Here is a 55,633-nt window from a genome sequence, read left to right on the forward strand (position 1 = left end):
GAGGTAAAGCCGGTGCTGTCCTCGGTCGCCTCAGCGTCCTCGGGCGTCACTGACGGATCGGCAAGGGTGCCATCCGGCGGCGGCGACTGGCCGGGCTCGGTATCATACATGAGCGTGCCTTTTCAGCAGGATCAGCGCTTCTTCCCGCCCAGCATCCGCGCGAGGAAAAAGCCGACAACTGCCGCGATCCCGACAGCCACGCCGGGGCTCTTGCGGACCATCGCGCGGGCATCCTCGCTCAGTTCATCGACGCTCTTGGATTCGAGCTTGGCTGAGGTTTCCTGCAAGGTGCGCGAGGCTTTGCGGGCGTAATCGCCATATTGTTCGCCGAGCTTTTCGTCGATCTGCGAAGCGGTGTCACCCACGACCTTGCCGAGCGAGGCAATGGCATCGGTGGCGACCTGCTTGCCTTCAACCGCGAGTTCGCTGGCCTTGCCCTTGGCCTGTTCGCCATAGACCTTGGCTTCGGCGACCAGATCGGTGCCCTTGCCCTTGGCCTGACCGCTGACGGTGCTGAGGCGGTTTTCCGCTTCAGTGCGCAGCGCTGCGGCGCCAGCCTTGGCTTCTTCAAGCGCGGCGTTGAAACGGCTCTTGGCTTCGATCACCGGAGCAGAAGCCGGGGCTGCATCTTCGCCCTTGGTCGTCGCGGCCAGCTTGACCGGCGCAGCCTTGGTCAGGCCTTCGGTCTTGGTGGTCGCGCCCTTGGTCGATTTCGCCGGGGTCTTCTTCGGGGGGTTAGTGTCAGCCATTGCGGTGCTCCTTGTCGTCTGGGCGTGTTTTGGGTCGATCCCGTTCGCGTCTCGCCACCTGCTTGCACGAGGCCATTCCCGCGCATAGGGACGTCACGCGTCCGGCCAATGCTGGAATCATCGAACCAGAATCATGCCGTTCCTAATACCATAGCGTCGAAGTGTCTTAACACCCTAAACCACATTACAGCCGGAGCCAAACATGACCGCCATCATCGACCTGCACGGGCGTGAAATCCTCGACAGCCGTGGCAATCCGACCGTTGAAGTCGACGTATTGCTCGACGACGGCAGCTTCGGCCGCGCCGCTGTACCCTCGGGCGCGTCGACCGGTGCGCATGAAGCGGTGGAACTGCGCGATGGCGATGCTTCGCGCTACCTGGGCAAGGGCGTGCTGAAGGCGGTCGAGGCGGTCAACGGCGAAATCCGGGAATTGCTGACCGACAATTTCGATGCCGAAGACCAGCGTGATATCGACCTTGCGCTGATCGCGCTCGACGGCACGGCGAACAAGGCGCGGCTTGGCGCGAATGCGATCCTCGGCACGTCGCTGGCGGTAGCCAAGGCGGCGGCCAACGCGCGGGGCCTTCCGCTCTATTCCTACCTCGGCGGGGTTTCGGCGCACATGCTGCCGGTGCCGATGATGAACATTATTAATGGCGGCGAGCACGCTGATAACCCGATCGACATTCAGGAATTCATGATCATGCCAGTCGGCGCGGGCAGCCTCACCGAGGCCGTGCGTTGGGGCGCTGAAGTGTTCCACACCCTGAAGAAGGGCCTGGCGCAGAAGGGCCTCGCCACCAGCGTCGGCGATGAGGGCGGTTTCGCCCCGAACCTCGCCAGCACCCGCGCCGCGCTGGATTTCATCATGGAAAGCGTTGCCAAGGCGGGCTTCACGCCGGGCGAGGATATCGTTCTGGCACTGGACTGCGCTGCGACCGAGTTCTTCAAGGGCGGCAAGTACGAAATCTCGGGCGAGGGGCTGAGCCTCTCCCCGCATGAAATGGCCGATTACCTCGCCAAGCTGTGCGGCGAATACCCGATCCGCTCGATCGAGGACGGCATGAGCGAGGATGATTTCGAAGGCTGGGCCGCGCTGACGGGCTTGCTGGGCGACAAGGTTCAGCTGGTCGGCGACGATCTGTTCGTGACCAACCCTGCGCGCCTGTCGGACGGGATCGCCCGTGGTCTGGCCAATTCGCTGCTGGTCAAGGTCAACCAGATCGGCACGCTGACCGAAACCCTCGCGGCAGTCGATATGGCCCACCGCGCGCGTTACACCTGCGTGATGAGCCACCGTTCGGGCGAGACCGAGGACGCGACGATCGCCGATCTCGCGGTCGCCACCAATTGCGGGCAGATCAAGACCGGATCGCTCGCGCGGTCGGACCGGCTTGCCAAGTACAACCAGCTGATCCGCATCGAGGAAGAGCTGGGCGACAGCGCCGGGTTTGCGGGCAAGGCCTGCTTCGGCGCGCGGGCTTAAGTTCCCTCGACCGCGTTAAAGAACCGTTCCATTGCCGCAGTGCCGGCAGGCGTTAGCCTGACCAGCACGCGGCGATGATCTTCGGCGTCGTTTTCACGCAGCACTGCCTTTCGGCCTGTGCGATGCACAGGTCGAGCAGGATATCCTACGCCGGTTCAGCGCGCCGCCTGATCGCGGCGCATTTGCTGGATCGCTGCATCGACATGAGCGGCCGCGATATACGAGCCGAGCCGGTCGAGCGCAGCGAGCTGCTGTTCTAGCGCCGCCAGAACGGTTTGCGCGCCGCCATCGGGCAATGCGGCCGGTGAGAGGTTTTCCAATGTCAGATCCCAAGATATCGCTGTCCCGTCTGCAAGCGCCCGCCATAGGTCGGCGCCAGCAGAAGTGGGTCGGATATCGCGTTACCGCCCTATGGAAAGCTACCGAGGAAAACTACGTAGCGGCAGTGCCGCCCCAGAACGGGACGCCTGCCTGCTAAACTGTCAACGTCCGAAGCGATCCTGCAAGGCGAGCAGGGCCAGCGCCGCCTTGGCCGCTTCGCCGCCCTTGTCCTTCTGGGCCGGGTCAGCCCGAACCAGAGCCTGCGCTTCGTTCTCGACCGTGAGGATACCGTTGCCAATGGCGATGCCGTCCATAGTCAGGGCCATGATCGCGCGCGCACTCTCGCCCGCCACGATCTCGAAGTGGTAGGTTTCGCCGCGGATCACGACGCCGATGGCGACGAAGCCGTCGTAACGGTCAGCCTCGGCCGCCAGAGCGATGGCGCCGGGGATTTCGAGCGCGCCGGGAACGGTCAGAACCTCGACCTTGTGGCCCTCGGCCTCCAACGCTGCCCGCGCGCCAGCGACGAGCATGTCGTTAAGGTGGGCATAGAAACGCGCTTCGACGATGAGGATATCGGCCATGGCAATTACTCCGGAATGGGGTGGAAGTCGGTGATGGTCAGGCCATAGCCTTCAAGCGCGACCAGATCAGGGCGGCTGTTCGACAGCAGCACCATGTCCGTAACGCCGAGGTCGACAAGGATCTGCGAGCCGATTCCGATGCTGCGCAATTCCTCGTCGCGGCTCCACTCGCCCGTGCCGACGCGCCCGGTCAGGATCACGATCACGCCCGAACCATGCGTGCCAATCGCCTGCATGGCGCGTTGAAGTGTACGCTTGCGCGCACCCGGAGCGCCCAGCACGTCGTCGAACACTGAAATCGGATGGACGCGGGCGAGGGTGGGTTCGCCAGGTATGACGTGGCCCTTTTGCAGCACATAGGCCTCGCTGCCCGCAACACGGTCTCGATAGGTGATCATGCGCCATTGGCCGCCGTAATCGGAGGTGAAGGCGCGTTCGTTCAGCCGCTCGACCAAGTGGTCATTGCGCATCCGATAGGCGATCAGATCGCGGATCGTGCCGATCTTGAGGTCATGCTTGCGCGCGAACTTCACCAGATCGTCGAGCCGGGCCATCGTCCCGTCCTCGTTCATGATCTCGCAGATCACTCCCGAGGGGTTGAGCCCGGCAAGCCGTGAAATATCGACCGCAGCCTCGGTATGCCCAGCGCGCACCAAAGTGCCGCCATCGCGCGCCATCAGCGGGAAAACGTGGCCCGGCGTGACGAGATCGTCTGCGCCCTTGGCTGCGTCAATCGCGACCGAGATCGTGCGCGCGCGGTCTGCCGCCGAAATGCCGGTGGTCACACCTTCCTTCGCTTCGATCGAAATGGTGAAGGCGGTCTGCATCGATTCCTTGTTGTTGCGGCTCATCGGCTGCAGCCCGAGCGTCTCCACGCGATCCTTGGTCAGCGCCAGGCAGATCAGCCCGCGTCCGTACATCGCCATGAAGTTGATCGCTTGCGGGGTCGCCATCTGCGCGGGGATGATGAGATCGCCTTCGTTTTCGCGGTCTTCATCGTCGACAAGGATATACATGCGCCCATTGCGCGCCTCGTCGATGATCTCCTCGATGGTGGCGAGCACCGGGCGGTCGGCATTGGCCTCAAGGAAGGCGTCAAGCTTGGCGAGGGTCTCAGCGGTGGGGTTCCACGTGTCCTCGGTGCAATCGCGCAAAGTGTTGGCATGGAGGCCAGCGGCACGGGCGAGGCCGGCGCGGGTCATGGTGCTCGATGTGACGAGATCGCGAACGCGTGTGATGGTCGATGTGCTCATGAGTCGCAAATATCACATCGCGATGTGAAGGCAAGTGGGTTCGGATGTGTGACTATCGCCAGTTTCGCCGTCTACTCCGTCATCATATCCTCGGTCCGGAACAGAGGGAGTCCCGCATGGCCACAACAGTCTCGCACACCTTCGCGCCCGACCTCTCGCCAATCGCGATCCGCAATTTCAGCAAGGAGCGCTATGTCTCGCCCGAGTGGCTGGAGCGCGAACGCACCGACCTGTGGGCGACAAGCTGGCTGGTGGCTGGAGTAGCCTGTGATGTGCGCGAAGCGGGGCAATTCATCACCTTCGATATCGGTGCGGAAAGCATTATTATCGCCCGCGGCGCCGACCGGCTCCTGCGCGCCATGCACAATACCTGCACCCATCGCGGCACCAAACTTGTTACCGAGCCGATGGGATCATTGAGGAAGTTCGTCTGCCCCTATCATGCGTGGGTCTATGGCCTCGATGGCAGCCTCGAAAGCGTGCCGGGGGCCGCGCGGTTCTCCAATGGCGTGCCGCGCGAAAAGCTGGGTCTTCGGCCAGTCGAGGTTGAAGAAGCCTTGGGCCTCATCTTCGTCCGGCTGACGCCAGGCGCGTTGTCGCTAGCGGATTTTCTCGCGCCCCTGCACGAAGCAATCGGGACCTATCGCCTCGATTTGATGGATGTCACCAACGACCAGACTGTCTCTCACCTCTGCAACTGGAAGGCGATTATCGACAATTTCGCCGAGCTTTATCACGTCCCCTTCCTCCACCCGATCCATCGCCGGATGTTTGATTGCGCCACCGCCCCGATTGCGCTGTTCGACCACGGTCACACGGCGGTCTACGTGGAGGGCGGCGTGACAGATTCGGGCTTCCCCACACCCGAAGTGCCAAGCGACATGCAGGCCATGCAGCTAGAGGCGTTCGGGCTCGACCCTGCTGACTATCGCGGACTGGTGGGGGCGATCAGGCCCGCACTGCAGCGGGCCAAGCGCGCGCTCGCTGGGGAGCAAGGCCTAGCCTATGACTCCTTCACCGACGCGCAGTTGACCGATGTCTGGCAGTTCAACCTGTTCCCCAACGTCATCCTCTCGGTCACGCCAGAAAGTGCGTGGCTGATGCGGTCGCGGCCCGATGTTACCGATCCGGGCCGAAGCATACTCGACATGATCACGCTGGTGCGCTTCCACGGCGAAGAAAGCCCTGAAGCTGCCGGGAGCGATGAGGCGGACGGCGCGCGCATCGGCACCCACTTCCGCCTCAACGGTCCGCGCCCGGCCGATTACATCAGGCCGCCGCGTGATGCCTTCACCCACGAAGACATCATCGCAGGGCGCAAGACTATGACGGTGACGATCGACGAGGACATCTCGCTGCTTGGCCGCGTGCAACAGGGCATGGCCTCGCGCGGCTTTGATAGCGTCTGGCTCAGCGACGAGGAATGTCGCGTCCAGCATTTCCACGACGCGCTCGACGCGAGCCTCGGGGCGTGAAGCGGTTATCGCTTAAGGGGAAGGGATGGTGGACGCACTTGGGCTCGAACCAAGGACCCGCTGATTAAGAGTCAGCTGCTCTACCAACTGAGCTATGCGTCCATTCCGACAAGGTCGGACAGCGAAACGAAGGGCCGAAGCCGCGTCCCGATTCGCGTGAGGCGCTGCATTTAGCGCGTCTCGCCCTGATGGCAAGGGCCTATTCGCGCGAAATCGTTGCTAGACCGTCAGGCCCCGGCGCGGGGCCATGCGGTTCCAGCGATTGACCATCATCAGGAGGCCGATGCAGATCATGTTGGTCATCATCGACGAGCCGCCATGGCTCATCCACGGCAGCGGAATGCCCTTGGCGGGTGCCATGCCCATCACCATCAGCAGGTTGATCGCGATGTAGAAGAAGATCGTCGCGGTCGCCCCGGCGGCGAGCAGGGCGCAGAAGCGATCCTGCGATTCGTTCGCGACCTTCCACCCCCACCGCAGGATCAGCGCATACATCGTCAGCACGAACAGCCCGCCCACCAGGCCCCATTCTTCGGCCATGGTGGCGAAGACGAAATCGGTGTGGGGTTCGGGCAGATAATTGAGGTGGCTCTGCGTGCCGTTGTTGAAGCCCTTGCCAAAAATCCCGCCCGATCCGATTGCGATCTTAGACTGGGCGATGTGATAGCCTGCGCCCAGCGGATCATTTTCGGGATCGAGGAAAGTCGTGACGCGCGCTTGTTGGTAGGGGCGAAGCGCGAAGAAATAGATCAGCGGCATCGCGGCAATTCCGGTGCCGCCCGCCAGCAAAAACCACCAAAGCGGCAGGCCGGCGAGGAACATCACCACCACCCCGCCGAACGCAATGGCCACGGACGTGCCAAGGTCGGGCTGCAACAGCACCAGCGAAATAGGCAGCACGATCAGCATCCCGGATGGCACCACCGATCGCCACGATCCGATCATCCCGGCCGGGAGCGTTTCGTAGAACCGAGCCATCGCCAGCACCACCGCGGGCTTCATGATCTCGGAAGGCTGGATGCGGATCGGCCCGGCTTCGAGCCAGCGCTGGCTCCCGCCGCCGACCTGGCCAACGATCTCAACCCCCAGCAACATGACCAGCACGGCCAGATAGGCGGGATAGGTCAGCACCCGCACTGCGTCGCGCGGCATGGAGGCGATGATCGCCGCCATTACCGAAAACACCAGAAATCGGATGAAGTGCGACATCGCAAAGGGCTGCATCGAGCCGCCACCTGCTGAATAGAGCACCAGACCGCCAAAGCCCGTGATCAGCAGCAACGGGATCAGCATCTCCCAAGGCTGGCGGGCAATCGGTTCGGGTACGATTCCGCGGGCGGCGATGGTGTTCATTCGCTGATCTCCGCGGCCGGCGGGGCAGGGGCGGGGGCCGCAGGCGCTGTGGTTGGCGGCGGGGCGGCAGCACCCGGCGGGGTGCCGGAGGGATTGGCTTCGGGACGCGGCGCGATCACTTCGTCAGCGATAGCTTCGGGCTGAGTGGCAGCGCGGCGGGCTTCGGCCTCGACCCGGTCGAAGATTTCCTCCTCCCGGCGCGGCGGACGGCTGACGCTGGCCCCACGCTCGGCAGCATAGGCAGCATAGCGCGCTTCGAGCCGCTGCTGCGCGGTGCCGCCCCATCCGGCTTCCAGCGCGGCGAGCGCCTCCAGCCCCTTGGCCGGGTCGAACAGGAAGGTCATCACATCGCGCGCAATCGGATAGGCCGATCCTGACCCGCCGCCATGCTCGATCACCACAGCGCCCGCATAGCGCGGGTTGTCATAGGGGGCGAAGAAGATGAACAACCCGTGGTCGCGGTACTTCCACGGCCCGGACTTGCCGTTGGAGATCGAGAGCGAGACGACCTGCGCCGTCCCGGTCTTGCCCGCCATCAGCGTGCCATCGATCGGCAGGCGCGCGCGGCCTGCTGTGCCGGGGCCGTTGACCACATCACTCATTGCCTTGCGGACATATTCGACCTGCTCAAGCGGGAAGTCGATATTGTCGAAGCCCTTGGGCTTGGTATCGAGCGTCAGGCGCGGCATGACATGGCGGCCTGTTGCAAGGCGTGATGCCATCACCGCGAGCTGTAATGGGCTGGAGAGCATGTAGCCCTGGCCGATAGTGGCGTTGACGGTGTCGAACGCTTGCCATTCGCGGCCCCACTTCTTCATCTTCCACGCCGGGTCAGGCACTGTGCCGAAGAACTGGCTGGTGACGGGGAGGGGGAATTCCTGCCCCATCCCGCAGCGCCGCGCCATCGCGGCAATCGGGTCCATCCCGATCCGCTGGGCCATTGAGTAAAAATAGACGTCGCAGCTTTGGTAGATGCCTTTGGCCATGTCGACCGAGCCATGCCCGCGGCGGTTCCAGCAGCCGAACCGCCGATTGCCGACCTGCAGGCCGCCGCCGCAGAACACCGTCTCGTTCGGATCAATCCCAGCCTGCATAAACGCCATCGAGACCATCGGTTTGACCGTGGAACCGGGCGGATAAAGCCCCTTCAGCACCTTGTTGCGCAGCGGCACACGCTCGTCATCGCGCAACATCGCGTATTCAACCCCGCCGATGCCATCCGAGAAGGAATTGGGATCGAAGCTCGGCATTGACGCCATGCAGAGCAGGTCGCCGGATCGGCAGTCCATCACCACCACCGAGCCGCTTTCGAGCCCGATGCGGCGCGCGGCATAATCCTGTAACGGGCCGTCAATGGTAAGGCGGACGGGCTGGCCCTGCACATCCTCGCGCGTTTCGAGATCGCGCACGATCCGCCCGCCCGCCGTCACCTCGACCCGCCGCGCACCGGGGACGCCGCGCAGATTCTTCTCGAACTGCTTTTCCAGCCCGTCCTTGCCGATCTTGTAACCCGGCGTGATCAGCAGCGGGTTGGGGTCTTTCTCGTATTCCTCGGCAGAGGCAGGGCCGACATAGCCGATCAGGTGGCCGACGCTGGATGCGGTCGGGTAGAAACGCGAGAAGCCGCGCTGCGGCACCACGCCGGGAAGGTCGGGCAAGCGCACGCTAAGGGCAGCAAATTGTTCGTAGCCCAGACCGCTGGCCACCTCGACCGGCTGAAACCCGCGCGCGGTTGAAACCTTGTCCTTGATGTCGGCAATCCGTGCCGGTTCCAGCGACAGCAACTGGCCAAGCCGGTCGATCGTCGCGTCGGCATTCACCAGTCGTTCCGGGATGAGATCGACGCGGAAATCGGCGCGGTTCGACGCCAGCGGCGCGCCGTTGCGGTCAAGGATCCAGCCCCGCCGCGGCGGAACCAGTGTCAAATTGACCCGGTTGCTTTCGGATTCGAGCCGGTACTTCTCGTTCTCGGCGATGGCGAGATAGCCAAGCCGCAGCGCCAGCAGCACACCAACCCCGCCTTGCACGGCCCCGATCAGCAAGCCGCGACGCTCGAAACTGCCGCGCAGAATCGAGGCGTTGATCATGCGCGGGGTGCGCTCCGGTCCGTCACGCAGGAACGGGATCTTCATCAGTCGATCTTTCGCGCCCGGGCGAGGCGGAAGCGGTCAAGACCAGCAACCATGCGCGCGATTATCGGATAGAGCATCACTGACAGCAAGGCTTGTGGGAGGGCGACGATGAACATTTCGGGCGTTACGCTCGCACCCGAGACGAGCAGGGCGGCAAACCAGTAACTGACGGCAATGACCCCGGCGGTGAACCAGTCCTGCCAGAACCCGCGCCACGGAAAGCGGGTCTCGATCAGTTCGATCACAATCATCGCCAGCGACCATAGCAGGATCGCGCTACCGAAGGGCTGGCCGCTCACCAGATCGTCGAACGCCCCCAGCGGCGCCCCGGCCCACAGCGGCAGCAGCCCCGGGCGAACCATGCGCCAGCCCAACAGCAGCAGAAACCCCAGCGAGGGGAACAGCGGCATCAGGTCCGCGATCAGCAGCACCGGCAGAAGCGAGCCGAGCATGATCGTCACATAGGGAACGCTGCGGACGCGCCATGCATAGGGTGCGCGGTTAATGCGCAGTCCATAGATATCCGACCGGGCGCGGGGGTCGATCCGCTCCATCACTCCTCCCCGGCCGCAGCGCCCGAAGGCGGCGCAGGCGTGGGAGTGGGCGTGGCACCGGCAGCGGGTGAGGGGCCGGGCAGCACGGTGTCTTCGAGTTCAGCCACAGCGGCGGCTTCGTGCACCGGCTCGACCGCAACGAAATTGGTCGCCGAAGGCTCGGCCACCAAGCGCGCAATCCCGCCGTCGGGCGTGATCTTGGCAATCACCGCCACAGCCACGCCGGGGCGGTAATATCCGCCAGCACCGCTCGTCACCATCATGTCGCCCACCTTGAGCGGGTTCACGCCGAGATTGACCAGGCGAATGCGCAACAAGCCGTCACCGCGCCCTTCGGCAAAGGCAATCACATTGTCCTTGGCGCGGCGCACCGGCAGAACGCTCTCGCTATCGGTCAACAGCAGCACGCGGGCCGAGTTCCGTCCGGTCTCGAGCACGCGGCCGATCACCCCGCGCTCGGACAGGACGGGCATCCCCGGCGCTACTCCGCTGCTGGTCCCGGCGCTGATATAGGCATGTCGGCGCACGCTGGTCGCGGTCGAACCAACGAGCCGCGCCATCGCGACAGGCTTGGCCTCGCCATCGCGCAGGTCCAGCAAACCTTTCAGGCGCTGGTTCTCCGCCTTGATGGCGTCGGCTTCGGCGAGGCGGATGCGGGCGAGCTCGTTCTCGCGCCGCAGCTCGGCGTTTTGCTGGCCCGCGTTGAAATAGCCGGAAATCGTCGCGAAAAAGCCCTGCGAGCCCGAGCGCGTCACCGCGCCGCCCGTGCCGACGGGTGCGACGACATCGCTCGCCACCCCGCGCAGGGGTGCAAAAGCAGCCGGCTGCCACAACGACAGCGCCAACAGCGCCAGGCCGAGCACAGCCCCCGCTCCGGCCAAGAGGTAGCCGGTGAACAGCGAGAATTGCGCCTTCTTCGAAAAGCCCGAGCGGCGCGAAGAGGGAGGCGCCATGGGTTAGAGTCCCTTCTGCCGAACAGCCCGGCTCAGATGCAGGCGCGTCACGCGGTCATCAGCACGCCGCGATAGATCGGATCCTCCATCGCCCGGCCAGTGCCGATGGCGACGCACAGGAGCGGATCTTCGGCGACAGAGACCGGCAGGCCGGTTTCCTCACGCAGGTGCTCATCGAGCCGCCGAATCAAGGCACCGCCGCCAGTGAGCACTATACCCTGATCGACGATATCCGCAGCGAGTTCCGGCGCGGTGTTTTCCAGCGCGATCCGCACGCCTTCGACGATAGCGCCGATGGGTTCGCTCAGCGCTTCGGCGACATGCGCCTGATTGATCGTAATTTCCTTAGGGACGCCGTTCACAAGGTCGCGGCCCTTCAGGGTGATGGTTTCGCCGATGCCGTCTTCCGGGATCATGGCGATGCCGTAATCCTTCTTGATGCGCTCTGCGGTCGCATCGCCGATCAGCAGGTTGTGGTGGCGGCGCACGTAAGAGACGATCGCTTCGTCCATCTTGTCACCGCCGGTGCGGACCGAGGTGGTGTAAGCGAGGCCGCGCAAGGAAAGCACGGCGACTTCGGTGGTGCCGCCGCCGATGTCGACGACCATGCTGCCGACCGGTTCGGTCACTGGCATATCGGCGCCAATCGCGGCGGCCATCGGCTCAAGGATAAGGTGCACGTCCGATGCGCCAGCGTTCGAGGCCGCATCACGGATCGCGCGGCGTTCGACCGAGGTCGAGCCCGAGGGCACGCAGATCACGATTTCCGGGTAACGGAACATGCTCTTTTTGCCGTGCACCTTCTGGATGAAGTGCTTAATCATCTGTTCGGCCACTTCGATGTCGGCGATCACGCCGTCACGCAGCGGGCGGATCGCCTCAATGCTGTCCGGGGTCTTGCCCATCATCATCTTGGCATCGTTACCGACGGCCTTGACTCGGCGGATCCCGTTGATCGTCTCAATGGCGACCACGGAGGGTTCGTTCAGCACGATCCCCTGATCTTGCACATAGACCAGCGTGTTGGCGGTGCCGAGGTCGATCGCCATGTTTTGCGACCGGAATTTGAAGAAGTTGGACAGAAAGCTCATCGGTGGTGGTGTTCCAGTGGTGGCGAGGCTGCAAGCTGAACACGCGGTCGTTGCAGGGGAGTTCGACCCGGTTATGACATGACACCGCGCGCCTAGCGAATCCGCGCACAAAAGGCCAAAATATTTGTCCACCGCAGAACTGATTTCTGGGGGTGTAGTCTCGAAATTACGGCGGCTCACCGCTAGCGTGCGACAAATGCCCGAAATCCGCCGTCTCCCTTCCGCGCTTGTGAACCGTATTGCTGCGGGTGAGGTGGTCGAACGCCCGGCGGCGGCCCTGAAAGAGCTGGTCGAGAACGCGATCGATGCTGGTGCGCGGCGAATCGGTGTGGTACTTGCGGATGGCGGATTGCAGCGGATCGAAGTGGTCGATGATGGCTGCGGGATGGCGCCCGATGGCATGGCGCTGGCACTGGAACGGCACGCGACATCCAAGCTGCCCGATTCGCTGATTGGCCCGGAAGGCGCGATCGAGCTGGTGACGACGCTGGGCTTTCGCGGGGAGGCATTGCCGAGCATCGCCAGCGTGGCGCGCCTCACCATCGAAAGCCGCGAGGCTGGCGCCGCAGAAGGCTGGCGCCGCGTGGTCGATCACGGCGCGGTGCTGGCTGATGAACCCGCCGCGCTCCCGCCCGGCACGCGGGTGCGGGTGGAAGACCTGTTCGCCAAGGTGCCCGCGCGCCGTAAGTTCCTGCGCACGGCGCGCAGCGAATATGCGGCCTGCCTTGATGTGGTGCGGCGGCTCGCCATGGCGCGGCCCGATATTGCTTTCACGCTGGAGACAGTGGGTGATGCGGGCAAGCGGACAGTGCTCTCCCTGCAAGCGGATGAAGAGCTGGCAACCCGCGTGGCGCGGATCATCGCGCATGAACTGAAGGATAATTCTGTCGCCATCTCGCAGGAGCGCGACACGCCCTATGGGATGATGCGGCTGACGGGGCTGGCGGGCTTGCCGACCTATAATCGCGGCGTGGCCGATCATCAGTACCTGTTCGTCAATGGTCGTCCGGTGAAAGACCGGCTGCTGGTCGGCGCCGTGCGCGGGGCCTATGCCGATATGCTCGCGCGGGATCGTCACGCAGTGCTGGCGCTGTTCCTCGACCTGCCGCCGCAGGATGTTGATGTGAACGTCCACCCGGCCAAGACCGAGGTGCGCTTCCGCGACAGCGCAGGGGTGCGAGGGTTCATTGTTTCGGGGCTGCGGCAGGCATTGGCAACGGGTGACCGCCGGTCTGCGCAAGGCCCGGATCGTGCGGCGATGGGACGGTGGCAGGCCGAGCCGGTCGCACCAACAGCTGCTCCAATAGCCCCGATGCTGGAGAGCATTTTTACAGGCCGTGACTGGAGCGCTTCGCAGCCCCGCCTCGGCGAAGCGCGCCCAGTCTGGACAGCGCCGCTCGCCCAGCCACAGGGCCGCGCCGAGGAAGCCGCCCCGGTGCCTGCCGAGGCGCAGCAATACCCCCTCGGCATCGCGCGCGGGCAAGTGGCGAACACCTATATCGTCGCCGAATCCGCCGATGGGCTGGTGCTGGTCGATCAGCACGCCGCGCATGAACGCTTGGTGCTCGAACGCTTGCGCGCGGCCGGGGCGGAGGAAGCCAACCGCCGCAGCCAAGCCCTGCTGGTCCCCGATGTGGTCGAACTGGACGAGGTCGATTGCGAGCGGCTCGAAGACGCCGCCGAGGGGCTGGCGCGTTACGGCCTCGTGATCGAGCGCTTCGGCCCGAGCGCTATGCTGGTCCGCGCGGTTCCGGCAGCGATTGCCAAGGCGGACAGCGCGAGGTTGCTGCGCGATCTTGCTGACGACATCGCCAAGCACGGCAAGCAGGAAGACAGCGGCGCGCTGTTGCTGGCCGAGCGGCTTGAACTGGTGCTGGCGACGATGGCCTGCCACGGATCGGTGCGGGCCGGACGGGTGCTCAGCGTGGCGGAGATGAACGCGTTGCTGCGTGAAATGGAGGCAACGCCGAGATCAGGCCAGTGCAATCACGGGCGGCCGACCTGGGTGAAGCTGAGTATGGAGGATGTCGAGAAGCTGTTTGGGCGGCACTAGCCACGCTGGTCGTCGTCCCGGCGAAGGTCGGGATCCAGAGTGACAGACGTCGCTACGGAAGCAACTGGGCCCCGGCCTTCGCCGGGGTGACGAAGGAGGGCTAGGGCCGCCCTGTCTCACCCTCAAACATTGAACTTGAACAGCAGCACATCCCCGTCCTGCACGACGTATTCCTTGCCTTCCTGCCGCAGCTTGCCCGCTTCCTTTGCGCCCGCTTCGCCGCCGAGCGCCACGTAGTCATCGTAGGCAATCGTTTCGGCGCGGATAAAGCCGCGTTCGAAGTCCGAGTGGATTTCGCCCGCCGCCTGCGGGGCTTTCGCGCCCGCCGGGAACGTCCAGGCACGCGCTTCCTTGGGGCCGCAGGTGAAGAATGTCTTGAGGCCGAGCAGCTTGTACCCGGCCCGGATCACGCGGGCGAGGCCGCTTTCGGTGAGGCCGAGCGCTTCGAGGAATTCACCCCGATCTTCGACCGGCATCGTCACCAGATCGGCTTCGATGGCAGCCGAAACGACCACCGCTTCGGCGCCCTCAGCTGCGGCCTTGGCGAAGACCTTGGCCGACAGTTCATTGCCCTCAGCGGCGTCTTCTTCAGCGACGTTGCAGACGTAAAGCACCGGCTTGGCCGTGAGCAATTGCGCCTGCTTGAACAGCCGCTCTTCCTCGTCATCCCCCGGCACCGTCAGGCGTGCGGGCTTGCCTTCGCGCAGCAGCTCCAAAGCCTGCCCGAGCACGCTCGCCATCGCCTTGGCTTCCTTGTCACCCGCCGCGCCGCGCTTGGCAGCCGCGGGCACGCGCTTTTCGAGGCTTTCGAGGTCCGACAGCATCAACTCGGTCTCGACCACTTCGGCGTCGGCGATGGGATCGACCTTGTTGGCGACGTGCTGGATATCGTCATCCTCAAAGCACCGCAGCACGTGGACGATGGCATCCACCTCACGGATGTTGCCGAGGAACTGGTTGCCAAGGCCTTCGCCCTTGCTCGCGCCCTTCACGAGGCCGGCGATGTCGACGAAGCCGAGCTGCGTTTCGATGATCTTGGCGCTCTTGCCGATGGCCGCGATCTTTTGCAGCCTTTCATCCGGCACGGCGACCTGACCGACATTGGGCTCAATCGTGCAGAACGGATAATTCGCGGCCTGCGCGGCCTGCGTCTCGGTCAATGCATTGAACAAGGTGGACTTGCCCACGTTGGGCAGGCCAACGATCCCGCAACGGAAACCCATGATGATTGTCTCTTGGCTATCTGGAAAGCGCCGCCCTTAGCGGGGAGGGGAACGGATGGCTAGAGGCGGTGCTCAGACCAAGCCGTGGCGCACCCGCCATTCGGCCAAAGCTGCGGGGGAGCGCAGGCGGATAACCTTGCCCGAATATCCCGCAAGCTTCGCCTCGGTACGCACACGCGGGCCGGTGTTCCAGTTCATGACGTACCAGAAGAACGCGGCATCGAAGCGCTCCGGGCAGCCCTCCGGCATATCGGGCCGGGAACGGCCGCGATGGGTGATGATGCGCTTTGCGAGCCGCCACAGACACAGGCGGATCGGGAAATCGAGGTAGATCACCGTGTCCGCCCGTTCCAGACGCGGGGCAAGGGTGCTGCCATAGTTACCCTCGATTAGCCATGCGTCCTGCGCCACCACCTCAGCGAGCCGAGCATTCAGTTCGGCCTTCTCCGTCTCGACCCAACCCGCCTGCCAGCCCAGCTGATCCATGTGGACGAGCGGAAGGACCATAAGCGGGGCAAGCTCGCGGGCGAGGGTGCTCTTGCCCGACCCGCAGGGGCCGATGAGGAGGACGCGGCGCATGGCCGATCAGTCTGCGCTGATCGGTAGCAGCCGAGAATCGCAAACCGCAGCCGTCCGGTGGGCGGTGATCTTCATGCTTTCTGGATCGCTTGCAAAGGCGAGGAAGCTCGCTTTGCTATTCTGCCGCACAAGCAGGACATGATCCCAGATTTCAGCAGCTGGCCCAATCAGGAAATTCGCCGAAGTACCTGAAAGCAGCACCTCGCCGCCGCTTCGATTCAGCAATGGCAACATTTCGCGCATGTAACGGGCATAGGCCTCCGCCCCGCTGACGGGCGCAGGCGGCGCAAGGTCAGGGGCATGGGTGTAATCGGCTGTTTCACGGAACCGCAGCAGGTTGAGCATCACCACTGGACCTTCACCGGGTGATCCGAAAAAGGCTGCGCCCTGTTCCTGACTGACCTCGAGATAGGCAGCGCCGTCGGTCATGGGGTCATATCCTGCATCCTCAGCGCAACATCATTCATGAAGCGCACGTCATCGCCCTTTGCCAGCCATTCTGCCTCCGCGCCAATTGCGCCCAGCATGGCGACCAGATCATCCTGTTCATCCTTGGCGAAATTGCCGAGCACGTGGCCTGTCACCCGGTCCTTGTGTCCCGGATGGCCGATGCCGAGCCGGATGCGGCGGAACTCTGCGCCCAAATGCTGGTCGATCGACCGCAGACCGTTGTGCCCGGCATGGCCGCCGCCCTGCTTCACCTTGACCTTGAAGGGGGCGAGGTCGAGTTCGTCATGGAACACGGTCAGCGCTTCGGTACCGAGCTTGTAGAAGCGCAGTGCCTCACCGACAGCGCGGCCGCTTTCGTTCATGAACGTGGCGGGCTTCAGTAGCAGCACCTTGTGGCTGCCGATCCGGCCTTCCTGCACCCAGCCCTGAAACTTGGTCTGGATTGGGCCGAAGCCATGCATATCGGCAATGACGTCCACGGCCATGAAGCCGACATTGTGCCGGTGGAGCGCATAGCGCGGTCCGGGATTTCCAAGGCCGACCCAGATTTGCATGGCAAGTCCCCTAGCTGCCGCTCACACAAAACGAAACGCCGGACTTCTTGCGAAGCCCGGCGTTCGATAGCCGCAATAGGCAATGATCGCTTATTCAGCGGTCGTCGTGTCGCCTTCGCTGCTCTTGAGCGCCGAGGGGGCGACGAGCGTGGCGATGGTGAAGTCGCGGTCGGTGATCGCGCTGGTGACGCCCTTGGGCAGGGTCACTTCGCTGATGTGGATCGAGTCGCCCAGATCCTTACCGGTCACGTCGATCTGGATATCATCCGGAATGTCGGCGTTGGGGCAGATAAGTTCCAGCTCGTGACGAACGATGTTGAGCACGCCGCCCTTCTTGAGGCCGGGCGATGCGTCTTCGTTGACGAACACGACGGGCACCTGCACCTGAACCATGCTGTCGCCGGTCATGCGCAGGAAGTCGACGTGCAGCGGACGGTCGGTCACCGGGTGGAACGCAACATCCTTGGGCAGAGTGCGAATGATCTTGCCACCGATCTCGATGTTGACGATCGAGTTCATGAAGTGACCGGTCATCAATTGCTTGACCAGTTCCTTCTGCTCGACGTGGATCAGGGTGGGTTCTTCCTTGCCGCCATAAATGACAGCAGGTGTCCGACCATCGCGGCGAATTGCACGGGAGGCTCCCTTGCCAGCCCGTTCGCGCGCTTCAGCCGGCAGGTTCAGAGCTTCGCTCATAATCGTGCCTTTCGAATGCATGTTGAAAGAGTATCATCGAACGCACCGCCTCCAGGGATGACCGGAGCGTCGAAGCGCGGGCCCTTAGAGAGAGAAGGCCCGTTTGGCAACCGCTTTAGGCCGCAGCCCTCAGGGCAGGCGCCGGATAAGGTAGCCTTGGGCCTGAAGCAGAGCGGCCAACCCGTCGGGCCCAACGAGGTGCGCCGTGCCGACGGCGATCAAGGGGAGGGGGGCCTCTTGCAGCAGCGGGCTGAGCGCAGCGGCCCAGCGGCGGTTGCGATCCGTGAGCAGGGCGGCGCGCAAGGCGGGATCTGCCAGAAAGCCTTCGCGGGTGGATTGTTCGATCGTCGCAGCATCACCAGCCAGCCACGCGCGCTGGAGCCGGGCGGGGTCCTTGCGCGCGGCCTCGCTCCCGCGCACCACGGCGGCGAGCATACTGCGCTGCTGCGCTTCAGTCAGGCGGTCGAAGATTGAAAGCTGCGCTGCCGCACCCTCCAGCTCGCGCACCGGACGATCGGCAAAGTCATTGATCAGCGCACGGTCGACCCCATTGGCCGGATCGCCAGTCGCATCAACCTGCGCCAGCATGATCGCCGCCGCCCAGGTCTCGACTGCGGCAAAGCGCGTGCGTTCGATCCCGCCGCGCTCCAGCAAGTCGGTGAGCGAGTTGGCCAGATCGTCCGGCAGTCTTTGTTCGAGGGTAGGCAGGCCCGGAGTGGTGCTCAGTTCCGTGAAGGTCCCGGCGACCCGCTCGCCATCATCCAGCGCGGCAATTTCAACCACCAGCAGGTCGGCGGCATCGGTCGCCTGCGTAATCGCGGGCGTGCGCCATTCGGTGTCGTCGGGGAGGGCATGGATCGTGCCGACCATCCAGCCCTCCACCGTTCCATCGGCCGAGGCGATTTCATAGAGCAGCGGATTGGGCGGGGTTCTGTCCCCTGCGGCCTCGCCGGGTGCATCGCTGCATCCGGCAAGGCCAAGGAGGAAGAGGGGGGCAAGGATCGCAGCTGCGGCTCTACGCACCGCAATCAGCAATCCTGCCCCCCGTTCCGTGGTCATTGCGGCAGCGCCCCGATCACTTCACGCGGCTGACGGTGATACCCTTTTGCGCGAGGTAATCCTGCACGCTCTGGGCACCTGCAAGGTGACCTGCACCGACCGCGACGAACACCGTGCCGGGCTGGTCGAGCCGAGCGTCGACCCACTCGGCCCAGTTGGCGTTACGGCTGTAGAGCAGGGCGTCGGCAACGGCGGGATCGGTCATGCCTTCGTTCATGATGGCAGCGAGTTCGTCGGCATCGCCCTCGGCCCATTCGGCGACCATCCGGTTCAGCATCGGCGCGGTTTCGTCCATGCCTTCGATGGCTTCCATCATAAAGGTGATCTGGGCGGCCTGATCCATCCCGTCAAAAATGCCGAGCTGGAATTCCGCCGTCTCCAGTGCACCCTGCGGCTTGTCGCCGACCTTCGACAGCAACACCTTCTCCACGCCCGCGCCGGGGGTATAGCCCTGCTGCATCAGCGGGATCAGCGACATGGTGAGGCCGGTCAGCCAGGGCTTGATCTGGTCAAACGCTTCGGGCGGGGCGCCGAGCTTGGCGAGGGCCGCTTCGTAAGTGACCGTTTGCTCAGGCGTGAGCAAAGAGCGCAGGGTGGTGCCTGCGGGCAGACTGCCCTTGCTTTGGGCAAGCTGGCCCATGGCCGCTTCACTGGCCGCGTCCATCGGGATTTCGGTCACGATCATGTCGGAACCGGTGAGCGCCTTGGCGATGGTGTCATCGTACCACTCGATCCCTGCGGGAAGGACGTGGACGGTGCCGAACAGGTAGATGGTGGTGTCCGCATCCGCGACCTTCCACAGCGCGGGGCCCTTGGCAGCGGGTGCAGCGGCGGTTTCGGTAGCGGCATGGTTGTCAGCCAGAGCGGGGCTGGCGGCCAGCAGTGCAAAGGGGGCAGCGGTAAGGGCAAGCAGTGAAGCGAATTTCATCGGGTGGTTCCTTTCGGGGGGTTATGAGAGTGTGGGGGAGGAGAAACGTTGGGGCAAGTAAGCTGACACGATCCGGAGGATCAGAGCCGCCAGCGGGCATAAATAAACGACGCGAACATCGACACATAAGCGATAGCGAAGATCCCGAAGGCGTGCGGCGGCGGCACGAAGCCACCGGCGTGAAGCACAGCCCAAACCGGGAAACCCGCAAGCACCGATACGCAGCCGCCGGTAAAGGCGATGAAGTTCTGCTCGCGCTTGTAATCATCGATCATGCGGAAACCGTAGAGCGGCAGGACCATAAAGGCGCCCATCAGCAACGCCGCCAATACCAGCGCCAGCAGCGGCGGCAGTTTGAGGTCTTCCCAATTGCCGCCAAACAGGTTGCCGTCGCCTTGATCGAAGAGGCCGGTGGCAAGTCCGATCACGCCGCCAATACCGGCGGCAACGCCGATATAGATCATCTGCGTGCGATTGCGCTGGCGGGTGCGCGCCTCGCCGGGGCCGGTTGAGAGCGCCTCGCCCGAAGTCACGCGCGGCCAGAACCGCCAAGTCGCGTATATGACGCCAGCCATGGCCAGCACGATGCCGCCGATGATGGCGATATCCGTCGCGCTGGTGTTACCACCTTCGGTCACCGCGCTGATGAAACCAACTGCCGTTGCGCCAAGGAATATCAGCGCAATGACGCCGCCGATCACAATGGCAATGCGGACGAGCATTACGGCACCTTCGGACATTCCGGTGCCGGTGCGAGGGGGATCAAAGTTCGTCATCGAAAATCTCCTCGATCCGCATGTCGAACAGGCGGGCAATTCTGAAGGCGAGGGGGAGCGAGGGGTCGTGCTTGCCGGTCTCGATCGCGTTGACTGCCTGACGCGACACGTCGAGCCGCCCGGCGAGTTCCGCCTGTGACCAGTCGCGTTCGGCGCGCAGGACTTTGAGGCGGTTTTTCATCGGGTCAAAAACCCAGCGCGCCCACCGCCTTGGCGATCAGATTACCGACGGCGTAGCCGCTCAGGCCAAGCATAGCGAAGACCTGCCAACGCTTGACGCAGATCGTTTCAACAAGGGCTGTCATCACAAAACTCCATCACATCGACCTGACCGGCTTGTCAGGTATGCCTGACTATATGTCGCGATTCGCTGACTATGTCAAGATGACCTGACTTTGTGTCACTATCGCCTGACTTGCCTATGCCCGCGCCCCGTGTTGCTGCGCTGCGGCATTGACGCAAATGGGGTGTTCGGCCATGGCGAGCCGCCATGAGTGCTGCACCCCTTTACAAGCCTGCTCCGCGCGATCCGGCGCGTTCGTTTCAGGACATGATCCTGACGCTCCACGACTTCTGGAGCGCCGAGGCCGGCTGCGTCATCCTCCAGCCCTATGACATGCGCATGGGCGCGGGGACGTTCCACACGGCGACCACTCTGCGCGCGCTCGGGCCGGAGCCGTGGAACGCGGCGTTCGTCCAGCCCTGCCGCCGTCCGACCGATGGGCGCTATGGCGAAAACCCCAACCGGTTGCAGCATTACTACCAGTATCAGGTGATCTTGAAGCCTTCGCCCAGCGACATTCAGGAGCTCTACCTGAAAAGCCTCAGCGCCATCGGCATTGATCCGCTGGCGCATGATATCCGCTTCGTCGAGGACGACTGGGAGTCGCCCACGCTCGGCGCGTGGGGGCTGGGCTGGGAGGTCTGGTGTGACGGGATGGAAGTCACCCAGTTCACCTATTTCCAGCAGATGGGCGGTTTCGACTGCAAGCCGGTCGCAGGCGAGTTGACCTACGGGCTTGAGCGTCTGGCGATGTATATTCAGAGCGTCGACAACGTTTACGATCTGGCGTTCAATGCGTCGGGCGTTTCTTATGGCGACGTGTTCCTTGAGAACGAGCGCCAGATGTCGAAGTGGAACTTCGAGGTCGCGGATACCGACGCGCTGTTCGACCTCTTCGCTAAGGCCGAGGCCGAGTGCCGCAATGCTCTGTCCGCAGGCGTACCCATCGCCGCCTATGAGCAGGCCGTCGAGGCGAGCCACGTGTTCAACCTACTGCAAGCGCGCGGCGTGATTTCGGTGCAGGAACGCGCCAGCTACATGGGCCGGGTGCGCGACTTGGCGCGGTCGTCTTGCGAGGCTTACGCGCAGAAGATGACGCCGGAGTGGGAAGCGAAATATCCCGAGTGGAGTCTCGTCTGATGGCTGACTTCCTTCTCGAGCTGCGCTGCGAGGAAATCCCCGCCCGGATGCAACCGAAGGCCAAGGAGGATCTGGCGCGGCTGTTTGCCGATGCACTCGCTAAGGCCGGCTTGCCGGTGGGAGAGATCGAAACCTTCGCCACCCCGCGCCGACTGGCGCTGATCGCCAAGGACCTGCCGCTTGCCACCGAGGCTGTGAGCGAGGAAACCAAGGGGCCAAAGGTAGGCGCACCGCCGCAGGCGCTCGAGGGTTTCTTGCGCAAGGTCGGCCTTACCGCGGAGCAGCTGGTCGAACGTGACGGCGTGTATTTCGCCGTGGTCGAGAAGCCGGGACGCGACACCGCTGCGGTGCTCGCCGAAACCATCCCGGCGATCATCCGCGCCTTTCCCTGGCCCAAGTCGATGCGCTGGGGCGAAGCGTCGCTCAGCACCGAGTCCTTGCGCTGGGTGCGTCCGCTTTCCGGGATCATCGCCTTGTTGGACGGCGCGGTCGTCCCTTGCGAGATCGACGGCATCGCGAGCGGGCGCACGACGATGGGACACCGGTTCCATCATTCCGGCCCGGTCGCAATCGCCGATGCCGGGAGCTATATCGAAACCCTGCGCGCGGCCCATGTGGTCGTCCATTTCTCCGAGCGCTGCAAACTGATCCGCGACGGCGCGGCCAAGGTTGCTGCCGAGGCTGGCCTGACATTGGTTGCCGACGAAGGGCTGGTGATCGAGAACGCCGGCCTCACCGAATGGCCGGTGCCGCTGCTCGGCCGCTTTGACGAGGCGTTCCTCGACGTGCCGCCCGAGGTGATCCAGCTCACCGCGCGGGTGAACCAGAAGTATTTTGTGTGTCAGACGCCGGACGGCAACCTCGCCAACGCCTTTGTCTGCACCGCCAATATCGACGCGATTGACCCCGCAGTGGTGGTTGACGGCAACCGCAAGGTGCTCGCCGCGCGGCTGTCCGATGCCCGTTTTTTCTGGGAGCAGGATCAGAAGACATCGCTTGCGGATCACGCGCAGAAGCTGGCGCGGATTACCTTCCACGAAAAGCTGGGCACGGTGGCCAACAAGGTCGAGCGCGTGGCGAAACTGGCGCGGTGGTTGTGTGAGGAGGGGATTGTCGCGGGCGACCCCGACCTAGCCGAACAAGCCGCGCGCCTGTGCAAGGCTGACCTCGTCACCGAGATGGTGGGCGAATTCCCCGAATTGCAGGGCCTGATGGGCGGTTACTACGCCGCCAAGGAAGGTCTGCCGCAGGAGGTCGCCGAGGCGATCCGCGATCACTACAAGCCGGTCGGGCAGGGCGATGATGTGCCCACTGCGCCCGTGACAGTGGCGGTGTCGCTGGCGGATAAGCTGGATACGTTGGTTTCGTTCTTCGCTATCAACGAAACTCCAACTGGTTCAAAGGACCCGTTCGCGTTGAGGCGCGCGACTCTGGGCACCTTAGGTCTAGGACTGACCAATCTAAACCAACTTCCCGTCGAGCGGATTGCAGAAGCAGTAATTGAAATTTGGCTTGAGTCGATCCTTTACGAGCCGCACGCAATTACCCAAACCCTTTCTGGAAGCGACCTTTCACCGGGAAAGCATGACCCTGAGTATGTTTTGTCCGGCGCTTATGAGAATGATCTCCGAGACGGTATCCAAAGCCTCAAAGAGTTCACCACCGACTTCTTCGCCGACCGCCTCAAAGTCCAGCAGCGCGAGGCGGGCGTTCGCCACGACCTGATCGACGCGGTGTTCGCGCTTGGTGGGGAGGATGATCTTGTCCGCTTGCTCGCCCGCGTCCATGCGCTGCAAGCCTTCGTCACCACCGAGGACGGCACCAACCTCCTCGCAGGCTACAAGCGTGCGGCGAATATCCTCAAGAAAGAAAACTATCCCGTCACCCCGGCGCAGGCCGGGGCCCAGAACGATGGGGCAGAACTGGGTTCCGGCCTGCGCCGGAATGACGATGGTGCGGTTGAGCTTTCCTACACGCCCGAACCGGCCGAAAAGGCGCTGATCGACGCGCTTGATGCCGCCGCCCCGCGCGCTGCGCAGGCGGTGGCGGACGAACGGTTCGCCGATGCGATGGCAGCGCTCGCCACCTTGCGCGCTCCCATTGACCGGTTCTTTGAAGAGGTGACCGTCAACGACGCGGATGCGAACAAGCGCGCCGCGCGGCTTGCGCTGCTGGCGCGTTTCCGCGATGCGGTCCACCGGGTCGCCGATTTCAGTCGGATCGAGGGGTAGCCCCCCCGCCACCACGCCAAGTGTCAACTTCGATTTTCGGCATGATAGCATAGTGAATTCAAGGGCTTGTTGTCATATTTGGCGCTTGACACGGTGTCAACTTTGTCAACTTCGCCGCACCAACCGAGGACTGCCATGACGTTGAAGACGGTCTATGTTTTCGGAGGCAACGCCGACCACTCCGACCCGCGCCAGAAGGACAAGACCGTCGCTGGCGGCAAGGGCGCCAACCTCGCTGAAATGGCGAGCATCGGCCTGCCAGTGCCCCCGGGCTTCACGATTACGACCGAAGAATGCGTGCGTTATCTGCAAGATGGCGCGGATTTCTCCGATGATCTGCGAACTGCCGTCGCCGCCGCGCTGACCCATGTGGAAGCGACTGTGGGCAAGAGGTTTGGCGATGCGGCCGATCCGCTGCTGGTCTCGGTCCGCTCAGGCGCGCGGGTGTCGATGCCCGGGATGATGGACACGGTCCTCAACCTCGGGCTGAACGATGCGACGGTCCAAGGGCTTGCCACCTCCTCGGGCGATGCGCGGTTCGCTTGGGACAGCTACCGCCGGTTCATCCAGATGTATTCCGACGTAGTGCTCGGGATTGATCACGGATTGTTCGAGGAAGCGCTCGAGATCGCCAAGGAAGACAAGGGCTTCTACAACGATACCGAGATGGCGGCTGAAGATTGGCAGGCGCTGGTGGCCGAGTATAACACCATCGTCGCCGACGAACTGGGTCGCCCGTTCCCACAGGACGTTCACGAACAGCTGTGGGGTGCGATCCGCGCCGTGTTCGACAGCTGGGATAGCGACCGCGCCAAGGTCTATCGCCGCTTGAACGATATTCCGGGCGACTGGGGCACGGCGGTCAATGTGCAGGCGATGGTGTTCGGCAACATGGGCGAAACCAGCGCCACCGGCGTCGCCTTCACCCGCGACCCGGCGACCGGCAACCGCGCCTATTACGGCGAATACCTGATCAATGCGCAGGGCGAGGACGTGGTCGCGGGCATTCGCACGCCGCAATATCTGACCAAGGCCGCACGCGAGACGGCAGGTGCCAAGCCGCTGTCGATGGAAGAGGCGCTGCCTGACGCCTACGCGGAACTCGCCCGCGTGTTCGATCTGCTGGAACTGCATTACAAAGACATGCAGGACATCGAATTCACGGTGGAACGCGGCAAGCTGTGGATGCTGCAAACGCGCTCCGGTAAGCGCACTGCCAAGGCCGCGCTCAAGATGGCGGTCGACATGGTGGCCGAAGGGCTGATCGATGAGCGCGAGGCGGTTCGGCGGGTTGATCCGATGGCGCTGGACCAGCTGCTGCACCCGACGCTCGACCCCAAGGCCGAGCGGAATGTGCTGACCACCGGCCTGCCAGCCTCGCCAGGCGCGGCGGCGGGCAAGATCGTGCTGGATGCCGATACGGCCGAGCAATGGGCCGGGCGCGGTGAGAAGGTCATTCTGGTGCGGGTCGAAACCAGCCCGGAGGACATCCACGGGATGCACGCGGCGCAGGGCATTCTGACCGCGCGCGGCGGGATGACCAGCCACGCGGCGGTGGTTGCTCGCGGGATGGGTCGGCCGTGCGTGTCTGGCGCAGGCGCAGTGTCGATCGACCGCGCGACGCGCAAGCTCAGGATCGGCTCCACCGAGCTGAAGGAAGGCGACGCGATCACGCTCGACGGGGCGACCGGGCAGGTGATGCTCGGCATCGTCCCCACGGTCGAACCGGAGCTGGCAGGCGATTTCGGCACGCTGATGGTGTGGGCGGATAAGCTGCGGCGGATGAAGGTGCGGACCAATGCCGAAACGCCCGATGACTGCCGCATGGCGCGGCAGTTCGGCGCGGAAGGCATCGGGTTGTGCCGGACTGAGCATATGTTCTTTGAAGCCTCGCGTATCTCGCTGGTTCGCCAGATGATTTTGGCCGATGATGAAGCCGGACGCCGCCGTGCGCTTGAGCAACTTCTGCCCGAACAGCGCGCCGATTTCACTGCGATCTTCGAGGTGATGGCTGGGCTGCCGTGCACGATCCGCTTGCTCGATCCGCCGCTCCACGAGTTCCTCCCCCATGCGGACGAGGATTTTGCAGATTTGGCCGATGCGACCGGGTTGGGTGTGGATCACCTCAAGCGCCGCGCGGGCGAACTGCATGAATTCAACCCGATGCTCGGCCATCGCGGCTGCCGTCTCGGGATTACCTATCCCGAAATTTACGAGATGCAGGCGCGCGCGATCTTTGAGGCGGTGTGTGCGGTGAAGGCCTCCTCGGGCGAAGCGCCGTTGCCGGAGATTATGATCCCGCTGGTCGCCACCAAGCGGGAACTGGCGATCCTGCGCGCACTGATCGATCGGGTGGCCGAAGCGGTGTTCGCCGAGGTCGGCACACGGGTCGAGTATCTGGTCGGCACGATGATCGAATTGCCGCGCGCTGCGCTGATGGCGGGCGATATTGCCGAGGAAGGCGCGTTCTTCAGCTTCGGCACCAATGACCTGACGCAGACGACGCTCGGCGTCTCGCGCGATGATGCGGCGCGGTTCCTCAGCGTCTATGTCGACAAGGGCATTTTCCCGCGTGATCCCTTCGTCAGCCTCGATATCGAAGGCGTCGGTCAGCTGGTCGAACTGGCGGCAGAGCGGGGCAGGGCGACCCGGCCCGACATCAAGCTCGGTATCTGCGGCGAGCATGGCGGCGATCCGGCGAGCATCGCCTTCTGCGAGAAGGTGGGGCTCGATTACGTCAGCGCCTCGCCATACCGCGTGCCGATCGCGCGGCTTGCGGCAGCCCAGGCGGCGCTGAAGAAGGCCTAGGTTCCGGCGAGCGAGCGGCGCCCGGTCAGGGTGATGATCTCGAAGGTCTCGGCGGTCTTGCCATCGGCGTCGGCGCGCGCGGCAAAGGCGGCGCGGGCGCGGGCGAGAGCGGTTTTGCCAAGCGGCGCAGCAGGCTTCGCTAGCGCATTGCCAAGGCCCTGATCGCGCAGGTCGGCGACCAAGCGGTCGAGGCTTGCGTAGCGCACCGTCAGCGTATGGGTGTCGACCACCGGGTCCTTCCAGCCGGCGCGCTGGAGCAATCCCGGCGCAGCGCGCGGATCGACCAGTGGGTGGATCCGGGCCGCAGGACGGTCGGGCTCGGCGGCGAACATGGCGGCGCGCAAGGCGGGAAGGCTCTGGCCGCCGACGAAGTGCGTCATCACCAACCCGCCAGGGGCAAGCGCATTGCGCAAATGGATCAGCGCACCGGGCAAGTCGTTCACAGCATCGAGGAGGCCGAACACTACGATCAGCTCATATCCGCCAGAGGGATGCGGCGCTTCAAGGTCGAGCGCAGCCGGTTCTTCGACTGCCGCACCCTGCTCCCGAAGCGATGCCACGAGTGTCCCGGTCGAATCGCCAAGCACCAATGCCCGCGCAGGCTCGTGGCGCAGGAAGGCAAGGCGCTCCAGCGTGTCCTCGATCATGTCCTCGGCGATGAAGCGCGCAGCATCGGAACCCGCCGAGCGGTGCCGCGCGCGGGTGAGGCGCAGAGTGCGGCGGTGGGCGCTGAAGATCATGGGGATCGCAGGAGCATTCATCGCTCGCGCCCTGCCGTGCTTGCCAGCGCAGTGCAAGCCGTGCGACACCTTGCGCCATGGTCGCGGTCGCACGCTTTGCCAGACATTTCGGACCCGTGGTGGATGTGCTCTATCCGCCGCGGTGCCCTTCGTGCGGGGTTACGATTGCCAGTCAGGCTGGGCTGTGCACAGATTGCTGGAGCAGCCTTGAGGTGCCCACCCCCACCGAGAACGAAGTCGGCGCGGTGCCGATCTATGCGGCAACCTATTACAACGAGACGTCGCGCAAGCTGGTGCTGGCTTACAAACATGGCGGGCGGATTGCGCTGGCGCGGCTGCTCGCGCAGCTGGTTGCGGCACGCTTGCCCGAGTCGCAGGAGGGGCGTGCGCCGCCGGTGTTGGTGCCGGTTCCGCTCCACCGCTGGCGGCTATGGCAGCGCGGGTTCAACCAAGCTGCCCTGCTGACCCATGAGCTGGCGCGGTTAGGAAAGGGCGAACCCGCGGTCGAGGCTTTGGCGCGGCATAAGCGCACGCCCAATCTCGGCGGGTTGGGGCGCGAGGCACGCGAGCGGGTGCTGACCGGGACGATCCGGCTCAATCCTGCAAGGTCGGCGCGTTTGGCGGGGCGGGATGTCGTGCTGGTGGATGACGTATTGACCAGCGGGGCAACGAGCAGAGCCTGTATTGCAGCGATGTCCGAGGCTGGGGCTGCGTCGATTTCAGTCGCCTGTTTCGCCCGGGTCGATCAGGATCATCGCCTCATCCATCCGTAAAACATAACGCCCGAGGTCTTTCGACCCCGGGCGCCACGTGACGAAACGGTGCGGATCCACCCTTGCAGGCTGTGGCAGCGACCCCCTAACTTCGCTGCCGGGATCCAATCCCTATCGTTCAATCGGTCGCGCTGGCACCCCGCTGCCAGCTTGCGGTCCGATCACCCCCTGAACCTGACACCGGGCGGTGCCATTGTTCGGTGGAGAACCCCTTGCGAAGGCTCCTGACGCGCTTGTTCCACGCTGTTGCATTCGGCGGAAGATCAAACCTGTGATAGGCGCATTTTTTGCGTGCGCCTGTTGTGTGCGTGCAACAATCGTCGCATGAGCGCGCCGCTTACGACATTTATCGCGCACGGGGACGGGCCCGCGCGCATCACCTATCTGCGTGGAGATACAAGGTGACCGGCACAAGCCTGACCCCTGAAGAGCGCGAGAGCGGCGCCGTGTTCGCGCCGAAGTTTGACGCGGCTGGACTGCTCACCGCAGTGGTCGTCGATGATGCCAGCGGCGAAGTGCTGGTGGTCGCGCACATGAACGCCGAGGCGCTTGAGGCGACACTCAGCACCGGCAAGGTCCACTTCTGGTCACGTTCGCGTGGGGCCTTGTGGATGAAGGGCGAGACATCCGGGAATGTCCTGACTGTCGTGCAGACGCTGGTCGATTGTGATCAGGACGCGCTGGTGATCCGTGCCGTGCCTTCGGGGCCAACCTGCCACACGGGTGCGCGCAGTTGCTTTTATCGGCAGATCGATGTGCGCGATGGCAAGCCGGTGCTTGTGAGGCTCTGAACTTGACGCTCACGTAAACGGAAGGTATGGAGCGGGCATGGCTACCGCTCCTGCACCCACCGAATCCTCGGACCCCGCCCAGCACGTTCCAAAGGATCCGGCCAGCGAGCCGCGTCGCAACGGCGCGCATCTCGACAGGCCCGATGTCCACGAGCGTGAACAGTTCACCATTTCCGACCTCACTTCGGAATTTGGCTGCACCGCCCGCGCGCTGCGGTTCTACGAGGACGAAGGCCTGATCAATCCGGCCCGCCTCGGTCTCACCCGCGTTTATTCCAAGCGCGACCGCGCCCGGCTTGCTTGGATCATGCGCGCCAAGAATGTCGGTTTCAGCCTCACTGAAATCCGCGAGATGATCGACCTCTACGATCTTGACGATGGCCGCGTCGAACAGCGCCGCGTCACGATCGCCAAGTGCCGCACGCACATCGCCAAGCTGAAAGAGCAGCGCGACGACATCGATAGCTCGATCAAGGAACTCACCGATTTTGTCGCCGAGATCGAGAAGCTCGACCTCGGCTGAGCCAATAGGCCCACCGCCTCTTCAAACAATGCTGCTCACCAAAGGGATCATGTGATGCCGACTTATACCGCCCCCACCCGCGATACGCGCTTCGTCGTCAACGAAGTGCTTGATTTGGCGAGCTACGGCAACCTGCCGGGTTTTGAGAACGCCACGCCTGATATGATCGACACCGTGATCAACGAGGCGGGCAAGTTCTGCGCCGAAGTGCTCGCGCCCGTCAATCAGGCGGGTGACGAGCATGGCTGCACCCGCCATGAAGATGGCAGCGTCACCACGCCTCCGGGCTTCAAGGAAGCCTATCAGGCTTACGTCGAAAGCGGTTGGGGCACGCTTGGGCAGCCGGTCGAATATGGCGGGCAGGGCCTGCCCCACGTGCTCAGCTTTGCTTTGGAGGAATTCTCCGGCACGGCCAATCAGGCTTTCGCCATGTATCCTGGCCTCACCGCCGGGGCGATCTCGGCGATCCTCGCCAAGGGTTCGGACGAGCAGAAGGCCGCTTACGTGCCCAAGATGATCTCGGGCGAATGGTCGGGGACCATGAACCTGACCGAGCCGCACTGCGGCACTGATCTCGGCATGATCCGCACCAAGGCCGTGCCGAACGGGGATGGTAGTTATGCGATCACCGGGACCAAGATCTTCATCTCGGCCGGCGAGCATGACCTCACCAGCAACATCATTCACTTGGTGCTGGCCAAGACCCCGGGCGCCCCCGACAGCGTCAAGGGCATCTCGCTGTTCATCGTGCCGAAGTTCCTGCTCGACGAGAACGGGGAACCGGGCGCGCGCAATGGCGTGACTTGCGGTTCCATCGAGAAGAAGATGGGCATCCACGGCAACGCGACCTGCCTGCTCAACTATGACGGTGCGACCGGTTACATGGTGGGCGAGGAGAACAAGGGCCTCGCCGCGATGTTCATCATGATGAACGCTGCGCGCCTTGGTGTCGGCATTCAGGGCTATGCCCAGGCCGAAGTCGCTTACCAGAACGCGGTGACTTACGCGCTTGATCGCCGTCAAGGCCGCGCGCTCACCGGCCCGGCCGATCCTGCCGCCAAGGCCGACCCGATCTTCGTCCACCCCGACGTGCGGCGGATGCTGATGGACGCCAAGGTGTTCACTGAATCGATGCGGGCGCTTTGCCTGTGGGGCGCGTTGCAGGTCGATCTGACCCACAAGGCGCAGACCCCGGAAGAACGCGAGCAAGCCGATCTGCTGATCGGACTGATGACCCCGGTCATCAAAGGCTACGGTACCGACAAGGGCTATGACATCGCCAACAACATGCAGCAGGTCTTTGGCGGCCACGGCTATGTGCGCGAATGGGGCATGGAGCAGTTCGTGCGCGATAGCCGCATCGCCATGATCTACGAGGGCGCCAACGGCGTGCAGGCGATGGATCTGTGCGGCCGCAAGCTGGCTGCGGGCGGCGGTAAGGCGATCCAGGCCTTCTTTGCGATGATCGACGAGGAGATCGCCGCGGCCAAGCAAGTGCCGGAACTGGCCTCAGTGGCCGAGCGGCTCGAAAAGGCGCTGGGCGAACAGAAGGCCGCGACCATGTGGTTCATGCAGAACGCGATGGCCAACCCCAACCACCTCGGCGCAGGCGCGCATCACTACATGCACATCATGGGCATCGTGACGCTCGGCTTCTTCTGGCTCAAGATGGCAAAGGTTGCCCTCGACAAGCTGGCGGGTGAGCCCGAGGACAAGGCGTTCTACGAGGCCAAGCTGGTTTCGGCGAATTACTACGCCGAGCGTTTCCTGCCTGATGCGGGCGCGCTGCGCCGCAAGCTTGAAGCGGGTAGCGAGTATATGATGAAGCTGCCGGCTGAGGCATTCGCCACGGCGGCGTAGGCCTCAATCGCCAATGGAATAACCAAGGGCCGCCCTGCCATCCGCAGGGCGGCCCTTGTAATGTATGTCCTAGCGTTCGGCTTCCTCGGCCAGCGCGTAGAGGTAGTCGACATAAGCCATCGTCACTTCGTCAAGGCCATAGACTTTGGGATTGGTGCTTTCGATCAGAAACCACTCGTTGGGAGCATGAGCGCCGCCGCCGCGGCCAAGGCCGAATTGCGATGCGGGCAGGTTCAACGGCGGACCGTTGAACACCACCCCCGGCCAGCTTCCTGCATTGCGCGGGCGGATGGTATAGGGGACGCCGCTATCGTCGAACATGCGCTTCTGGGCGCGGATCAGGATCGAATCCTCCTCGGTCTCGTTGGGACCATAGCCGCCCGAGACCGTGACCTGCACATCGTCGAATCCGCGCTTGGCAAGATGCGCGCGCAGTTTGGTGACCGCCTCGTCCTTGGTCATGTTCGGCACCAGACGGAATTCAAGCTTGGCTTCGGCGCGGCCGGGTAGCACCGTCTTGCCGCCTTCGCCGGTATAGCCCGCCACAAGCCCCTGAATATTGACCGTGGGCTGCGAGAAGAACCGCTCAAGGCTGGTGACGTAATCCTCGTCATTGATCCAACGCCCGACGCCGAGCAGCGTCTTTTCACCCGCCTCCGCGTCTGGCTTTACACTCTGCGCGATCAGCTCCTTCTGGCGCGCGGTCAGCGGCTGGACGTTCTCGAACCATCCGTCGATCGCCGGGGTATGGCCGTCATCGGCGACGAGCGTGTCCAGCGCCTTGACGAGCCGCCACGCCGGGCTTTCGATGCGGGCGTGATTGGACGAGTGAATGTCAGTCTTGGGATATTTGTCGGACGTCTCACCGCCGACAACCAGCTGGAACTCAACCGCACCCTTGGCACCCAAGGTGATGCCCGCGCTACCATCGCGGTTCTGATTGGCCGAGGGGATGAACACGCCGACCGCTGTGGAGAGTGCAGCCTGAACCTCTGGCACGGCGACAACCTGATCGAAATGGGTCGAGGCGACTTCCTCTTCGCCTTCAGCCACCAGCACCAGATTAACGGGCAGCTTGCGGCCGCTGGCCTGGATCGCTTTGATCGCGGCGAGGAAAGCCATCTGCGGCCCCTTCTGGTTGACCACCCCGCGTCCGACAATCGCGGTCCCTTCGCCCGGTCGCTCGACCAGCTTGGCATCGAGCGGCGGCGAGCTCCATTCTGCCGGATCGAACTGCTTCACGTCATACATGAAGTAGATGCCGACGGTGGTCTTGGCACCCGAATCAAGCGTGGCGAAGACCGCTGGAACGCCGTCCGTCGGGATGATCTTGGCCTGCTGGAACCCGGCGTCGAGCGCCAACTTGCGCATATATTCCGCGCCTTCGGGGGTGCCGCGCTTTTCGGCGGCGATGGTGGGAAGGGCGACCCAGTCCTGCAGCGCCTTGACCGTTGTGCCTTGCTGCGCCTCGACCGCCGTGACGAGCTCTTCGCGATTGGGCGTCTCGGCGGCCAACGGTGCTACCGCCAGCGCGATTACCGCCGCCATTGTCATTCCCGTCAGCCGTTTCATCACCGATCTCTCCCCCTGTTGTGAGGGAGAACAGGTAACAGCCGTCCTTGGTTTCGCAATGGCTATTGCGGCACCTGAGAAGGCTTGGCCTACTCGAGCCTGCCCATCATCCGCTGCGAGCCAGCCTTGATCTTGAGACCTTGGGCAGCGGTCGGAGCTGCGGGTCGTTCCCACAGGCTCGCTGAATTTCGGGGAACGGGCCGCGGACGGGCAGAGGCCTTGGCAACCGGTGCTCGGGCTGTAGCGACTGGTTCAGGCTCAGGCTCTTCGGCAACCGGCTCGGGAGCTGGCGGGGCGATCGGCTCGGGCGATGCTGCAACAGGCTCAGGATCAGAGGGAGCAGGAGCGGGGGGCGGTGCGACCGGTTCCGGGTCTGTAGCGACAATTTCGCGAACAGGTTCAGCCTCCGGCGGTGCGGCAACTGCCGGGGGCGGCGCGGGGGCTTCAACCGCTTCCGGGACCACTGCCGGAGCGGGCGCAGCTGCCAGTGGTTCCCGATCTGCGGTCGCGTTGAGGATCTGCTCAGCCACCTCTTCGATCGAGCCCACCACCAGCAGTGGTTGCCCGCCGACCATGCCGACGTTCGTTTGCCCGTTCTCGGCGCTGCGCAGCCAGGCGATATTGCTGGCCACGACAAGATAATTGCCGCCGCGCGAATGGAGCTTGATGAATTTCATGGGCGGCAGTCCCTGAGCAGCTACGCAAAAAGCGTGAGAATTCTGCCCCTGAGATAGACCGCTACGGTTAAGGAATCGCTCTATTCCACTGGCAGGAAGTCCGGCACGGAAAGGTAGCGTTCGCCCGTATCGTAGTTGAAGCCCATCACTCGTACGCCCTGCGGCAGCTCGGGCAGCTTGCGCGCGATGGCGGCAAGGGTCGCGCCGGAGGAAATCCCGACCAACATGCCTTCCTCGCTCGCGGCGCGGCGGGCCATGTCCTTGGCTTCCTCGGCATCGACTGTAATCGCCCCGTCGATCGCATTGGTGTGAAGATTGCCGGGAATGAAGCCTGCGCCGATTCCCTGGATCGGATGGGGGCCGGGCTGGCCACCGTTGATGACCGGAGAGAGCGCGGGCTCGACGCCATAGGCCTTCATGCTGGGCCAGTGCTTCTTCAGCTCTTCGGCGCAGCCGGTGAGGTGCCCGCCGGTGCCGACCCCGGTGATCATCACGTCGATCGGCGTGGCGGCGAAATCGGCGAGGATTTCCTGCGCTGTGGTGCGCGCGTGGATCGCAGGGTTGGCGGCATTGTCGAACTGGCTCGGCATCCACGCGCCGGGGGTCTGTTCAACCAGCTCCTGCGCGCGCTCAATCGCGCCCTTCATGCCGCGTTCGCGCGGGGTGAGGTCAAAGCTGGCACCATAGGCCAGCATCAGGCGGCGGCGCTCAATCGACATCGATTCGGGCATGACCAACACGAGCTTGTAGCCCTTGACCGCCGCGACCATCGCAAGGCCGATCCCGGTGTTGCCGCTGGTGGGTTCGACGATGGTGCCACCGGGCTGGAGCTTGCCAGTCGCTTCGGCGTCCTCGACCATTGCGAGGGCGATACGATCCTTGATCGAGCCGCCGGGATTTGACCGTTCGGACTTCACCCACACCTCGTGATCCGGGAAGAGCCGCGACAGGCGGATATGCGGGGTGGCGCCAATGGTGGCGAGGATGTTGTCAGCCTTCATGTCGATACCTCTCGTTTGAGCGCAGCTGGCTCGAAGCTTTTGGCGCGGCGCAGCTCGGGGAAATACCACGCCCAGACCATAGTCACGAATATCGCACCCGCGCCGCCGAATACAACCGCGCCGGTTGCGCCGAGGATGGCAGCGGCGAGGCCCGACTGCATTTCGCCCAGCTCGTTGGATGCAGAGATGGCGAGGCCCGAGATCGATGACACCCGCCCGCGCTTATCGTCAGGCGTGAACAGTTGCACCAGCGATGAGCGGATGAAGACCGAAATCATGTCGACCGCGCCCATTGCCGCCAAAATCGCCAGCGACAGCAGGAAGTTGCGCGAAAAGGCGAAGGTGATCGTCAGCGCTCCGAAGGCGGCAACCGCCCACAGCATCTTGAGCCCGACCTCGCGCTCGAGCGGGCGGAAGCTCAGCCACAACGCCACGCTCGCCGCTCCAAGCGCAGGCGCCGCGCGCATCAGGCCGAGGCCTTCGGGCCCCACAAACAGGATGTCGCGCGCAAACACCGGCAACAATGCGGTCGCCCCCGCCAGCAGCACCGCGAACAGATCGAGCGTGATACAGCCGAGCAGGAACCGCTCACGCCAGACATAAACCAGCCCTTCGATGATCTGCTTGAGCGGTTTGAGGCGCTGGCCTTCGTGCTTCGCCTTGATCGGGCGGACGGTCAGGATCAGCAACATCGCCGCACCCAGCAGTCCGGCGGAGATCGCGTGCGGGAGCCAGTTGGCCTCAGCGAAGATCAATCCGCCTACTGCCGGCCCGGCAACGCTGGCGGTCTGCCAAGCGATCGAGGACAGCGCGATAGCGCGCGGGAGCAGAGCGGGCGGCACAATATTGGGCGCAATCGCGCTCATCGACGGGCCCACGAACACCCGCGCTGCGCCATGCGCCGCGGCAAGGCTGAACAGGATCGGGATATTGAGCGCATCGGCCCACGTCGCTAGCGCCAAGGCCACGGCCACACAGCCATCGATCCCGTTGGCAAAGGCAGCGACATGGCGCCGGTCAAACCGGTCAGCGGCCAAGCCCGCCACGGGTGTCAGCACGAACAGCGGGATGAACTGCGCAAGTCCCAGCAAGCCCAGCTGGAACGAGGCCTCGGCCACGCTCATCCCGTAATCGTCGCGTGCGACTTCGTAGAGCTGGTAGCCGAGCAGCACCACCATCGACATCGTGGCGAACACCGCCATGAAGCGGGCAAGCCAGTAACGCCGGTAATCACCGATCTGAAGCGGGGAGGTTGGTTCTGTCACGGCTGCGCCATGGCAGGCCGCAGGGCCGCTGCCAAGCAGGCGAAACTTGCGCGGGCTAAGGCTGCCCTATCGCGAGCGACGCAGGCGCGGGTTGGGCTGGAGCTGGTCGATGATCGAGACGAAATCGTCGAGCCTGATAATCCGCTCAAACTGCAAACCCGCACGTGTGTCACGCGTCCAGATCACATAGGCCTCGATCCGGCCCACCACCGGCAGGCGGATGATGATGCGATCGCCGCGCTGCAATTGCTGGGCATCGTCAACCATAAAGCCATGCGCCGACAGGTTGCAGACGTGCAGATGCAGGTCGCCGTGCACGAAGTGCTCGACAATCGCCGGGAAATCGACCGGATGCCGCGCCGCGCGCCGCATTTCGGTAACGCTGAGATTTGCTCCACCCGTCACGTGACGCGATCCTTCCCTCCGTTTGGGCAAGAAGAGAGGATGCAGCAGAAAGGCTGACAATTCGTAAAAATTCGGAGGTTTAGCGATGCACCAGCGCGTGACGCTTCTTGCCCAAGCTTAGCCGCAGGGTCTCACCCTCGGCCGGGAGGACCAGTTGCGCGGGGTCCGTCACCGTCTCGCCCTCAAGCTTGACCGCACCTTCGGCGAGCTTGCGCTTGGCTTCTCCGCCCGAGGATGTGAGACCGATGGCGGTGAGCAGCGCGGCCATGCGCATCCCCTCTGCACCGACCGCAAGCGTGGGCAAATCTTCACCCGCACCCGAACCCGCAAAAGTTTCCCGCGCGGTTGCCGCGGCACGGGTGGCGGCATCCTCGCCTCGCACCATCTTCGTGACTTCATTGGCGAGCACAACTTTCGCTGAATTTATCTCAGCGCCTTCAACCATTTCAAGGCGATTGATCTCATCCAACGGCAAGTCGGTGAACAGCCGCAGGAACTTGCCGACATCACGGTCATCGACGTTGCGCCAATATTGCCAGAAATCGTAGGCGGGCAGCTGATCCTCGTTGAGCCACACGGCTCCCGCCGCAGTCTTGCCCATCTTCGCGCCGTCAGCCGTCGTCAGCAGCGGGGTGGTGAGACCAAACAGATCGGCCCCATCCATGCGCCGCCCCAACTCCATCCCGTTGACGATATTGCCCCACTGATCGCTGCCGCCCATCTGCAAGCGCACGCCAAGTTCGCGCGACAAATGTCTGAAATCGTATCCTTGCAGGATCATGTAGTTGAATTCGAGGAAGGTCATCGGCTGTTCGCGCTCAAGCCGCAGCTTGACCGAATCGAACGTCAGCATCCGGTTGACGGTGAAATGGGTGCCGACCTGCTGGAGCAGTTCAATGTAACCCAGTTTTCCGAGCCAATCGTGATTATTGACCATCACCGCATCGGTCGGCCCATCGCCGAACTTCAATAGCTTATCAAAGACTGTGAAGATCGATTGGATGTTCGACTCGATCGTCTCGTCGGTGAGCATCTTGCGGCTCTCATCGCGGCCCGTGGGATCGCCGATCCGGGTCGTGCCCCCGCCCATCAGCACGATCGGCTTGTGCCCGGTCTGCTGCAAACGGCGCAGCATCATGATCTGCACCAGCGACCCGATGTGGAGCGACGGCGCGGTTGCGTCGAACCCGATATACCCCGGCACGATCTGCTTCGCGGCCAGGGCATCGAGCCCGGTCGCGTCGGTCAGCTGGTGGATGTAGCCACGCTCGTCAAGCAGGCGGAGAAGGGCGGAATCGTAAGTGCTCATAGGGCGCGGCCCTACCAGTGCGTGAGCTTAACGGGAAGTGGCTTGCCGGAGGCAGGGTGAGGGGGCAGAAAGGGATGATGCACCCACTCATGCTCCATGTCGCCTGTGACCTCGGCCCGATCCGCGCCGTGACCGCCTCCATAACGGCCACGCCTCAAGGCTGCGAGGCCGAATTCCGGCTCGACGGACATATCCCGGCGATCATCGTGCCGCCCCACGCCGCGCCCGAGCGGATGGACGATCTGTGGAAGACCACCTGTTTTGAGATTTTCTGGCAGCCATTGGGCGGGACCGCCTACCGCGAGTTCAATCTGTCGCCTTCGGGCCGGTGGGCGGCCTATGACTTCGACTCTTTCCGCGAAGGCATGCGCGACGCGCCGGTCGATGCCATCGCGATTGCGTGCTCGCATGATGAAAGCGGCTTGGTTTTGAGAGCCAGCATCGCGGCCGGGTTACCCGATCCTGCGCAGGTTGCACTGAACGCGATCGTCGAGCACCCCGGCGGCGCCTTGCAATTCTGGGCGCTCGCCTTTGCGCCTGGCAAGCCAGAGTTCCACTCCGAAGCCTGCCGCGCGATAATCATTGAACGTTAGGCCGCTGATGGCTCCTTGCCAAAAGGGCGGTTCAACTGGACGATCTTGGCGTTGAGCAGGAATGCAAAACTGACCCAGACGAAATAGGGCACGTTTAGCCAGCCAGCAAAGCTGTCACCCGCGAGACGCGGCAGCACCGTCATGAGCCCGACGACAGAAAGCCACAAAAACACATTCTCCGCCAAAGCCCAGTCAGGTCGCTTCAGCTTGAAGAACAGGGGCGACCACAGGAAGTGCAGCACGAAGTTCGCGATGAACAACGCCCACACCCCGGCGCGTGCCTCGGGCGTGGGGGCCTCAGTCAATCCGACATAGAAGCTCCACCCTGCTAACCCGAGAATGATCGTCCACGCCGGGCCGAACAGCCAGTCAGGCGGCTGCCACGGCGGCTTGCGAAGTTCGCGGTACCATTGGCCGATCTCCGTCAGCGCACCGCCCGCGCCGCCAAGGATAATCGCCCATCCCGCGGCGATAGCTATCGGTGTCCAATCTGTCTCCATGTGCCTGTAACAAGGGGAGGGGGTGCAATGTTCCCGTCGCAGCGCAAAGCGTTTGCCTTTCATATCGCGCTGATCCAACGCTAGGCAGATGAAGACAGGCATCGACCGGCTGCTGGCCGACCCCGAACTCCTCCGCCAATTGCAAGGCCGCCGCGTTGCCTTGGTGGCGCACCCGGCCAGTGTGACGGCCGATCTCACCCATAGTCTCGACGCGCTGATCGCGGCGGGCGTGCCGGTCAACAGCGCCTTCGGGCCCCAGCACGGGCTGAAGGGCGACAAGCAAGACAACATGGTTGAGACCGCGGACGAAATGGACCCGCGTTACGGTATCCCGATCTACTCGCTCTATGGCGAAGTGCGCCGCCCCACCGGGCAGATGATGTCGAGCGCGGATGTTTTCTTGTTCGACCTGCAAGACTTGGGTTGCCGGATCTACACCTTCGTGACCACACTGCTGTATCTGCTCGAAGAAGCGGCCAAGGCGGGCAAGGAAGTGTGGGTACTCGACCGGCCCAATCCCGCCGGTCGCCCGGTCGAAGGCACGTTGCTGGTGCCGGGGCAGGAGAGCTTCGTCGGCGCGGCGCCGATGCCGATGCGGCACGGCCTCACCATGGGGGAAATGGGCCACTGGTTCATCGAACATTTCGGTCTCGACGTCACTTACAAGGTGGTGGCGATGGAGGGTTGGCGTCCAGACGAGAGTGACGGCTTCGGGTGGCCGACGTCACGCCTGTGGATCAACCCTTCGCCCAATGCCGCCAACGTCAACATGGCGCGCTGCTATGCTGGCACCGTGATGCTGGAAGGCACCACGCTGTCGGAGGGTCGCGGCACCACGCGGCCTTTGGAGGTGCTGTTCGGCGCGCCCGATATCGACGCGGGCGGGGTGCTCAAGGTGATGCGTAAGCTTGCGCCCGAGTGGCTGGAAGGTTGCGCGGTCCGCGAATGCTGGTTCGAGCCAACCTTCCACAAACACAAAGGTATGCTCTGCAATGCATTGATGATCCATGCAGAAAGCACCTTCTACGATCACGATCTGTTCAAGCCCTGGCGGCTTCAGGCGCTGGCGTTCAAGGCGATCCGGCTGCTCTATCCCGATTACCCGCTGTGGCGCGATTTCCCTTACGAGTACGAGCTCGACCGGCTTGCGATTGACGTCATCAATGGCGGGCCTGCCTTGCGCGAGTGGGTCGACAATCCGTCTGCGACGCCGGATGATCTTGACGCCATGACGTCACATGATGAGGGGGCATGGATCGCCGCAGTGCGGCCGCACCTGCTTTACTGATTGGCGTCATGGCCCGGTCATTGCGGCGTCAATGCACCCGCAATGACCCGGCAACGCTGCGACAAAGGATGGCGGATGAACCGCCACCGATGGGAGAGAGTACGACATGGCAACCACGGCGGGCACCGCGTCCGGCACGCAATCCGTCAGGATCACCCTGTGGATCCTGCTGGTCGTCTATGTCTTCAATTTCATCGACCGCCAGATCGTCAACATCCTTGCCGAGCCTATCGCGCGAGACCTAGATCTGTCCGACACCCAGATCGGGTTGATGACGGGGCTCGCCTTTGCACTGTTCTATACCGTGCTTGGTATCCCCATCGCCCGCTTTGCTGATCGCGGGACGACGAGCCGACCCAAGGTGATCGCGGTCGCGCTGGCCGTCTGGTCAGCGATGACGGCGCTGTGCGGGCTGGCGCAGAACTTTGCGCAATTGCTGCTCGCCCGCATCGGCGTGGGCGTCGGCGAGGCGGGGTGCACGCCGCCGGCGCATTCGCTCATCAGCGATATGGTGCCGCCCGAGCGGCGCGCTTCAGCCCTTGCATTCTATTCCCTCGGCATCCCGGTCGGCACGCTGCTGGGCATGATCATTGGCGGGACGCTGGCGGATCATGTCGGCTGGCGCGAGGCGTTCGTAATTGTCGGCCTACCGGGCGTGGCGCTCGCGCTGGTGGTGCTGTTCGTGATCAAGGACCCGCGCCACAGCAATGCTGCAGCGATCCTGCGCGGCAAGAACCAACCCGCCGCCTTGCCGCTGGGTCAGGCGGTGGCGGAGGTCATGCGTTCGCGCGCTTTCGTGCTGCTGCTGTTTGCCGGGTCGGCAGCGTCCTTTCTCGCTTACGGCAAGACGACCTGGACCACGATATTCTTCCAGCGCACCCATGATCTGACACCGGGGCAGGTGGGGCTGTGGTTCGGGCTACTGGGCGGGGTCGCGGGGATTCTCGGCACATGGGCAGGCGGCTATCTCGCCGACCGCTTCGGCGCCAAGAACCGCCGCCACGTGCTGAGCGCGCCGGCGATCGGCATGGCGCTGGCCGTGCCGCTAGCGATTGCCGCCTATCACGCGCCAAGCTGGCCGCTGGCCTTGGCGCTGTTGTTCATCCCGACCGTGTGCAACTCGTTCTACTACGGCCCGACCTATTCCGCCGCGCAAGGTCTCGTGCCGGTGCGCGCAAGGGCGATTGCGGCAGCAAGCCTGCTGTTCTTCCAGAACCTCATCGGGCTGGGGCTGGGGCCCTTGTTCTTCGGGATGCTGTCGGACTGGCTGCAGCCGACCTACGGCGCCGATTCGGTGCGCTATGTGCTGTACGGCGCGGCGATCCTGGGGCTGGTGCCGGCGTTCTTCTTCTGGCGGTGCGGGCTGCGGCTGAACGAGGAGTTGGACCAGAAGGGGTAGAGGTTCCGCCTCAAGCCCCGTGCTTCCGCGACAGCTCCCGCATCGCGTCGTCCAGCCCACCCAGCGTCAGCGGATACATCCGGTCGCCGACCAGCTGCTTGATCATCTTGGTCGACTGCGAATAGTTCCACTGCTTCTCCGGCACCGGATTGAGCCACACAGTCGCGGGATAGGTGTTGGCCACGCGCTGCAACCACACGGCGCCCGCTTCTTCGTTCATATGTTCGACCGAGCCGCCGGGGTGCGTAACCTCATAGGGGCTCATCGCCGCATCGCCGACGAACACGATCTTGTAATCGTGGCCATATTTGTGGAGCACGTCCCAGGTCTTGGTGCGTTCCTGCCAGCGGCGCTTGTTGTCCTTCCACACGCCTTCATAGAGGCAGTTGTGGAAGTAGAAGAACTCCATGTTCTTGAATTCGCTGGTGGCGGCGCTGAACAACTCTTCGACCAGCTTGATGAAGGGGTCCATCGATCCGCCGACGTCGAGGAACAGCAGCAGCTTGACCGCATTGCGGCGCTCGGCGCGCATATGGATGTCGAGCCAGCCCTGCTTGGCCGTGCCCTTGATCGTGGCGTCGATATCAAGCTGATCCTGCGCGCCTTCGCGGGCGAAGCGGCGCAAACGGCGCAGCGCCATCTTGATGTTGCGGGTGCCCAGTTCCTTGGTGTTATCCAAGTTCTTGAACTCGCGCTTTTCCCAGACCTTGATCGCCTTGCCGTGGCGCGCCTCGCCGCCAATCCGCACGCCTTCGGGGTTGTAGCCTGAGTTGCCAAAGGGCGAAGTGCCGCCGGTGCCGACCCACTTATTGCCGCCCTGGTGACGCTTTTCCTGTTCTTCGAGCCGCTTTTTCAGCGTCTCCATGATCTCGTCCCAATCGCCGAGCGACTTGATCGCTTCCATTTCCTCGGGCGTCAGGAACTTTTCGGCGACCGCTTTCAGCCAGTCTTCGGGGATATCGACCGGGTTCTGACCGTAATCGGTCATGATCCCCTTGAACACCTTGTGGAACACCTGATCGAACCGGTCGAGCAGGCCTTCGTCTTTCACGAAGGTGGCGCGGGAAAGGTAATAGAACGCCTCGGGCGTCTGATCGATCACGTCCCGGTCCAGCGCCTCAAGCAAGGTGAGGTGCTCTTTGAAACTGGCGCCTATGCCGGCCGCGCGAAGCTCGTCGATGAAATTGAAGAACATGGGAGGGTGATTAACCCGCAGGCCGGTGCCTGACCAGCCTCATTCTTGGCAGGCAGACAGCCGCCACCTTAACGCTTCGCTTACCATCCTGCGGCTAGACATTCTGCGCACATAACAGGGGCCGCGTCCGCAATGCATCAGATCGCTATCGACACCGCCAACGCCCAAGCCTTGGCGATGATCCCGGAAAGCTGCGGCGCGGTGACCGTGGGCTGCACCGATGTGGCCGGCGTGGTGGAGGCGGTGATCGCCTCGTCCAAATCCTTGCGGTCCGAACACGAGGCGTTGGCCGAAACCGTTCGCGCGCTGGAGGCTGACCAGAGCAAGGTTGCACAGGCGAGCGACGAGGCGCGGCTGTTGTCCGAACGCGCGATCGAGCGCCTCAACGAGGGCACGTCGCTGATCCAGTCCTCGCTCGGCCAGATTGCCGGGCTGATCGAGTTGGTCGATACGCTCGGCCAACATGTCACCAGCTTCTCCGCCGCGATGGAGCAGGTGCGCCGTTCTGCGCAGGACATCGACAATATTGCCGAGACGACCAACATCCTCGCGCTCAATGCTACGATCGAGGCGATGCGGGCAGGCGACGCGGGCCGCACCTTTGCTGTGGTCGCCGCCGAGGTCAAAAGTCTTGCCAGCGACACCCGCAAGGCGACCGAGGAAATTGCGGCCACCATCGACGCTTTGGGCGGAGAAGCGGAGGAAGTGATCGGGCGGATCGAAGCTGGCGCGAAAGCCAGCGGCGAAGCGCGTGCCAGCGTGGCGCGGATCGAAAGCAGCCTCGCCAATGTCGGCAACCTCGTCGAGGAAGTCGACAAGCAGAATGACGTCATCGCCCGCTCAACTGGCACGATCAGCAACCATGTCGACAAGGTCCAGCGCGTGCTGACCAGCTACGACGCTGCCGCGCGTAGCAACGAAGACCGCCTCCACGGCGCGCATCGCAAGATGGAAGATCTGGAGATCACCGCGAGCGAGATGTTCGACCGGATCGTTCATGCCGGACTCTCGCCGGAAGACAGCGTCATGGTCGCACAGGCGCAGGCGATGATGCAGGAGCTAGTCGCTCATACCGAGGCAGCCCTGGCGCGCGGCGCGGTGACGATGTCAGCGCTGTTTGATACTGATTACCAGCCTGTCCCCGGCACCAACCCGCAGCTTTATCGCACCCGGCTGACCGATTGGGCCCATGCCGAATGGCGTCCCTTCCTAGACCGCGCCAAGGCGAGCGACATGCGTGTGCTGGCCGCCGCCTGCACCGACATGAACGGCTTCCTGCCCGCTCACCTCACCGAACGCTCCCGCACGCCGACGGGCGACGTCAATCACGACACGCAGTTCTGCCGCAACGGGCGGATCATGCTTGAGGCAATCGACCGCAAGGCTAAAGTCTCAACCGCGCCCTACATGATGGCAGTGTACCGCCAGGAAGGCGACGGTGATAGCTATGTGGTGGTGCGCAATGTGTACGTCCCGCTGGTGATCGGCGGGCGGCGCTGGGGCGATTTCGAGCTGGCCTACAGCTTCGATTGAGACGTGAGGGCGGGTTCCTGACCCGCCCTCACGCGCTTTACGACGGGTTGCGGCGCGCCATGAAGGCGAGGCGCTCAAACAGCATAATGTCCTGTTCATTCTTCAGCAGCGCGCCGTGCAGCGGAGGGATCGCGCTCGCCGGATTGCTGTTCTGCAATACTTCCAGCGGCATATCCTCGTTCAGCAACAGCTTCAGCCAGTCGAGCAGCTCGCTAGTCGAGGGCTTCTTCTTCAGCCCCGGCACTTCGCGCAGGTCGTAGAAGACATCCATCGCCTTCTTCACGAGCACCTTCTGGATGCCGGGGAAGTGGACGTCGATGATTTCCTGCATTGTCTCGCGATCGGGGAACTTGATGTAGTGGAAGAAGCAGCGGCGCAGGAAGGCGTCGGGCAGCTCCTTTTCATTGTTCGAGGTGATGACAACGATCGGGCGTTCCTTGGCCTCAATCCGCTCCTGCGTTTCGTAAACGTCGAAGCTCATCCGATCGAGTTCCTGCAACAGGTCGTTCGGGAACTCGATATCGGCCTTGTCGATCTCGTCGATCAGCAGCACGGGCAGCTGCGGCGCGGTGAAGGCGTCCCACAGCTTCCCCTTCTTGATGTAGTTCTTGATGTCGTGGACGCGCTCGTCGCCCAGCTGGCCATCACGCAGACGCGCCACGGCGTCATATTCGTACAGGCCCTGATGCGCCTTGGTGGTGGATTTGATGTTCCATTCGATCAGCGGGGCGTTCAGCGCCTTGGAGATTTCATGCGCCAGCACGGTCTTGCCGGTGCCAGGCTCGCCTTTAACCAGCAGCGGGCGGCGCAGCATCACGGCGGCGTTGACGGCAACCTTGAGGTCTTCGGTCGCGATATAGGACTTGGTGCCTTCAAAACGCTGCGTGTCGGTCATGGGTTTTCCTGTGAGACTGAATTTCGACGCGCAGCGATAAGGGGCGGGCGGCGCGGGTGCAAGGGGGTGGGGGCTGGCAATTCAGCGAGGGAGCAGCAGGATGCGCTGGGCGATCCCTTCCAGCTTGCCGTCATCCACGACTGCGGCAGGGTTGTTCCAGCCCAGCGTCAGCACCCAGTCGCGCCCGGCCTTGTCGGTGAGCAGCCAGGTGAGGTTGATCACTCCTGGCTCGCTGCCGCCCTTAAAGCCGATATAGCTCCAGTTTGCCTTGATCGCCGCCGTGGCCGAGGGGCTGATCGCCATGATGTCGAACACCTTGGGATCGGCATTACGGCGCATATGGCCGAACAGCTTGGCGAGGTCGGCGGGCGAGGCAAACCATTCGACGTCGAGCGCCTTGGGGCCATTGGCAAAGGCGGCGTTGATCTGGTCGAGTGAGGGGTCTTCCTCCGCCACCTGCACAACCTCAATAATCGCCTGTTTCGCAGGGTCACCACTGCGCCAATCAGCGAGGGTCTGTGAATTGCCGGCCTTTAGGATGAACAGCTGCTTCGTCGTCAGGAAAGGATCGTTCGCGCTCGGATCAGCGTGACCGCTATCCTTCATCAGTTTGAGGATACGCTCCTTGCCAAGCACCTTGATCAACTGATCGGTCGCGGTGTTGTCGCTGATTGAAATCATCAGGCTCGCGAGGGTGTGAAGCGTCACCGGGGAACCCTCGGGCCAGTCCTGCAACCGCCCGCTGGGGTAGCTCTTCTCGGTCAGGGGCACGACGTCGCTCCACTTGCGACGGCCTGCTTTCACATCCTCCGCCAGCGCGGCCAACACATAAAGCTTGAAGGCCGATCCCAGCGCCAGCGGCGTGTCCGCACCCAAGCTGATTACCGGCGCGCCACCTTCCAGCGGGCCAAACCACGCATTAACGCTGCCGGGCAGCGCGGCCAGATCGGCGGCGATTTTCTGCGCATTGTCATTTGCCACGGCGAGCGAATCGACGCTGGTAAACACCAGCTCGTTTACGCGGTTACCGTCGACCGGATCGATCGCGATGACCCCCTTGGCCAGTCCCCGCTCGAAGCGGATCTCGAGGTTGGCCCGCCTCCCATCGCTCGGCACCAGCAGCGCGACATCGGTCGCCGGGCCGAACTGCGCCACAAGGCTCGCGCTCAAGGTCACGATCTGGGCATCGGCAACGGCTGCACGAAAGCCCGCGGTGAAGATGTCGGCGGGATCGGCCTTCCCGTTGAGCAAGGCCACGACCTGACCGGCGCGCTTTTCAAGCGGCGTCTGCTCGGCGGCGGCGGCCTTGGCGGGCGGCTCGGCCTGCGCAGCGAGGGGCGCGGCGGTCAGCACCAGCGCTCCCAAAGCGAGCGTTGCAAGGACATGGCGCATCTCGGTTCTCTCCCACCTTTGGCTGCCAGCCAAAGCTGCCACGTATTTTCCCCACATGCCAGCATCCCGCAACAATGGACACGGGCGAGCCTGCGCGGCAGGGATGGGGCATGGGATGGGATGTTCTTCGCAAGGCAGAATGGCTCGGCGCGGAGCGGGCGCGCGGCTATCTGGTGCTGCTGGCGCTGGTCAATGCGGCGACGCTGGCGTTCCTATTGCTGACATCGACCAACGGGATCGACCGGAACGGCTTTCTGATCGGCACGGATTTCATCAGCTTCTGGACGTCGGGCCGGATGCTGGTGGCGGGCGCGAATGTCTATGACACGCTTGCCCATGTCGCCGCGCAGCGCGAATTCTACACGCTGCCGGGCGAATACACCGCGTTCTTTTACCCGCCGAGCTTTCTGCCATTCGTCTGGCCGCTGGGCTTCCTGCCCTATTTCCCGGCGCTGGCGGCTTGGCTGACGCTGACAGGCGGGGCTTTTCTAGCAGCGGTGCGGGCGTGGTTCGCTGCGCTCGGGCTCAAGGGCCCGGCGTTGGTGCTGATCGCGGCCTTCCCGCCGGTGATCGTGACGCTGACCCACGGGCAGACCTCGTTTCTGGTGGCGGCGCTGCTCGGCGGCGGATTGTTGCTGGTGCGAGAGCGGCCTTGGCTCGCGGGCGTACTGATCGGGTTGGCAACGATCAAGCCGCAGCTCGGCCTGTTGGTGCCGGTGGCGCTGCTGGCGAGCGGGCAGTGGCGCACGATTGCGGGCGCGGGCGGGGCGGCGTTGGGTCTGGCGGGGCTGGCGATACTAATCTTCGGGCCGCAGGTGTGGGCGGATTGGCTCGCAATCACGCAGACCGCCAGCAGTGCGACCGACAGCGGCACCATCGGCTTTGCCAAGATGGTGAGCCTGTTTGCAGGCCTGCGTCTGATCGGTGTCCCCAGCGGCTTCGCGATGGCGCTACAGGTTGGCGTCACGATCGCTGTGCCGGCGACGGTGGCAGCGGCGTGCTGGCGGCGCAGCTTCACGCCCGGCATGGGCGCCTTGGTGCTGGCAGGCGCGCCGCTCGCCACGCCGTTTGTGCTCGATTACGATATGGTGCTGACCGCGTTTCCGCTCGCTTACCTATTCGCGCGCGGGCGGGCCGAGGGGTTTGCTGATTGGGAGCGGATCACGATCGCCGCCACCTTCGCCGCCGTAGCCTTCGCCCGGCCGCTGGCGATCAATGCCGGGGTGCCGATCATGCCGCTGCTGCTGACCCTGCTGTTCTTGCTGGTGTGGCGCCGGGTTCGGGGCGAGATCGCGGCATAGATCACGCGTCGATCAGATCGCGGTCAATCTCACCCGCGCGGTTCTGGATGAAGTTAAAGCGGTGTTCGGGGTTGCGCCCCATCAGCTCATCAACTAGCCGCGCCACCCCCGCTCGGTCCTCGAACTCCTGCGGCAAGGTGATGCGGATCAGCCCGCGTGTTTCGGGCGCCATCGTGGTTTCGCGCAACTGCTGGGGGTTCATTTCGCCGAGGCCCTTGAAGCGGGCGACTTCGACCTTTTTGCCCTTGAAAACGGTCGCTTCCAGTTCAGCTCGCGCGGCCTCGTCACGGGCGTAGCGGCTCTCTTTGCCTGCGGTCAGGCGGTAGAGCGGAGGCTGGGCAAGGAACAGGTGCCCCTTCTTCACAATGTCAGGCATTTCCTGGAAGAAGAACGTCATCAGCAGCGTCGCGATATGCGCGCCGTCGACGTCCGCATCGGTCATGATGATGACTCGGTCATAGCGCAGATTGCTCGCGTCACAGTCCTTGCGGGTGCCGCAGCCGAGCGCCAGCGCAAGATCGGCGATTTCGCTGTTGGCGCGGATCTTGTCGGCGGTGGCGCTCGCGACGTTGAGGATCTTGCCGCGGATCGGCAGGATCGCCTGTGATTTGCGGTCGCGCGCCTGTTTGGCGCTGCCGCCAGCGCTATCGCCTTCGACGATGAACAATTCGGTCTCACGCCCGCCTTCGCCTGAGCAATCCGTGAGTTTGCCGGGCAGGCGCAGCTTCTTGGCGTTGGTCGCGGTCTTGCGCTTGATCTCGCGTTCCTGCTTGCGCTTCAGGCGCTCATCCATGCGCTCCATCACCTCACCGAGCAGCGCTTTCCCGCGCTCCATATTGTCGGTGAGGAAGTGGTCGAAGTGGTCGCGTACCGCGTTTTCCACCAAACGCGCGGCCTCTGGCGAGGTGAGCCGGTCCTTGGTTTGCGACTGGAACTGCGGATCACGAATGAAGACGCTGAGCATCACCTCTGCGCCGTTCATGACGTCGTCGGCGGTGATGTCCTTGGCCTTCTTGGCACCGACCAGCTCGCCGAAAGCGCGTAGTCCGCGCGTCAGGGCAGTGCGCAGGCCCTGCTCGTGCGTGCCGCCATCCGGCGTCGGCACGGTGTTGCAATACCAGCTGGTCGCGCCATCAGAATAGAGCGGCCAGGCAATCGCCCATTCGGCCCGACCTTGCCCAAGGCCGTCCACCATCGGGAATTCCTGCAAGCCGGTGAAGGGCTGGGCGGTCACACATTCGCGCGCGCCGACTTGTTCCGCGAGATGATCGGCGAGGCCGCCGGGGAACTTGAACACGGCCTCGCCCGGGACATCCTCACTCGCCAGTGAGGCTGCGCATTTCCAGCGGATTTCGACGCCCGCGAACAAATAGGCCTTCGACCGCGCGAGCTTGAACAACCGCTTGGGATTGAACTTGCGGTCGCCGAAGATCTCTTCGTCGGGGACGAAACTGACCGTGGTGCCGCGCCGGTTCGGCGTCGCGCCGAGGATCTGCAACGGGCCTTGCGTGACCCCGCGCGAGAATTCCTGTGCGTAAAGCTGCTTGTCCCGCGCCACTTCAACCCGGGTATGCACCGACAGCGCGTTGACCACGCTGATACCGACGCCATGCAACCCGCCGCTAGTGGCATAGGCTTTACCCGAGAACTTACCGCCTGAATGAAGCGTCGAGAGGATCACTTCCAGCGTAGATTTGCCCGGAAACTTGGGATGTTCGTCAACCGGCATCCCGCGCCCATTATCGGCGATGGTCAGGCGGTTGCCTTCATCCAGACGCACCTCGATCCGGGTGGCGTGGCCCGCGACGGCCTCGTCCATCGAATTGTCGAGCACCTCGGCGGCGAGGTGGTGGAAGGCGCGGTCATCCGTGCCGCCGATATACATACCGGGGCGGCGGCGGACAGGCTCTAGGCCTTCGAGCACCTCGATCGCGGAGGCGTTGTAATCGCCACTGGAGGTGGGGGTGTTGGCAAAGAGATCGTCGGGGGTGGTATCGGCCATGCGCGGGTTATAGGCCCTCTGCGCGCAGCCTCACAAGCCACCCCCCGTGGTTTTACTCACTTGCCGAAGCCGGTGGGAGCGGGGTCCACCGGGGTGACTTCGCCGCCCTTGATCTCGCGCACTTCAAGCGCGCGTTCGATCACGCCGTTGCGGGTGAAGCGGAAGGCGCCGTCCACCCCCAGAAAGCCGCCCTTGTCATAGAGCTCGGACTTGGGGAAAGGCGTGCCGACCTTCCAGTCGCGCGCGACACGCAAGGTCAGCAGCACGGCGTCATAGCCCAAGGTCGCCGTTCGGTAAGGCTGCGCACCGAAACGAGCGGCGTAGCTATCGGCAAAACGCTTATAGCGCTGGTCCGAAACCGCCGCGAACAGCGCGCCTTCCAGCGCAGGGGCACGGGCGAGGGCGGCATCACCGCTCCACAGTTCCGTGCCAAGGATGCGCGCACGGGTGCGGACGCCGCGCTGCAATTCGGCCGCAGCATCGATCCCGAGCCGAGCACTGTCGGCCACCAGCACGGTGTCATAGCCACCCGCCGCCCGCAGCCTGGCCGCTGCGGAGACAATCGAGGTGTTGCCGCGCGCATAGCCTTCCTTGCGAACAAGCGACCCGCCATAATCGCGCAGCGAGTTCTCCAAAGCCGAGAATGCGCGCGCGCCATAATCGCCCTCAGGCACGAGCACCGCAAAGCGCGCCGCGCCGCGCGAGCGGGCAAAGGCGACCGTGCGGCGGATCGATTGTTCCGGCATATGGCCGATCACGAAGACATCCGGCCCGGCAACTGCGGCGTCATTGGCAAAGGCGATCACCGGCACACCGGCGGGGCGTGCGGCGGCTTGCACTGCGGGGACGGCGTCGGCGGTCAGCGGGCCGAGGATCAGCTTGTTTCCGTCCGCGATGGCTTTCCGTGCCGCAGTCGCCACGCCTTCGGAGGTGTCATAGGTGGTGATGCGCAGATTGTCCGCAGTGGTATCGAGCAGTGCCATGGTGGTGGCATTGGCAATCGCCTGACCGACCGCGGCGGTGTCGCCGCTCATCGGCACCAGCAGCGCGATGCGGTGGCGGCCGGTATCGGTGGGGAGCGCAGTCGCCGAAGGCTCGGGCGCGGGTGCAGGCGGCGGGGCAGTGGCCACGTCAGTCTTGGGGATCACCTGACAGCCTGCCGCAAGCATCGCCGCGCCAGCCAGAGCGACATTGCGCCCGCGCAGGTGCCGTGCCGCATCCATCAACCAACCGGCCCAAACCGGTGTGTTCCAAAGCTTCATTCTTGCCGACCCCTCAGTCGTGCTCCATGGACAGATCGATGACCGTGGAGCTGCCATCCATTCCCGCAAACATTCCCGAGCCCGGGCTGTATATCGTCGCCACCCCGATTGGCAATCTTGGCGACATGACCCTGCGCGCGCTTGGCGTGCTGCAAGGCGCGGCCATGATTGCCTGCGAGGATACGCGGGTGACAGGCAAGCTGCTGAAACATTTCGGAATCAAGGGACGGCTTCAGCGGCTTGATGACCACGCTTCGCCCGAAACCCGCACATGGATCATCGACGAAGCGAGGCGTATGCCGGTTGCGCTGGTGAGTGATGCGGGCACGCCGCTGATCTCCGATCCCGGCTATCGGCTCGTGCGTGAGGCGCGGGCGGCTGGCGTCAACGTGGTCAGCATCCCCGGCGCCTGCGCGGCCGTCTCGGCCCTGTCGATTGCCGGACTGCCGAGCGACCGGTTCCTGTTTGCCGGCTTTCTGCCGGTCAAGGACAAGGCCCGCAGCGAGGCGCTGACAGGGCTGGCCGATGTCACCGCGACGTTAGTGTTTTACGAAACCGCCCCGCGGCTCGAACGCGCCTTGCTCGCCATTGCCGAGCTGTGGCCGGACCGTGAGGTGGCGGTCGCGCGCGAACTCACCAAACTGCACGAGGAATGCCGTAGTGGCACCGCCGCCAGCCTCGCGGCGCATTACGCCGCGCACCCGCCCAAGGGTGAGATCGTGCTGTTGATAGGCCCGCCGACTGATGCCGAGGCGCCGGTGCTTGATGCCGATGCCATGCTCAAGGCGGCGCTGGTGGATGCCGGGCCGGGCAAGGCTGCGGGAATCGTCGCCAAGGCCACCGGGATCGACCGGGCGACGCTTTATGCCCGCGCGCTGGAGTTGAAGGGGGAATGAGCGAGAGCCGCAGTCCCGAAAGCCGCCGTGACGCCGATCAGCGCGGGCGCGAAGGCGAGGCCGAGGCAGCCATGTTCCTCGCGCAAGCCGGATGGCGCGTCGTCGCCGAGCGGGTCAAGACCAAGGCGGGCGAGATCGACCTGATCGCTCGCCGCGCCGGCCTTGTGGCCTTCGTCGAGGTAAAGTGGCGCGCGCGCAGTGTGGCGCTCGCCGATGCCATCGACGAACGCCGCCTCAAACGCGTTGCGGCGGCGGTCGAATGCGTCTGGCAGGATTACGCGACCGATGGTGAGGATATCCGAATCGACGTCATCCTGCTTGCGCCCGGCCGCAAGCCCACCCACATCGAAAATGCCTGGATGCCGTTCGGCTGATCCCTCGGAGTGAATTCATGACATTGCGCATAGCCGTCCAGATGGACCCCATCGACCAGATCAATATCGCGGGCGACAGCTCCTTTGCGCTGATGCTCGCCGCTCAGGCGCGCAGCTACACGCTCTATGAATACCACGTCGATAGCCTGACACTGGACGAGGATGACCGCCTGTTCGCCCATGCCTTCCCGGTGACGGTGCAGCGCATTGTGGGTGACCATTTCACGCGCGGCGATCAGGTGCGACTCGACCTTGGCAAGAATGTCGATGTGGTGCTGATGCGGCAGGACCCGCCGTTCCACATGGGCTACATCACCGCCACCCACATGCTGGAGCGCATCGGGGCGGAGACGCTGGTGGTCAACGACCCCGCCAATGTCCGCAACTCGCCCGAAAAAGTAATGGTGCTCAATTACCGCCGCTTCATGCCGCCAACGCTGGTGACGCGCAGCGTGGACGAGGTGCGCCGCTTCATGGCCGAGCACGGCGCGATCGTGGTCAAGCCGATCCACGGCAATGGCGGCAAGGCGATCTTCCGCATCGGTGAAAACGGCGAAAACCTCACCGCGCTGTTCGAGGTGTTCAACCAGACCTGGCCCGAACCGCATATGGTGCAGCCCTTCCTCCCCGAGGTCGCACAGGGCGACAAGCGGATCGTGCTGATCGACGGCGAAGTGGCAGGCGCAATCAACCGCGTGCCGGGCGAGGGCGAGTTCCGCTCCAACCTCGCAATGGGCGGATCGGCGCAGCAAACGGAACTGACCGAGCGGGAACAGGAAATCTGCGATGCGCTCGGCCCGGACCTGAAGCGTCTTGGCCTCACGTTCGTGGGCATCGACGTGATCGGCGGCAAGTGGCTGACCGAGATCAACGTCACCTCGCCCACCGGCATCGTCGCCATCGACCGCTTCAACGGCACGGATACGGCGGGCATGATCTGGAACGCGATTGAAGCGCGGGTTGCGGCAATGGCAGGGCAGTGATAGCTATGTAGCGACTGCTACAGGAGTCGCTGCCATTTCCGATCATCTCGCCACCGTCCATGCCGTGATCGCCGCCGTGGCGGTCAAGGATTACAACACCGCGCTCGCCCATTTCACTGAGGATTGCGAATACACCAACTTGCCGATGGGTAGCGTCATCGGCCTCCCCGCCATCCGCGCGGTGCTTGAACCGTTCTTTGCACCGACCATCGCAAACGAATTGCTCATCCTGCGCACGGCAGTGGAAGGCGATACCGTCTTTACCGAAAGGCTCGACCGTCACCAGATTGAGAGCGGGTGGGTCGAATTGCCGGTGACGGGCGTATTCGTCTTTCGTGAGGGAAAAATTGCGGTATGGCGCGAATACTTCGATCTCGCCACGCTGCTGCGGCAATGGCCAGAGCTTGCTGCCAGCCTGACCTGACAGCGTTCGCGGGCCATGCAAGGGCTGCGGGATCGCCAACCAACGGAAACCCCTAGTACGTCATGACCGCTTTCCTCCTCGAACTGCTCAACAAGGGCGGCTATCTCGGCATCTTCCTGCTGATGGCGGCCGAGAACATCTTTCCGCCGATCCCTTCCGAGGTGATCATGGGCGGCGCCGGAGTGCTGGTCGCCAAGGGTGAGATGACGTTCTGGGCGGTGTGGATCGTTGCCACGGTCGGCACGGCGGTGGGCAACCTGTTCTGGTACTGGATTGGGGTGCGCTGGAGCGAGGAACAGTTGAAGCGCATCATCGACCGCTGGGGCCGCTGGCTGACCTTCGAATGGGACGAATTCACCAAGGCGCGCAACATCTTCCGCAAATATGGCGACTGGATCGTCTTCGCTTTGCGCTTTTCGCCGATCCTGCGCACCATCGTCTCGCTGCCTGCGGGCCTTGCGCATATGAAGCTGTGGCGCTTCGTCATTTTCACAGCGCTTGGCTCGGGCATCTGGAACGCGGTGCTGATTTTCGGCGGACGGGCGGCAGCGCCGTTGGTCGAACGGTTCGAAAAGCTGGCGGGCTTCGGCGTGGTCGCCTTCGTGCTCGCCGGCGTGGCCTTCTATGTCTACCGTGTGGTGACGTGGAAGCCGGTCAAGGCCCACGAAAAGCAGGACTAACCGCGCTCTGCCCGCGGGTGAGCATTGCGATAATTCTCGAGCAGGCTGGCCGCATCGACGCGGGTGTAGATCTGCGTCGATCCGAGCGATGCGTGGCCGAGCAATTCCTGCAAGCTTCTGAGGTCCGCCCCGGCGCTTAGCAGGTGCGTGGCGAAGGAATGGCGCAGCGCGTGGGGCGTAGCGGTCTCGGGCAGGCCGAGCGCTCGGCGCGCCTGCGCCATGGTGCGCTGCACCATCGCGGGCGCGAGCGGCCCACCCTTGGCCCCGCGAAACAGCGGCTCATCGGGCGCAAGTGGCCATTTGCACAGCCGCGCATACTCCGCCACGGCCGCGCGCGTGATCGGCAGGATCGGGACCACGCGTTGCTTGCCGCCCTTGCCGGTGACTTGCAGCACTTCGCCGAGAATCGCATCGCGCCCGGTCAGCGACAGCGCCTCGGCGATCCGCAGGCCTGATCCATACATGAGCAGCAGCACCGCCCGGTCACGCGCGCCAATCCAATCGTCAGCGGCGAGCGTGTCGACCAGTTCGGTGAGATTGACCGCCTCGTCCGGGGTGACAGGGCGAGGGAGGCCCTTCTTGATCCGCGGCCCGCGCAGACGCGGTGCGGCAGGCTCGGGATCGCCGCTTTGCTGGCGGGCAAAGGCGATGAAAGCTTTGAGCGCTGACAGTTCCCGCGCCGTGCTGGCATTGCCCAGCCCCTCGGCCCGGCGTGCGGCGAGGTGAGCGCGCAAACCGTGCGCCTCTGTGCGGGCGACCGCTGCCCAGTCCTCCAGCCCGCCCGCTGCCACCAACCGCTCGGCAGCGGCAACATAGGCGCGCACCGTGTGGGGCGAGCGGCGGCGGTTATCGGCGAGGTGCGCGCGCCACGCCGCGATCACCGCGCCCCCGTTCATGCCGCGACCAACGTGTCAGCAACCAGCTTAGCGAGCAGCGCATCCAGCAGGCCTCGACCCGGCGGCGTGACTCCGAGGCGCGATCCATCGGCCCAGACCAGCCCAAGCGTTTGCAGGCGGGCGAGCGCGGCTTCATCGACCAAACCAGCTCGAGGCAGGCCGAAGCGGGTCGAAAGCGCTGCAAGGTCAATCCCCTCGGTCAATCGCAACCCCATCAACAGCGCCTCGGCAGCCTGTTCGGACACCGCCAACGCGCGCGCTTCGGCGATGCCGTTGCCTTGCCGCGCGACGGCGGAGAGGAAGTTTTCGGGCTTCTTGTGCCGTACCGTCGCCACACCCCCGCGCCGCCCATGCGCGCCGGGACCGATAC

Annotated in this window: 54 protein-coding genes and 1 tRNA gene (2 of these 55 cut by a window edge); 20 read left to right on the forward strand and 35 right to left on the reverse strand. The window is 63.9% G+C overall.

Features of this window, described 5'->3' with window-relative positions; translation table 11 throughout:
• Together GRI59_RS09320 and GRI59_RS09325 are read right to left on the reverse strand one after the other, a co-directional pair.
• On the reverse strand, positions 1–110 hold the 5' portion of the coding sequence (locus tag GRI59_RS09320) for a phage holin family protein (RefSeq protein ID WP_160760913.1). Its footprint begins 328 nt before the window's first position; 110 of the gene's 438 nt are visible here — the first part of the coding sequence; it begins with the start codon at positions 108–110; its stop codon lies beyond the left edge, outside the window.
• Positions 111–131: 21 nt separating this feature from the next.
• Positions 132–749 carry a hypothetical protein gene (locus tag GRI59_RS09325; protein ID WP_160760914.1) on the reverse strand — a complete coding sequence of 206 codons (618 nt, stop codon included), beginning with the start codon at positions 747–749 and terminating at the stop codon, positions 132–134.
• Positions 750–951: 202 nt separating this feature from the next.
• Between GRI59_RS09325 and eno the strand changes: the two genes are divergently transcribed.
• Positions 952–2,238 carry a phosphopyruvate hydratase gene (eno, locus tag GRI59_RS09330; RefSeq protein WP_160760915.1) on the forward strand — a complete coding sequence of 429 codons (1,287 nt, stop codon included), beginning with the start codon at positions 952–954 and terminating at the stop codon, positions 2,236–2,238.
• A 155-nt stretch (positions 2,239–2,393) separates the two neighbouring features.
• Here eno and GRI59_RS09335 read toward each other — a convergent pair whose 3' ends face one another.
• The 3 genes from GRI59_RS09335 to ribB all read right to left on the reverse strand — a co-directional run bounded on the left by GRI59_RS09335 (position 2,394) and on the right by ribB (position 4,396).
• The gene (locus GRI59_RS09335) at positions 2,394–2,558 is read right to left on the reverse strand and encodes a hypothetical protein (RefSeq protein ID WP_160760916.1); all 165 of its coding nucleotides are present in this window, start codon (positions 2,556–2,558) and stop codon (positions 2,394–2,396) included.
• Between the two features lie 162 nt (positions 2,559–2,720).
• On the reverse strand, positions 2,721–3,143 hold the full coding sequence (gene ribH, locus GRI59_RS09340) for a 6,7-dimethyl-8-ribityllumazine synthase (protein ID WP_160760917.1): 423 nt from the start codon (positions 3,141–3,143) through the stop codon (positions 2,721–2,723).
• Between the two features lie 5 nt (positions 3,144–3,148).
• On the reverse strand, positions 3,149–4,396 hold the full coding sequence (gene ribB, locus GRI59_RS09345) for a 3,4-dihydroxy-2-butanone-4-phosphate synthase (RefSeq protein WP_160760918.1): 1,248 nt from the start codon (positions 4,394–4,396) through the stop codon (positions 3,149–3,151).
• A gap of 116 nt (positions 4,397–4,512) precedes the next feature.
• Here ribB and GRI59_RS09350 point away from each other — a divergent pair, with 116 nt between their 5' ends.
• A complete protein-coding gene (locus GRI59_RS09350; RefSeq protein WP_160760919.1) occupies positions 4,513–5,871 on the forward strand; it encodes an aromatic ring-hydroxylating oxygenase subunit alpha in 1,359 nt (452 codons plus the stop codon).
• 26 nt (positions 5,872–5,897) lie between these two features.
• Here the strand turns inward: GRI59_RS09350 and GRI59_RS09355 are convergent.
• The 6 genes from GRI59_RS09355 to GRI59_RS09380 form a co-directional block, all read right to left on the reverse strand.
• Positions 5,898–5,973 (reverse strand) — tRNA-Lys (locus tag GRI59_RS09355).
• Between the two features lie 117 nt (positions 5,974–6,090).
• Entirely contained in the window at positions 6,091–7,224 is a 1,134-nt protein-coding gene (gene rodA, locus GRI59_RS09360; RefSeq protein WP_160760920.1) for a rod shape-determining protein RodA, read from the reverse strand.
• Positions 7,221–9,356 carry a penicillin-binding protein 2 gene (gene mrdA / locus GRI59_RS09365; protein WP_160760921.1) on the reverse strand — a complete coding sequence of 712 codons (2,136 nt, stop codon included), beginning with the start codon at positions 9,354–9,356 and terminating at the stop codon, positions 7,221–7,223. Before mrdA ends, rodA begins: the two co-directional genes overlap by 4 nt.
• Complete coding sequence (locus GRI59_RS09370; protein ID WP_160760922.1) at positions 9,356–9,910, reverse strand: rod shape-determining protein MreD; 555 nt, start codon at positions 9,908–9,910, stop codon at positions 9,356–9,358. The genes mrdA and GRI59_RS09370 overlap by 1 nt, the downstream gene beginning before the upstream one ends.
• A complete protein-coding gene (mreC, locus tag GRI59_RS09375) occupies positions 9,910–10,863 on the reverse strand; it encodes a rod shape-determining protein MreC (protein ID WP_160760923.1) in 954 nt (317 codons plus the stop codon). The genes GRI59_RS09370 and mreC overlap by 1 nt, the downstream gene beginning before the upstream one ends.
• Positions 10,864–10,910: 47 nt before the next feature.
• The gene (locus GRI59_RS09380; protein WP_160760924.1) at positions 10,911–11,954 is read right to left on the reverse strand and encodes a rod shape-determining protein; all 1,044 of its coding nucleotides are present in this window, start codon (positions 11,952–11,954) and stop codon (positions 10,911–10,913) included.
• A gap of 196 nt (positions 11,955–12,150) precedes the next feature.
• Between GRI59_RS09380 and mutL the strand changes: the two genes are divergently transcribed.
• Entirely contained in the window at positions 12,151–14,007 is a 1,857-nt protein-coding gene (gene mutL / locus GRI59_RS09385) for a DNA mismatch repair endonuclease MutL (protein WP_160760925.1), read from the forward strand.
• 122 nt (positions 14,008–14,129) lie between these two features.
• On the opposite strand, the gene ychF is transcribed toward mutL, so the two are convergent.
• The 9 genes from ychF to GRI59_RS09430 all read right to left on the reverse strand — a co-directional run bounded on the left by ychF (position 14,130) and on the right by GRI59_RS09430 (position 20,453).
• Complete coding sequence (gene ychF, locus GRI59_RS09390; protein WP_160760926.1) at positions 14,130–15,230, reverse strand: redox-regulated ATPase YchF; 1,101 nt, start codon at positions 15,228–15,230, stop codon at positions 14,130–14,132.
• Positions 15,231–15,302: 72 nt separating this feature from the next.
• Complete coding sequence (locus tag GRI59_RS09395; RefSeq protein ID WP_160760927.1) at positions 15,303–15,809, reverse strand: P-loop NTPase family protein; 507 nt, start codon at positions 15,807–15,809, stop codon at positions 15,303–15,305.
• Between the two features lie 6 nt (positions 15,810–15,815).
• Positions 15,816–16,238 (reverse strand): DUF1330 domain-containing protein, encoded by a 423-nt coding sequence (locus GRI59_RS09400; RefSeq protein WP_160760928.1) that lies wholly within the window; start codon positions 16,236–16,238, stop codon positions 15,816–15,818.
• Positions 16,235–16,813 (reverse strand): aminoacyl-tRNA hydrolase, encoded by a 579-nt coding sequence (gene pth, locus GRI59_RS09405; RefSeq protein WP_160760929.1) that lies wholly within the window; start codon positions 16,811–16,813, stop codon positions 16,235–16,237. The genes GRI59_RS09400 and pth overlap by 4 nt, the downstream gene beginning before the upstream one ends.
• A gap of 90 nt (positions 16,814–16,903) precedes the next feature.
• Complete coding sequence (locus GRI59_RS09410) at positions 16,904–17,509, reverse strand: 50S ribosomal protein L25/general stress protein Ctc (RefSeq protein ID WP_160760930.1); 606 nt, start codon at positions 17,507–17,509, stop codon at positions 16,904–16,906.
• A 129-nt stretch (positions 17,510–17,638) separates the two neighbouring features.
• The gene (locus GRI59_RS09415) at positions 17,639–18,568 is read right to left on the reverse strand and encodes a TraB/GumN family protein (protein ID WP_160760931.1); all 930 of its coding nucleotides are present in this window, start codon (positions 18,566–18,568) and stop codon (positions 17,639–17,641) included.
• Between the two features lie 16 nt (positions 18,569–18,584).
• Positions 18,585–19,496 carry a TraB/GumN family protein gene (locus GRI59_RS09420; RefSeq protein ID WP_160760932.1) on the reverse strand — a complete coding sequence of 304 codons (912 nt, stop codon included), beginning with the start codon at positions 19,494–19,496 and terminating at the stop codon, positions 18,585–18,587.
• Between the two features lie 80 nt (positions 19,497–19,576).
• Positions 19,577–20,272 (reverse strand): hypothetical protein, encoded by a 696-nt coding sequence (locus tag GRI59_RS09425; protein WP_160760933.1) that lies wholly within the window; start codon positions 20,270–20,272, stop codon positions 19,577–19,579.
• On the reverse strand, positions 20,259–20,453 hold the full coding sequence (locus GRI59_RS09430) for a helix-turn-helix transcriptional regulator (protein ID WP_086607507.1): 195 nt from the start codon (positions 20,451–20,453) through the stop codon (positions 20,259–20,261). The genes GRI59_RS09425 and GRI59_RS09430 overlap by 14 nt, the downstream gene beginning before the upstream one ends.
• 309 nt (positions 20,454–20,762) lie before the next feature.
• Between GRI59_RS09430 and GRI59_RS09435 the strand changes: the two genes are divergently transcribed.
• From GRI59_RS09435 to ppdK, 3 genes are all read left to right on the forward strand, one after another.
• Positions 20,763–21,695 carry a glycine--tRNA ligase subunit alpha gene (locus GRI59_RS09435; RefSeq protein ID WP_160760934.1) on the forward strand — a complete coding sequence of 311 codons (933 nt, stop codon included), beginning with the start codon at positions 20,763–20,765 and terminating at the stop codon, positions 21,693–21,695.
• On the forward strand, positions 21,695–23,926 hold the full coding sequence (gene glyS, locus GRI59_RS09440; protein ID WP_160760935.1) for a glycine--tRNA ligase subunit beta: 2,232 nt from the start codon (positions 21,695–21,697) through the stop codon (positions 23,924–23,926). The genes GRI59_RS09435 and glyS overlap by 1 nt, the downstream gene beginning before the upstream one ends.
• 135 nt (positions 23,927–24,061) lie before the next feature.
• Positions 24,062–26,734, forward strand: a complete 2,673-nt coding sequence (ppdK, locus tag GRI59_RS09445) for a pyruvate, phosphate dikinase (RefSeq protein WP_160760936.1) — start codon at positions 24,062–24,064, stop codon at positions 26,732–26,734.
• Here ppdK and GRI59_RS09450 read toward each other — a convergent pair.
• Complete coding sequence (locus tag GRI59_RS09450; protein ID WP_160760937.1) at positions 26,731–27,495, reverse strand: methyltransferase domain-containing protein; 765 nt, start codon at positions 27,493–27,495, stop codon at positions 26,731–26,733. The genes ppdK and GRI59_RS09450 overlap by 4 nt on opposite strands.
• 56 nt (positions 27,496–27,551) lie before the next feature.
• On the opposite strand from GRI59_RS09450, the gene GRI59_RS09455 reads away from it, so the two are divergent.
• From GRI59_RS09455 to GRI59_RS09470, 4 genes are all read left to right on the forward strand, one after another.
• Positions 27,552–28,247: a ComF family protein gene (locus GRI59_RS09455; RefSeq protein ID WP_160760938.1), complete on the forward strand. Its 696-nt coding sequence runs from the start codon at positions 27,552–27,554 to the stop codon at positions 28,245–28,247.
• Positions 28,248–28,648: 401 nt separating this feature from the next.
• The gene (gene hisI / locus GRI59_RS09460; protein WP_337190253.1) at positions 28,649–29,038 is read left to right on the forward strand and encodes a phosphoribosyl-AMP cyclohydrolase; all 390 of its coding nucleotides are present in this window, start codon (positions 28,649–28,651) and stop codon (positions 29,036–29,038) included.
• 37 nt (positions 29,039–29,075) lie between these two features.
• Entirely contained in the window at positions 29,076–29,561 is a 486-nt protein-coding gene (locus tag GRI59_RS09465) for a MerR family transcriptional regulator (protein ID WP_160760939.1), read from the forward strand.
• Positions 29,562–29,615: 54 nt separating this feature from the next.
• Entirely contained in the window at positions 29,616–31,421 is a 1,806-nt protein-coding gene (locus GRI59_RS09470; protein ID WP_160760940.1) for an acyl-CoA dehydrogenase C-terminal domain-containing protein, read from the forward strand.
• 69 nt (positions 31,422–31,490) lie between these two features.
• On the opposite strand, the gene GRI59_RS09475 is transcribed toward GRI59_RS09470, so the two are convergent.
• From GRI59_RS09475 to tyrS, 6 genes are all read right to left on the reverse strand, one after another.
• Entirely contained in the window at positions 31,491–32,993 is a 1,503-nt protein-coding gene (locus tag GRI59_RS09475; protein ID WP_160760941.1) for a M20/M25/M40 family metallo-hydrolase, read from the reverse strand.
• 89 nt (positions 32,994–33,082) lie between these two features.
• Entirely contained in the window at positions 33,083–33,670 is a 588-nt protein-coding gene (locus GRI59_RS15630) for a hypothetical protein (RefSeq protein ID WP_183363617.1), read from the reverse strand.
• A gap of 80 nt (positions 33,671–33,750) precedes the next feature.
• Positions 33,751–34,671 carry a cysteine synthase A gene (gene cysK / locus GRI59_RS09485; protein ID WP_160760942.1) on the reverse strand — a complete coding sequence of 307 codons (921 nt, stop codon included), beginning with the start codon at positions 34,669–34,671 and terminating at the stop codon, positions 33,751–33,753.
• Complete coding sequence (locus GRI59_RS09490; RefSeq protein WP_160760943.1) at positions 34,668–35,936, reverse strand: MFS transporter; 1,269 nt, start codon at positions 35,934–35,936, stop codon at positions 34,668–34,670. Before GRI59_RS09490 ends, cysK begins: the two co-directional genes overlap by 4 nt.
• 66 nt (positions 35,937–36,002) lie before the next feature.
• Positions 36,003–36,341: a PilZ domain-containing protein gene (locus GRI59_RS09495; protein WP_183363616.1), complete on the reverse strand. Its 339-nt coding sequence runs from the start codon at positions 36,339–36,341 to the stop codon at positions 36,003–36,005.
• Positions 36,342–36,420: 79 nt separating this feature from the next.
• Positions 36,421–37,650, reverse strand: coding sequence for a tyrosine--tRNA ligase (gene tyrS / locus GRI59_RS09500; RefSeq protein ID WP_160760944.1), 1,230 nt, complete (start codon positions 37,648–37,650; stop codon positions 36,421–36,423).
• A 74-nt stretch (positions 37,651–37,724) separates the two neighbouring features.
• On the opposite strand from tyrS, the gene GRI59_RS09505 reads away from it, so the two are divergent.
• Positions 37,725–38,243, forward strand: a complete 519-nt coding sequence (locus GRI59_RS09505; protein WP_237440762.1) for a DOMON domain-containing protein — start codon at positions 37,725–37,727, stop codon at positions 38,241–38,243.
• On the opposite strand, the gene GRI59_RS09510 is transcribed toward GRI59_RS09505, so the two are convergent.
• Complete coding sequence (locus GRI59_RS09510; RefSeq protein WP_160760945.1) at positions 38,240–38,743, reverse strand: TspO/MBR family protein; 504 nt, start codon at positions 38,741–38,743, stop codon at positions 38,240–38,242. The two genes, GRI59_RS09505 and GRI59_RS09510, sit on opposite strands and share 4 nt — an antisense overlap.
• Before the next feature lie 88 nt (positions 38,744–38,831).
• Between GRI59_RS09510 and GRI59_RS09515 the strand changes: the two genes are divergently transcribed.
• Entirely contained in the window at positions 38,832–40,031 is a 1,200-nt protein-coding gene (locus tag GRI59_RS09515; protein ID WP_160760946.1) for an exo-beta-N-acetylmuramidase NamZ family protein, read from the forward strand.
• A gap of 106 nt (positions 40,032–40,137) precedes the next feature.
• Positions 40,138–41,430 carry a spinster family MFS transporter gene (locus GRI59_RS09520; RefSeq protein ID WP_160760947.1) on the forward strand — a complete coding sequence of 431 codons (1,293 nt, stop codon included), beginning with the start codon at positions 40,138–40,140 and terminating at the stop codon, positions 41,428–41,430.
• A gap of 10 nt (positions 41,431–41,440) precedes the next feature.
• Here GRI59_RS09520 and GRI59_RS09525 read toward each other — a convergent pair whose 3' ends face one another.
• Positions 41,441–42,625: a vWA domain-containing protein gene (locus GRI59_RS09525; RefSeq protein ID WP_160760948.1), complete on the reverse strand. Its 1,185-nt coding sequence runs from the start codon at positions 42,623–42,625 to the stop codon at positions 41,441–41,443.
• Between the two features lie 132 nt (positions 42,626–42,757).
• Here GRI59_RS09525 and GRI59_RS09530 point away from each other — a divergent pair, with 132 nt between their 5' ends.
• Complete coding sequence (locus GRI59_RS09530; RefSeq protein WP_160760949.1) at positions 42,758–44,158, forward strand: methyl-accepting chemotaxis protein; 1,401 nt, start codon at positions 42,758–42,760, stop codon at positions 44,156–44,158.
• Positions 44,159–44,195: 37 nt separating this feature from the next.
• On the opposite strand, the gene GRI59_RS09535 is transcribed toward GRI59_RS09530, so the two are convergent.
• Together GRI59_RS09535 and GRI59_RS09540 are read right to left on the reverse strand one after the other, a co-directional pair.
• The gene (locus GRI59_RS09535) at positions 44,196–45,053 is read right to left on the reverse strand and encodes an AAA family ATPase (RefSeq protein ID WP_160760950.1); all 858 of its coding nucleotides are present in this window, start codon (positions 45,051–45,053) and stop codon (positions 44,196–44,198) included.
• 81 nt (positions 45,054–45,134) lie between these two features.
• Positions 45,135–46,445, reverse strand: a complete 1,311-nt coding sequence (locus tag GRI59_RS09540) for a serine hydrolase (protein WP_160760951.1) — start codon at positions 46,443–46,445, stop codon at positions 45,135–45,137.
• A gap of 110 nt (positions 46,446–46,555) precedes the next feature.
• Here GRI59_RS09540 and GRI59_RS09545 point away from each other — a divergent pair, with 110 nt between their 5' ends.
• Positions 46,556–47,746, forward strand: a complete 1,191-nt coding sequence (locus GRI59_RS09545; RefSeq protein ID WP_183363615.1) for a glycosyltransferase family 87 protein — start codon at positions 46,556–46,558, stop codon at positions 47,744–47,746.
• Position 47,747: 1 nt separating this feature from the next.
• On the opposite strand, the gene parE is transcribed toward GRI59_RS09545, so the two are convergent.
• Positions 47,748–49,748, reverse strand: coding sequence for a DNA topoisomerase IV subunit B (gene parE, locus GRI59_RS09550; RefSeq protein WP_160760952.1), 2,001 nt, complete (start codon positions 49,746–49,748; stop codon positions 47,748–47,750).
• 56 nt (positions 49,749–49,804) lie between these two features.
• Positions 49,805–51,010, reverse strand: coding sequence for a penicillin-binding protein activator (locus tag GRI59_RS09555; RefSeq protein WP_237440763.1), 1,206 nt, complete (start codon positions 51,008–51,010; stop codon positions 49,805–49,807).
• A gap of 38 nt (positions 51,011–51,048) precedes the next feature.
• Between GRI59_RS09555 and rsmI the strand changes: the two genes are divergently transcribed.
• From rsmI to GRI59_RS09580, 5 genes are all read left to right on the forward strand, one after another.
• Positions 51,049–51,906, forward strand: a complete 858-nt coding sequence (rsmI, locus tag GRI59_RS09560) for a 16S rRNA (cytidine(1402)-2'-O)-methyltransferase (RefSeq protein WP_160760953.1) — start codon at positions 51,049–51,051, stop codon at positions 51,904–51,906.
• Positions 51,903–52,280, forward strand: a complete 378-nt coding sequence (locus GRI59_RS09565; RefSeq protein WP_160760954.1) for a YraN family protein — start codon at positions 51,903–51,905, stop codon at positions 52,278–52,280. Before rsmI ends, GRI59_RS09565 begins: the two co-directional genes overlap by 4 nt.
• Positions 52,281–52,297: 17 nt before the next feature.
• Positions 52,298–53,263, forward strand: a complete 966-nt coding sequence (gene gshB, locus GRI59_RS09570) for a glutathione synthase (RefSeq protein ID WP_160760955.1) — start codon at positions 52,298–52,300, stop codon at positions 53,261–53,263.
• Positions 53,229–53,687 (forward strand): limonene-1,2-epoxide hydrolase family protein, encoded by a 459-nt coding sequence (locus GRI59_RS09575; protein ID WP_202390946.1) that lies wholly within the window; start codon positions 53,229–53,231, stop codon positions 53,685–53,687. The genes gshB and GRI59_RS09575 overlap by 35 nt, the downstream gene beginning before the upstream one ends.
• Positions 53,688–53,749: 62 nt before the next feature.
• A complete protein-coding gene (locus GRI59_RS09580; RefSeq protein WP_160760956.1) occupies positions 53,750–54,367 on the forward strand; it encodes a DedA family protein in 618 nt (205 codons plus the stop codon).
• Here GRI59_RS09580 and GRI59_RS09585 read toward each other — a convergent pair.
• On the reverse strand, positions 54,364–55,263 hold the full coding sequence (locus GRI59_RS09585; RefSeq protein WP_160760957.1) for a tyrosine recombinase XerC: 900 nt from the start codon (positions 55,261–55,263) through the stop codon (positions 54,364–54,366). The two genes, GRI59_RS09580 and GRI59_RS09585, sit on opposite strands and share 4 nt — an antisense overlap.
• Positions 55,260–55,633 carry the end of a radical SAM family heme chaperone HemW gene (gene hemW, locus GRI59_RS09590; protein ID WP_183363614.1) on the reverse strand. 778 nt of this gene lie beyond the right edge of the window, so 374 of the gene's 1,152 nt are visible here — the last part of the coding sequence; its start codon lies off the right edge, out of view — the gene reads right to left on this strand; it ends in the stop codon at positions 55,260–55,262. Before hemW ends, GRI59_RS09585 begins: the two co-directional genes overlap by 4 nt.

This window comes from Erythrobacter ramosus (assembly GCF_009828055.1).
Lineage (GTDB): Bacteria > Pseudomonadota > Alphaproteobacteria > Sphingomonadales > Sphingomonadaceae > Erythrobacter > Erythrobacter ramosus.

Bases quoted from the DNA above. Each gene is read 5' to 3' on its own strand.
- GRI59_RS09325 (WP_160760914.1), bottom strand. From the start codon at position 749: ATGGCTGACACTAACCCCCCGAAGAAGACCCCGGCGAAATCGACCAAG.
- eno (WP_160760915.1), top strand. From the start codon at position 952: ATGACCGCCATCATCGACCTGCACGGGCGTGAAATCCTCGACAGCCGT.
- ribH (WP_160760917.1), bottom strand. From the start codon at position 3,143: ATGGCCGATATCCTCATCGTCGAAGCGCGTTTCTATGCCCACCTTAAC.
- ribB (WP_160760918.1), bottom strand. From the start codon at position 4,396: ATGAGCACATCGACCATCACACGCGTTCGCGATCTCGTCACATCGAGC.
- GRI59_RS09350 (WP_160760919.1), top strand. From the start codon at position 4,513: ATGGCCACAACAGTCTCGCACACCTTCGCGCCCGACCTCTCGCCAATC.
- rodA (WP_160760920.1), bottom strand. From the start codon at position 7,224: ATGAACACCATCGCCGCCCGCGGAATCGTACCCGAACCGATTGCCCGC.
- mrdA (WP_160760921.1), bottom strand. From the start codon at position 9,356: ATGAAGATCCCGTTCCTGCGTGACGGACCGGAGCGCACCCCGCGCATG.
- GRI59_RS09370 (WP_160760922.1), bottom strand. From the start codon at position 9,910: ATGGAGCGGATCGACCCCCGCGCCCGGTCGGATATCTATGGACTGCGC.
- mreC (WP_160760923.1), bottom strand. From the start codon at position 10,863: ATGGCGCCTCCCTCTTCGCGCCGCTCGGGCTTTTCGAAGAAGGCGCAA.
- GRI59_RS09380 (WP_160760924.1), bottom strand. From the start codon at position 11,954: ATGAGCTTTCTGTCCAACTTCTTCAAATTCCGGTCGCAAAACATGGCG.
- mutL (WP_160760925.1), top strand. From the start codon at position 12,151: ATGCCCGAAATCCGCCGTCTCCCTTCCGCGCTTGTGAACCGTATTGCT.
- ychF (WP_160760926.1), bottom strand. From the start codon at position 15,230: ATGGGTTTCCGTTGCGGGATCGTTGGCCTGCCCAACGTGGGCAAGTCC.
- GRI59_RS09395 (WP_160760927.1), bottom strand. From the start codon at position 15,809: ATGCGCCGCGTCCTCCTCATCGGCCCCTGCGGGTCGGGCAAGAGCACC.
- GRI59_RS09400 (WP_160760928.1), bottom strand. From the start codon at position 16,238: ATGACCGACGGCGCTGCCTATCTCGAGGTCAGTCAGGAACAGGGCGCA.
- pth (WP_160760929.1), bottom strand. From the start codon at position 16,813: ATGCAAATCTGGGTCGGCCTTGGAAATCCCGGACCGCGCTATGCGCTC.
- GRI59_RS09410 (WP_160760930.1), bottom strand. From the start codon at position 17,509: ATGAGCGAAGCTCTGAACCTGCCGGCTGAAGCGCGCGAACGGGCTGGC.
- GRI59_RS09415 (WP_160760931.1), bottom strand. From the start codon at position 18,568: ATGACCACGGAACGGGGGGCAGGATTGCTGATTGCGGTGCGTAGAGCC.
- GRI59_RS09420 (WP_160760932.1), bottom strand. From the start codon at position 19,496: ATGAAATTCGCTTCACTGCTTGCCCTTACCGCTGCCCCCTTTGCACTG.
- GRI59_RS09425 (WP_160760933.1), bottom strand. From the start codon at position 20,272: ATGACGAACTTTGATCCCCCTCGCACCGGCACCGGAATGTCCGAAGGT.
- GRI59_RS09430 (WP_086607507.1), bottom strand. From the start codon at position 20,453: ATGAAAAACCGCCTCAAAGTCCTGCGCGCCGAACGCGACTGGTCACAG.
- GRI59_RS09435 (WP_160760934.1), top strand. From the start codon at position 20,763: ATGAGTGCTGCACCCCTTTACAAGCCTGCTCCGCGCGATCCGGCGCGT.
- glyS (WP_160760935.1), top strand. From the start codon at position 21,695: ATGGCTGACTTCCTTCTCGAGCTGCGCTGCGAGGAAATCCCCGCCCGG.
- ppdK (WP_160760936.1), top strand. From the start codon at position 24,062: ATGACGTTGAAGACGGTCTATGTTTTCGGAGGCAACGCCGACCACTCC.
- GRI59_RS09450 (WP_160760937.1), bottom strand. From the start codon at position 27,495: ATGAATGCTCCTGCGATCCCCATGATCTTCAGCGCCCACCGCCGCACT.
- GRI59_RS09455 (WP_160760938.1), top strand. From the start codon at position 27,552: ATGGTCGCGGTCGCACGCTTTGCCAGACATTTCGGACCCGTGGTGGAT.
- GRI59_RS09465 (WP_160760939.1), top strand. From the start codon at position 29,076: ATGGCTACCGCTCCTGCACCCACCGAATCCTCGGACCCCGCCCAGCAC.
- GRI59_RS09470 (WP_160760940.1), top strand. From the start codon at position 29,616: ATGCCGACTTATACCGCCCCCACCCGCGATACGCGCTTCGTCGTCAAC.
- GRI59_RS09475 (WP_160760941.1), bottom strand. From the start codon at position 32,993: ATGAAACGGCTGACGGGAATGACAATGGCGGCGGTAATCGCGCTGGCG.
- GRI59_RS15630 (WP_183363617.1), bottom strand. From the start codon at position 33,670: ATGAAATTCATCAAGCTCCATTCGCGCGGCGGCAATTATCTTGTCGTG.
- cysK (WP_160760942.1), bottom strand. From the start codon at position 34,671: ATGAAGGCTGACAACATCCTCGCCACCATTGGCGCCACCCCGCATATC.
- tyrS (WP_160760944.1), bottom strand. From the start codon at position 37,650: ATGAGCACTTACGATTCCGCCCTTCTCCGCCTGCTTGACGAGCGTGGC.
- GRI59_RS09505 (WP_237440762.1), top strand. From the start codon at position 37,725: ATGATGCACCCACTCATGCTCCATGTCGCCTGTGACCTCGGCCCGATC.
- GRI59_RS09510 (WP_160760945.1), bottom strand. From the start codon at position 38,743: ATGGAGACAGATTGGACACCGATAGCTATCGCCGCGGGATGGGCGATT.
- GRI59_RS09515 (WP_160760946.1), top strand. From the start codon at position 38,832: ATGAAGACAGGCATCGACCGGCTGCTGGCCGACCCCGAACTCCTCCGC.
- GRI59_RS09520 (WP_160760947.1), top strand. From the start codon at position 40,138: ATGGCAACCACGGCGGGCACCGCGTCCGGCACGCAATCCGTCAGGATC.
- GRI59_RS09525 (WP_160760948.1), bottom strand. From the start codon at position 42,625: ATGTTCTTCAATTTCATCGACGAGCTTCGCGCGGCCGGCATAGGCGCC.
- GRI59_RS09530 (WP_160760949.1), top strand. From the start codon at position 42,758: ATGCATCAGATCGCTATCGACACCGCCAACGCCCAAGCCTTGGCGATG.
- GRI59_RS09535 (WP_160760950.1), bottom strand. From the start codon at position 45,053: ATGACCGACACGCAGCGTTTTGAAGGCACCAAGTCCTATATCGCGACC.
- GRI59_RS09540 (WP_160760951.1), bottom strand. From the start codon at position 46,445: ATGCGCCATGTCCTTGCAACGCTCGCTTTGGGAGCGCTGGTGCTGACC.
- GRI59_RS09545 (WP_183363615.1), top strand. From the start codon at position 46,556: ATGGGATGGGATGTTCTTCGCAAGGCAGAATGGCTCGGCGCGGAGCGG.
- parE (WP_160760952.1), bottom strand. From the start codon at position 49,748: ATGGCCGATACCACCCCCGACGATCTCTTTGCCAACACCCCCACCTCC.
- GRI59_RS09555 (WP_237440763.1), bottom strand. From the start codon at position 51,010: ATGAAGCTTTGGAACACACCGGTTTGGGCCGGTTGGTTGATGGATGCG.
- rsmI (WP_160760953.1), top strand. From the start codon at position 51,049: ATGACCGTGGAGCTGCCATCCATTCCCGCAAACATTCCCGAGCCCGGG.
- GRI59_RS09565 (WP_160760954.1), top strand. From the start codon at position 51,903: ATGAGCGAGAGCCGCAGTCCCGAAAGCCGCCGTGACGCCGATCAGCGC.
- gshB (WP_160760955.1), top strand. From the start codon at position 52,298: ATGACATTGCGCATAGCCGTCCAGATGGACCCCATCGACCAGATCAAT.
- GRI59_RS09580 (WP_160760956.1), top strand. From the start codon at position 53,750: ATGACCGCTTTCCTCCTCGAACTGCTCAACAAGGGCGGCTATCTCGGC.
- GRI59_RS09585 (WP_160760957.1), bottom strand. From the start codon at position 55,263: ATGAACGGGGGCGCGGTGATCGCGGCGTGGCGCGCGCACCTCGCCGAT.